This window comes from Amycolatopsis sp. La24, assembly GCF_029087445.1.
Classification (GTDB): domain Bacteria; phylum Actinomycetota; class Actinomycetes; order Mycobacteriales; family Pseudonocardiaceae; genus Amycolatopsis; species Amycolatopsis nivea.
Window position 1 is genome coordinate 1 of the sequence record NZ_JARACH010000028.1, and the last position, 57,537, is coordinate 57,537.

Below are 57,537 nucleotides of genomic sequence, written 5' to 3' on the forward strand. Positions count from 1 at the left end.
CTCCCGCGCCGGCTTCTCGTCACGCTTACGTGGACTCACAAGCTCCGATGTCATCACTCACAGTGCCCATCCCGCCGGACCTCAGCCCGGCGTGTCGGGCCGGAAACACCGATCTTGGAACAGTCCCCGGTTTCGCACGGTAGGCGTGTTCGAAGGTGAACACGACCTCGGCCGGCGCGCCAAGGAAGTGGCCCGTCGAGAACCTGGCGATGCGTATGTCGTCGCACTGGCTGAGCGGCTCGGCATCACGCGGGTGGCAACCCTCAATACGCGTCACTTTTCGGTCGCCAAGCCGAAGCATATTTCTGCGTTCGCTCCGCTGCCTTGACTGCCAATGCCGCGAACTTAAGCCGATTTCTCGCTATCCGACTGCGTCTTCAGGTCCGTGAGGGGACCCCTGAGGGAATCAGATTCCCTCAGGGGTCCCCTCACGGACCGCAAAACCCGGGTACCGGCCCCGGCAGTAGCCACTGCGGTCCCGCCAACCCCTTCGAACTGGGCGACGCGCTTCCGCCTTAAGTTCCCGGCATTGGTCTTGACTGTGGAACCTTCCAGCCTCGTGAAGAAAAGAAGAAACGGTCATCGCAGAGTGGATTCGACTCGTGGTTAGTGGCCGTGCATAAGCGGACAACGGACGGCGCTGGCTCAGACTGTCCATAGAAAAACCCCGGGCCCACAACATCTGGTGGGACCCGGGGCTTCTCTCTGAGAGCGGATGACGGGAATCGAACCCGCGTATTCAGCTTGGGAAGCTGATGTTCTACCATTGAACTACATCCGCAGTGCTCCGCCAGCATACACAACCACGGCACCCCCATGTCCAGCGGGGCTACGCCTTGACGCTCCCCCGCCAAAGTGACAACACTTGTTGTCGACCCACGGTGCGGAGGTGCGCGATGGACGACCCCGAGATGTCTCCTGAGATGTTCCGGCAAGGCGGGTTCCGGCTGGCCGCCCGGAGCCGGGGTGCCACCGCCGACGAAGCGCAGCTCAAGCGGCTCCGTACCTTCGCGCAGCAGGAAGACGCCCTGGCCGACGCCGTCGTCGAGTGGCTGCACCGGGAGCCCCACCAGCAAAGCCGCGTCGACCAGGCGTTGGCGGGGGAACAGGTTCACCCGGAGCTGAAAGACTTCATCGACGAGGTCGAGGCCACCCCGTACTGGGTCGACCAGCAAAGGCTCGTCCGCGGCGCGAAGGCGATCACCCGCGCTGGGCTGCTCGGGCTCTTCCCCCTTGGCGACATGTCGCTCATGGGCGGCTACCTGGCCTCACGCGCGACGAAATCCCTGGTCGGGACCGGGGAAATCGAGCATCGGGCACCGCGGCGGCTGGTGGAGACCGCGGCGTGGTGGATTGACGTCACCACGCCGGGCGCGCTCCAAAAGCACCGCACGGGGTATCAGGCCGCGCTCAGGATCCGGCTGGTGCACGCGCACGTCCGGCGTGCGATGAACAACCGGCCGGATTGGGATTACGACCGATGGGACCGGCCGGTCAATCAGGTCCAGACCGCGGGCACTCTCCTGCTCTTCTCGCTCGTCTACGTCTTCGGCACCCAGCTGCTCGGCCTCCGCTACACCGCCCGCGAGAAGGCCGACATCCTGCATCTTTGGCGCTACGTCGGCTGGCTGATGGGCGTCGCCGACGAGCTGCTGCCCGCCGATGAGGACGACGCCTGGCGGTTGCTCTGGATGCTCGCCGCCACCGAGTTCATCCCCGACGACGACTCCGTCCGGCTCGCCCGCGCCCTCGTCGACACGCACGCGGCGATCGGCGAGGGGCGCGGGGCGGCCGGGAAGGTGCTCGCGCAGGTAAACGTCGGTGTGCACTCCGCGATCAGCCGGCTCGTGCTCGGGCGGGACAACGCCGACTTTCTCGGGCTGCCGGACAACCCGGTCGCGCAGGCCGCGGTGCTCGCCGCCGCGGGGGTGAATTACGCGGCGGAGACCGTGCGGCAGCTGGTGCCCGGTGCGACTGCGCTGCAGGAAGCGCTCGGCGCGTTCGGGCGGCGGCGGTACCTCAAGCGGATGGACGCGGTGTTCGGACGGAGGGGCGCCCCGGCCGCGCCTGCCCGCCCGATAGGCTGCATCCGTGCTGCTCAGTGACCGTGACCTCCGCAAAGAGCTCGACGCCGACCGCCTCGGCATCGACCCCTTCGACCCTGCCATGGTCCAGCCGTCCAGCATCGACGTCCGGCTCGACCGCTACTTCCGGGTCTTCGACAACAGCAAGTACACCCACATCGACCCGCAGCTGCAGCAGGACGAGCTGACCTCGCTGGTCGAAAAAGAGGGCGACGAGCCGTTCGTGCTGCACCCCGGCGAGTTCGTGCTCGGGTCCACGTTCGAGCAGGTCCGGCTCGCCGACGACCTCGCCGGACGGCTCGAGGGCAAATCCTCCCTCGGCCGCCTCGGGCTGCTCACCCACTCCACCGCGGGCTTCATCGACCCCGGCTTCTCCGGGCACATCACGCTCGAGCTGTCGAACGTCGCGAACCTGCCGATCACGCTGTGGCCCGGGATGAAAATCGGCCAGCTGTGCATTTTCCGGCTGTCCAGCTCGGCGGAATTCCCGTACGGCTCCAGCGAGGCCGGCTCCCGCTACCAGGGGCAGCGCGGGCCGACGCCGAGCCGCGCGTACAAGAACTTCCACCGCGTCGACACCTGGCGCTAAGCCGCCTTCACCGGCGCCGCCCAGTCGATCCGGTGCTCCCACATGAACCGGTTCGGGTCGTCGGTGGCCGGTTTGCGCATCGCGCGCGTGATGAAGAAGTCCCGGAGCACCCGGCCGATCGGGCCGGGGGCTTTGGCGTCGCCGTTGCGTTTGCCTTGGGCCACAACGGCTTCCACCCGCTCGCGGCGCAGCGCCTCGAAGGTGGTCAACGCGGCCGCCGGGTCGGCGACGTCGCGCAGGCACATCGCGAGCGTCACCGCGTCCTCGATCGCCATCGCCGCACCCTGCCCGGCCGCCGGTGACGTCGCGTGCGCGGCGTCGCCGATGAGGCCGATCCGGCCGCGATGCCACACCGGGACCGTCGGGAAGTCGTACGTCGCCCACGGTTCGTAGATGTTTTCGCTCGCCTCGATGATCGCCGCGGCCGGAGTGCGGTCCGCGCGGACCAGGTCGAGCAGCCGCTTCCGCCAGCCGGGGCCGCGCATCCCGGCGAGGTCGGATTCGGTCGGTTCGCTGGCGTGCGGCACGTTCGCGAACCACCAGACCGCGCCGTCCGGGGCGAGTACGTGCGCGAAGAAGGCCTTGCGGCCGAACACCATGTGCATGATGCCGGGCTCGTCGTCGAGGTCGAGGCCGCGCGCGAAACCGCCGGTGTTGAGCAGCGGCACGTACCGCGGCGACGGGGCGGAAGGATCCAGGATCCGGCGGACTGTCGACCGCAGCCCGTCCGCGCCGATCAGCAGGTCGCCGTGGGTTTTCGTGCCGTCGGCGAAGACCGCGGTGACGCCGTCCGCCGACTGTTCGGCACCGGTCAGCCGCTTGCCGAACTCCGTGCGCACGCCGCGTCTGACCGCTTCGTCGCGCAGCGTCACGTAGAGATCGGAGCGCAGGACGGTCTGGCTCACCGTGCCGTCCGGCAGCGCGCCGCCGAGCGGGAACTCGCTGAGCCGGCGCCCGTTGCCGAGCCCGAGCGTCATCCGCGGCGTGTCGAAACCCAGGTCTTTGACCAGCGGTTTCAGCCCTAACGGCGTCAGCGCGTCGAGGCCGTTCACGGCGAGCGTCAGGAACGCGCCGACCCCTTCCGCGCTGCGGTCGTACGCCTCGTACAGGACCGGTTCGTGCCCCACCTCGTGCAGCGCGATCGCGGTGATCGCCCCCGCGATGCCCCCGCCGGCGATCAAGATCCGTGCCATGATTCGCCCCTTCGAATATCTTGGAAAGTAATTCGTTCTATCGAACTAAATAGTCCGCTAGACTCCGGGGCATGTCAAGCGAACGCGAGGATCTGGTCGCTGAGCTGCTGCTTCGTGCGCGGGTGCTGTCGACCGAGACGGTCATGTTCCACACCGCGCTCGCTGAGCAGAACGGTCTTTCGCCGGTCGAGAGCAAGGTCACCGACTACCTCGCCCGGCTCGGTCCGCTCACGCCGAAGGAGCTGGCCGAGTACGCCGGGCTCGCGCCCGCGTCGGTCACCGCGCTGGTCGACCGGCTCGAGCGCAAGGGCGTCGTCAACCGGATGCCGCATCCCGACGACCGGCGGAAGGTCCTCGTCCGGGTCGACCCGGCGAACGTCGAGCGCGTCGCGCCGCTGTGGGACTACATCGTCGCCGCGACGAAGTCGGTCGCGGCCGGCTACTCCGACGAGCAACTCCAAACGGTGATCGGTTTCCTCGATCAGGCGGCGGCGATCACCCACGAGTCAACCGTGCGTCTCACTCATCGCTCAGCGGAGTGAGGTAATCCCACTGCCGGGTAAGAAATCGCCGCGGCGTCACCGGATGGTGGAAAACTTGCCCGCATGGTTTCGGCCGGGAAACGTCTGCTCTTAGTCCTCGGCCTGGTGGCCACTCTGCTGACCCCCGCGGCGTATGCGGCACCCCGGCCGGCGCAGGAATTGCAGGTCACGGCGGTCGCCGAACCGCATCGGGTGCACGCGGGCGACCAGGTGACGTTCACGGTCAGCGTGACGAATCCGGCTTCCGTCCCGGTGTCCGATGTGGACGTCGTGGACGAGCGGAACCCGCAGTGCGGCAAGAAGATCGGCACCCTCGCTCCGGGGGCCAGTGCGCGTTATCAATGCACGTTCGCCGCGCCGGAGAAGGGGTTTGTCGCCACGGTCAAGGCGACTGGCGTGGGTTCCGGCGGGCAGCAGGTGTCGGCTTCGGCGGGCAGCAACGTCGATGTCCTCCGCCCGGCCCTGAAGTTGAGTCAACAGGTCGACAAACCGGCTTACCGTGCTGACGATCAGGCGACCTTCACGCTCAAGACCAGCAACACCGGCGACGTTCCGCTGCACGACGTGACCATCGCCGACCCAGCGGTCCCCTCGTGCGCACGCGCCATCGGAGCCCTTGCGCCGGGCCAATCGGTGGTGGGCACCTGCACGGCAACCGTGCCGCTGCCGAACGGAACTCGCGCGGCCGTGAAGGGCATCGACCCGCTCGGCAAAGTCGTCAGCTCGACCGCGGACGCGAAAGTCCCCCTCATCACGCCCGCGATCTCCGTTTCCAAGGAGGCTGTCCCGCCGGTGGTGCACGGCGGGGACCAGGTCGCCTGGAAGATCACCGTGCGCAACACCGGTGACAGCCCGCTCAACCCGGTCGACGTCACCGACGACCTGACTCCGGAGTGCTCGCGGTCCTTCGGCGTACTGACGCCGGGCACCCAGCAGACCTACTCCTGTACCGCGAAACCCGCGCTCACCACCACAAACAGCGTTACCGCCACGGGTACGGACGCCACCGGACGACCGGTCACGGCCAAGTCCTCGGCCACCGTCACGGTGATCCATCCGGCCCTCGCGGTCACCGCTGCCGCCTCCCCCGCGCAGGTGCGCGAGGGGGACCGTGTCACCTTCGCTGTCACCGTGCGCAACACCGGGGACGTGCCGCTCGACGACGTCGCGGTGGCCGACGACAGCGTGCCCGGTTGTGTCCGCAAATTCGGCACGTTGGCGCCCAACGCGGTCGAGACGTATAAGTGCGAACAGTTAGCTCCGGCGGACGACGTGACGAATACCGTTGTCGCGAATGGTAAAGATCAGCTCGGAACGACACAGCGCGCGACCGCGGAGGCGCGGATCGATGTGGTTCACCCGACGTTGGAAGCTTCCGTCGCCGCCGCGCCCGCGCAGGTGCGCGAGGGGGACCGTGTCACCTTTACTGTCACGGTAAGCAACGCTGGCGACGCCGAGTTCCACGACGTCACCGTGGCAGACGACCGGGTCGCCGAATGCGCGCGAACCCTCGGAACTGTTGCCGCACAAGGAAAGCAGACTTTCACCTGCACCACGGTCGCCGGAACGCAGGGCTTCACGAACGACCTGACCGTCACCGGCACCGATCCAACCGGCCGTCCGGTCACCGCAAAGGCGAGCGCGTCGTTCACCGTGCAGCATCCGGCAGTCACCTTGACCGCGACTGTCCAAGGTGGACCGTTCCGCGAAAACGACTCCATCGCAATTCATGTCGTCGTGGCGAACACCGGCGACGTGCCGCTCACCGGACTGGCCGTCACGACAATGGCCCGTGCCGATGGCTGCGCACAACAGCACGACACCCTCGCCCCCGGAGCTAACTGGGCGTTCGACTGCACCACTACCGCACCGGGTGCCGACGTGACAGAAGCACTGCAGGTCACCGCGAAACCGCCGGTCGGAACGCCGGTGACGGCGGCGACGGAGGCAGCAATCGACGTGATCCACCCGCTCGTCACGCTCGCGCAGAGCGTGACGCCGACCGTCGTGCGCCCGGGTGGGCCCGCGACGTTCACCCTGACCGTCACAAACGCCGGCGACACCGAACTCCGCGACACCCAGGTCGCTGACCCGAGTGTCCCGGAATGCGCGAAGCGGCTGGGAACCCTTGCCCCGCAGGCAAAGCAGACCTACACCTGCACCCGGCCCGCGACTGACGATCTCACCAGCGACGCGACGGTCACCGGCACCGACCCGTCCGGCCGCCCCGTCACCGCGAACGCGAGCGCACACGTCGACGTCATCCACCCCGCCGTCCAGTTCACCCAAACTGTCGCGCCGACGCAGGTGCGCGAGGGGGACGAAGTCACCTTCACCATCACCGTGCGCAACAGCGGAGACGTGCCACTGGCCAAGGTGTCCATTGTGGACGAAAAGACCCCCGGCTGCACCCGCGACTTCCCCACCCTGGCCGCTGGTGAAGAACAGCACTACACCTGCACCACGAAAGCCGGGCATGACGGTTACTCGAACACCGCGAAGGTGACCGCCGCAGACCCGATCGGCGGCACGGTAACCGCCACCGCTGACGCTGCGTTCACCGTCGTGCACCCGGGATTGTCGTTGACGAAGACCGTCCACGGCGGCCCCTTCCGCGCCGGTGACCCGGTCACCTTCACCATCACCGCGACCAACACCGGCGACGCCCCGCTGACCGCCGTCAAGGTCACCGACCAGGGCCCGTGCGCGAAAGCCCTCGACACCCTCGCCCCGAAAGCGAACAAAACCTACGACTGCACCATCCCCGCCCCCGCTGACGACGCGGTCAGCACCGCGCACATCACCGGCACCCCGCCGGTCGGCCCGCCGCTCACCGCGTCCGCCGACGCGCACATCGACGTGATCCATCCCGCGCTCACCGTGCTGACCTCGGCGAACCCGACCGTCGCGCGGGTCGGCGACACTCTCACCGTGACGGTCTCCGTCACCAACACCGGCGACGTCCCGCTCACCGCGGTGACCAGCACTGATCCCGCGTGCCCGAAGAAGTTCGACCGCCTCGAACCCGGTGCCGCACAGAGCTACCAGTGCACGGTGAACGCCAAACCGGACGACTTCGCCGTCCTCGCCACCCTCTCCGGAACCGACCCCACGAACCGCCCGGTCACCGCGTCCGGCTCGGCGAAGATCGACGTCATCCACCCGGAACTCGCGATCATGAAGGACGCCCAGCCGTACGAGGTGCGCCAGGGCGACAAGGTCACCTTCTCGCTGCTGGTCCGCAACGTCGGCGACGTCCCGCTGACCGCGGTGTCCGTTGTGGACGATCGCACCCCGGCCTGCGCGCACCAGATCCCGAGCCTGGCCCCGGACGCTCAAGTCGAGTACCAGTGCTCGATCACCGCGGGCGCGGCCGGGTTCACGAACACCGCGAAGGTGACCGGCACCGACCCGACGCAGCGAACGGTGAGCGCTTCCGCCCAGGCGTCGTTCAAGGTGAAGAAGCCTGCGCTGTCCGTCGCCAAATACGCCCCGGGCAGCGCGTATCGAGCCGACGACGCGGTGCCGTTCGAGGTCGTGGTGACCAACACCGGCGACCAGCCGCTGCACGACGTCCGGGTGGCCGGCGACCCTGCCTGTGCGCACGCCTTCGCCGAGCTGCCGGTCGGCGGAACCCAGCGCTACCAGTGCGTGGCACCGGCAAGCGCCGCCCCGCTCACCGCGACCGCGGCCGCCCCGTCGGGCCCGCCGGTGACCGCGACCGGGAAAGCCGACTTCGCGGTGCTTCACCCGGCGTTGGACCTGCGCCGCGATCACCTGGACCAACCGATCCGGCCGGGTGACCCGGTGACCTATGTGAGCACCCTCCGCAATACCGGCGACGCGCTCTTGCACGACGTGACCGTTCGCGCCGCGGACCCGGTCTGCTCGTTCACCGTCACCCAGCTGGCCCCTGGCGAACAGGTCACCCGCGCCTGCACGCTTTCGGCTCGCGCGGACGTCACCACGACGACCACCGCGACCGCGACGGATCAGACCGGACGCCCGGTGACCAAGGAAGCCACCACGACGACGAAGGTGAGCCCCTGAGGCGGGCAAAAGAAAAGGCAGCGAAGAACATCTCTCCCTGCCGTATTTAACTTATAACGCATCGGGGGGCTTGCCGCAAGACCCGGGTGGTACCGCAGAATCTCCAGCCGACCCGGCTTCCGCTCGGCAGGCGAGCGAAAGCCGGGAACGACCACAGACGGGGGAAACGAACGAATGGGCAGCTACGTGCTCGGTCTCGGGCAGATCGACCGGGAGCAGGTCGCGATCGTCGGGGGCAAGGGCGCGCATCTGGGCGAACTCGCGCGGATCGACGGGGTCCGCGTGCCGCCCGGTTTTTGCGTGACGACCGAAGCGTTCGAGCGGATCATCGAGAACGCGCCGGAACTGGCCGGGCCGCTGGACCGGTTGGCGAACCTGAACCCGGACGACCGGGACGCGATCAGCGAGGGCAGCGCGGAGGTCCGGCAAGCGCTGGAAGCGATCGCGATCCCGGACGATCTGGCGAAGGAGATCACCGACGCGCTGGTGGACGGACGCGCCTACGCGGTCCGGTCGAGCGCGACCGCGGAGGACCTTCCGGGCGCCTCCTTCGCCGGGCAGCAGGACACCTACCTCAATGTCCTTGGCGCGGACGCGGTCCTGCGGCACATCAGCCGGTGCTGGGCGTCGCTGTTCACCGAACGCGCGGTGACCTACCGGCTGCGCAACGGCTTTGACCACCGGAAAGTCCACATGGCCGTGGTCGTGCAGCAGATGGTGTTCCCGCAGGCGGCCGGGGTGCTCTTCACCGCCGACCCGGTGACGTCCAATCGGAAGACCGCCGTCGTGGAGGCCAGCTTCGGCCTCGGCGAGGCGCTGGTTTCCGGTCTGGTCAACGCCGACAACTACCAGGTCCGCGACGGCGTGATCGTCGACAAGGCGGTCTCCGCCAAGCAACGCGCCATCCTGGCCGTCGAGGGCGGCGGCACCGAAGAGCAGGTGATCGCCGCGGACCAGCAGGAACAGGCCGCGCTGACTGACGACCAGGTCCTGCGGCTCGTGGAACTCGGCCGCACGATCGAGGCGCATTTCGGCCGCCCGCAGGACATCGAATGGTGCCTGGCCGACGACGAGTTTCAGATCGTGCAGAGTCGCCCGATCACCACGCTGTTCCCGCTCCCGGCGGCCGCCGACGAGGGAAACCACGTCTACCTCTCCGTCGGCCACCAGCAGATGATGACCGACGCGATGAAGCCGCTGGGCCTGTCGGTCTGGCAGCTGACGACCCCGCGTCCGATGGCCGAGGCGGGCGGGCGGCTGTTCGCGGACGCCACCGCACTGCTGTCGGTGCCCAAGAGCCGCGCCAGTTTCCTCGCGGTGGTGGGGAAATCCGATCCGCTGATGGCGGACGCGCTGGAGACCGTCCTTTCCCGCGAGGGCTTCCTCCCGCTGTCCGACGACGACGGACCCGGCGAGCAGATCCCCGGCGCCGCACCGGCCACCATCGAAACCGATCCGGCCGTCGTCACCGAGTTGATCCAGCACAGCGAGGCCTCCATCGCCAAGCTGCAGCGAGAAATCGCCGCGAAGTCCGGCAGCGAACTGCTCGACTTCATTTTCGAGGACGTCGAGGAAATGCGCCGGATCCTCTTCGACCGGCGCAGCCACCAGGTGTTCACCGCGGCGATGCAAGCGACCTGGTGGCTGAATGACCACCTCCAAGAGTGGCTTGGCGAAAAGAATGTCGCCGACACGCTCACCCAATCCGTCCCGCACAACGTCACCGCGGAGATGGGGCTGGCGCTCCTTGACGTCGCCGACGTGCTCCGCGCCCATCCCGAGGTCGTCGCGTTCCTTCAGGACGTCGAGGACAACGGTTTCCTGGACGAACTCCCGAAGCTGGCCGGCGGGGAGGAATCGCGCGCCGCGATCCAGGGGTACCTCGACAAGTACGGGATGCGCTGCGTCGGCGAGATCGACATTACCCGGCCGCGGTGGAGCGAACAGCCGGTCGCGCTGGTGCCGATGTTGTTGTCCAACATCAAAAACTTCGAGCCGGGGGCCGGGCAGCGCCGCTTCGAACAGGGCCGTCAGGAAGCGCTGGACAAGGCACAAGAGGTCCTGGAACGGTTGCGCGCCTTGCCGGACGGCGCGGCGAAGGCCGAGGAAACCGAGCGGATGATCGAGCGCGTCCGCACGTTCACCGGGTACCGCGAGTATCCGAAGTACGGCATGATCAGCCGCTATTTCGTATACAAGGAAGCTCTGCTGGGCGAGGCCGAGCGGCTGGTGCGGGCTGGCGTGCTCGACGAGCCGGAGGACCTCTTTTTCTTGCGCCTGCAGGAATTCCAGGAGGTCGTGCGGACGAGCGAGGTCGACCGCGAGCTGATCCAGCAGCGCAAGGAAGCGTTCCGGTCCTACGAATCGATGACGCCGCCCCGCGTGCTCACCTCGGATGGCGAGGCCGTTTCCGGCAGCTACCGCCGCGACGACTTGCCCGAAGGCGCGTTGGGCGGGCTGCCGGTGTCCGCCGGGACGATCGAGGGCCGCGCCCGCGTCATCCTGGATCTCGGCGACGCCGATCTCGAACCGGGCGACATCCTCGTCACGGCGTACACGGATCCGAGCTGGTCACCGCTGTTCGTGGCGATCACCGGCCTGGTGACCGAGGTCGGCGGCCAGATGACGCACGGCGCGGTGATCGCGCGGGAGTACGGCCTGCCCGCGGTCGTCGGCGTGCAGAACGCCACGAAGCTGATCAAGGACGGACAGCGGATCCGCGTCAACGGGACGGACGGGTACGTCGAGGTCCTCGACGCTGGGTAGTGGGTCTCCGGCCGCTGCGCCATTTGGAGGTAACCATCGTAATCAGTTCGTGATAGTTTCCGCGGCTGTGTCCTCCATTAGTGTGCGCGTTCGGGTCGTAAGTGTGACTCTCAGTGTTCTCTTCGGGGGGCTCGGAGCAGCTGGCGGGACGTTCGCGCTGCGCTCCGGGCACCTCGGCACACTGAGCGTCGCTGTCCCGGAAACGCGCGACGGCGGGTTGTCCTCGGGCGCGCTGCGACCGTTCGCGGTGTCGCCGGCGTCTTCCACGTCGGCGACCCCGAGCAGCAGCGCGCCCGCGACTACGGCACCGCCGTCGACCTCGGCCACTCCCGCGCCGCCCCCGCCGCCGCCGTCGACTGAAGAGTCCAAAGAGGACACTCCGACGAGCAGCAGCGCGAAGCCGGCACCCAAGCCGCGCAGCGCGCCGACGCTGGCGGGCCAGGTCATCGCACTGGTCAACGACGAGCGGGACAAGGCGGGCTGCGCTCCGGTGGCCGAGGAACCCCATCTCGACCAGGCGGCGCAGGGACACAGCGACGACATGTCGCAGCGCGACTATTTCTCCCACGACACCCCGGAAGGCGAGAGCTTCGCCGACCGCATCACCGCCGCGGGATATCCCAAACCGGGCGCGGAGAACATCGCGAAGGGCGCGACCAGCGCGGACCAGGTGATGCGAATGTGGATGAACTCCAGCGGACACCGCAAGAACATCCTCAACTGCTCGCTGAAGAAGCTGGGCGTCGGCGTCACGACCGACGGCTGGTACTGGACCCAGGACTTCGGCTACTGATTCGGTCGCGGCGGCACGCCGTACCGGGCCAGCACCGTCGCGCGCAGCTTCGGATCCGTCCGCGGCACCGGTTCGATGAACACCTCCGCGACGTCCGGGAACCGCTCGCTCAATTCGTCGGCCATCCGCACGCACGCGCGTTCCAGATCGGCAGCGCCGAGAGCGTCGTCGAAGTCCACGCGGGCGCACACCAGGACGTGGTCGGTGCCCATCAGCATGGTCTGCAGATCCACCAGCGCGTCGATTTCCGGCGCAGCTCCGAGGTGATCCCGGATGCCGCGGACCAGGCGCGGATCCGCCTGCCTGCCCACCAGCAGACCGCGGTTCGTGCTGCCGAGCAGGTACGCGACGCACGCGAGCAGCACGCCGATGAGGATCGACGCGATGCCGTCCCACACGTCCGAGCCGGTCAGCTGGTGCAGCCCGATCCCGGCGAACGCGAGCAGCAGACCGACCAGCGCCGCCGAGTCCTCGAAGAGCACCGTCTTGGGCGCCGGGTCGTCGATCATCCGCAGGTAGGCGAAGAACGGCCGCTGCTCGGCTTTCGCGTCGCGTCGGACCTGGCGGACGGCCTGTGCCCACGACACCGATTCGAGCGCGAAAGCCAGCGCCAGCACGATGTAGCCGACGATCGGTTTCGTCTGCTCCGCGCCTTCTCCGAAAACGGTGGTGAATCCTTCGTACAGCGCGAAAACCGCACCGGAAGCGAAGATCGACACCGCGGCCAGCAGCGACCAGAAATACCGCTCCTTGCCGTACCCGAACGGATGGCGGCGATCAGCCGGTCGCTCGGACCGTTTCAACGCGGTGAGCAGCAGCACCTCGGTGATGGTGTCGGCGACCGAATGCGCGGCCTCGGACAGCATCGCGCCCGATCCGGTGATGATGCCCGCGACGAGCTTCAGCACCGCGATCGCCAGGTTCACCCCACCGGCCAGCACCACGGTGAGAGTGCTTTCGCCGCCGCCCTCCGATTCGTCGCTCACGCCGGAAAGACTAACGGCACCGCGGGGTACGCCGCCTGCTGCAAGCAGCCACGACGAGGGCGAGCGCGCCCACGACCAGTGCCGACTGTTCGACCGTCGCGGCGAAGCCGGCGTTGACGGCGGGCAGCAACCCGACCCAGCAGTACGTCCCGGCAACGAAACGGCCCCTGGCATCCGCGGATACCAGGGGCCGTTTGTCAGCGAGAACCTCAGTCGTCGCCCTCGGGCAACGGTGTTCCGGTCGGCTTCTCGTCGGTCGGGACGTCCGGCTTGGCGGACAGTTCCGCGTCCGATTCGTCCAGCGACGGCGCGCCCGAGGCGACCAGTGCCGGCTCCGGCTTGCGCTTCACCGCGGTGAGCAGCAGCTGCGCGACGTCCACGACCTCGACCTTTTCGCTCGCCATGCCGTCGCTCTGGCGCGAGGTGACGCCGTCGGTGAGCATCACGCGGCAGAACGGGCAGCCGGTGGCGATCTTCGACGGAGCGGTGCCGAGCGCCTCGTCCACGCGCTCGACGTTGATCCGCTTGCCGATCTTCTCTTCCATCCACATCCGCGCGCCGCCCGCGCCGCAGCACATCGAGCGGTCGCCGTGCCGCGGCATTTCGCGCAGCTGCGCACCGGACGCGCCGACGAGCTCGCGGGGAGCGTCGTAGACCTTGTTGTGCCGGCCCAGGTAGCAGGGGTCGTGGTAGGTGACGTCCTCGGCGACCGGCGCGACCGGCGTCAGGTGCTTCTCCCGCACCAGGCGGTTCAGCAACTGCGTGTGGTGCACGACGTCGAACTGGCCGCCCAGCTCCGGGTACTCGTTGGCGAGGGTGTTGAAGCAGTGCGCACAGGTGACGACCACCTTGCGCGCCTTGCGTTCCCGGCCCTCGAACACCGAGTTCAGCACCTCGACGTTCTGCTGCGCCAGCATCTGGAACAGGAACTCGTTGCCCGCGCGGCGAGCCGGGTCACCGGTGCAGGACTCCTCCGAGCCGAGCACGGTGTACTTGACGCCCGCGATGTGCAGCAGTTCCGCGACGGCCCGCGTGGTCTTCTTCGCACGGTCCTCGAACGCACCGGCGCAGCCGACCCAGAACAGGTACTCCGCGTCGCCGAGGTCGCCGTCGAAGACCGGGACCTCGAAGTCGAGGTCTTCGGTCCACTGCAGCCGGTCCTTGGCGTTCTGGCCCCACGGGTTGCCCTTGTTCTCCAGGTTCTTGAACATGCCGTTCAGCTCCGTGGGGAACGACGACTCGATCATCACCTGGTAGCGGCGCATGTCCACGATGTGGTCGACGTGCTCGATGTCGACCGGGCACTGCTCGACGCAAGCACCGCAGGAGGTGCAGGACCACAGGACGTCCGGGTCGATGACGCCGCCGTCGTCGCCGACGAGCGCCTTCTGCGACTCAGCGATCGCGAGGACATCGATGCCCGCGTACATGTTGTCGCCGGACAGGCCGACCTCGTCGCCGGCCATGTCGCGCTTGCCGCCCGCGAGCAGGTACGGCGCCTTCGCGTAGGCGTGGTCGCGAAGCTGCGTGATGAGCAGCTTCGGCGACAGCGGCTTGCCGGTGTTCCACGCCGGGCACTGCGACTGGCAACGGCCGCATTCGGTGCAGGTGGAGAAGTCCAGCCAGCCCTTCCAGCTGAAGTCCTCGATCGCGCCGACGCCGAAGGTGTCCTCGTCCGGGTCCGCCTCTTCGAGGTCGAGCACCTTGCCCTTGCTCATCATCGGCTTGACCTTGCCGAGCGCGACGCCGCCGTCCGCCTCGCGCTTGAAGTAGATGTTGAAGAACGCGCTGAACCGGTGCCAGGCGATGCCCATGGTCATCGTGCGGGCCACGACGATCAGCCAGACCGTGGCGCTCATCAGCTTGATGAAGGCGAACACCGACACCAGCGCCGCGCTCGAGGGCAGCAGCTCGCTGAGCGGGTTCGAGACGAAAGCGGCCCAGGTCGGCGTCTCGTGGACGTGCATCGCGGCCTTGCCCGCGCGCACGCCGATGATGCCGATGCCCTCGACGATCACCACGGCCTCGACGAAGTAGGCCCACTTGAAGTTCGAGCCGGCGAAGCGCGACAGCCGGTCGGCCCGGCGCGGGTGGTTCAGCTGCCGGATGATCGCGAGCGCGACGCCGCCGACGACCGTGCCGACGCCGAGCAGCTCCATCAGGAGGCTCCACAGCGACCAGTCCTCGAGGATCGGCCAGCCCCAGGTCGGGACGAACACCTCGCCGTAGGCCTCGAAGAGCGCGAGCGACCCGATCAGGAAGCCCCACATGACCAGCCAGTGCCACGGGGCGACCTGGCGGAACTTCGCCATGCGGGTGTGCGCCGCGAACTCCTTGATGAGGGTCATCAAGCGCGCCATGAACGGGCCGTTGCGGGTGGCGTCCGGCTGGCCGAGCTTGATCACCCGCACGAAGCGGGCAATGGTCGCTATGAACATTCCCCAGGCGACGATGCCCAGGAGGACGGAAATCCCCCCGAGCGTCAGCTGTACAGCGCCCATCGTCGGGTGCCTTTCGTCCGGTGTGGTGGTGCCGCCGCGCGAGCGCGCCGGTGCCGAGCAGGGTAACGCTTCTTACTGATGGGTAACCGGTCCGACGGTCCCAAGTCCCACCGATGTGGTGCACGCCTCGCTAGCAAGTGGGACGATCGTTCAGGTACTTTATTGAGCTATGGGTGCTTACTTGTACCTCGCTTTGGCCATCGCCGCAGAAGTGACCGCCACGATTTCGCTCAAACTCTCCGAGGGCTTTTCCAAGCTGACGCCGTCGATCCTGGTGGTCGTCGGGTACGGGCTGGCGTTCTTCGCGCTGTCGCGGGTGCTGAAGCTCGGGCTGCCGATCGGGGTGGCCTACGCGATCTGGGCCGCGGCGGGCGTGGCGCTGGTCGCGCTGGTCGGCGTGCTGTTCTTGAAGGAGCCGATCAACCTCGCGGTGATCTCCGGGCTGGTGCTCGTGGTCGGCGGGGTGGTGCTCATCGAGGTCGGGAGCCAGTCGTGAAAATCCAGACCGACGGCCGCAAGGCGCGCGGCGAGAAGCGCCGGACGGAGATCATCGAGGCGACCCTGCGAGTGATCGAACGCGACGGCGTCGCCGGGGTCACGCACCGCACGGTCGCCGCTGAAGCGGGCGTGCCGACGACGTCCACGACCTATCACTTCTCCTCGCTGGACGACCTGCTCGTAGCGACGCTCATCTCGTGCGCGCGAGACATGGCGACCGAGGTGTACTGGATGATCGACCGCGCCCGGTCGCGCGGCAGCCGCGGTGCCGAAGAGGTGGCTGGCCTGCTCGCGGAGGCGCTGGGGCCGCGGCGTGGGCGCACGATGGCGGAGTACGAGCTGTACCTGCTGGCCGCGCGCAAACCCGAGCTGCGCCCGGCGGCGCGGCGGTGGCTGGATGTGTTGACGTCGATGGTCCGGCATGACGACGAGGTCGCGTTCCGGGTGTTTCTCGCGGGTATCGACGGGCTGCTGATCCAGGGGCTGATCGACGACGAGCCGCCGTCCGCGGAGGAGCTGCGTCCGGTGGTGGACTACCTGCTCAAACCCGCTTGAATTCGGTGGAGTTTCCCGGAGCCGGTCGGCTAGCTTGCCGGGCATGAGGGTCGTGGGTGAATACGAGGTCGACGACCGGCGGGAGCGGCTCGACCTCGACGTGCTGTGGGAATTCCTTTCCACCGAGGCCTATTGGGGCCGGTGGCGGACGCGAGAACAGGTGGAAGCGGCGATCGCCGGATCGTGGCGGGTCGTCGGGGCCTACTCGCGCGCGGACGGACGGCAGGTCGGCTTCGCCCGAGCCTTCTCCGACGGAGTGACCTCGGCGTATCTCGGCGACGTGTTCGTGGTCGAGTCCGCGCGCGGAAGCGGATTGGGCAAGGAACTCGTGCGCGAGATGATCGACCACGGGCCGGGAGCAGGCTTCCGCTGGATGCTGCACACCGCGGACGCGCACGGGTTGTACCGGCAGTTCGGGTTCGAGGAGCACACGAAGGGCCGGTTCCTCGAACGCGCGGGGGTCAACCGGGAGTCTCTCCGGTAGATCCATTGTGGACGAAGAGGGCGGCGGCCACGACGTCCCGGATCAACGTGTCGCCGGGTGCGCAGTTCTTGACCTTCCCGCCGACGACGTCCCACGTGTTCGGGTAGAGCTCGCGGTCCGCGCTGCGGAGCTGGACGAACGCGCGTCCCTTGGCGTTCAGGACGACTGCGCCAACCACGTCGGGTCGCGGTTGCTCAGCCGCAACCGCGACCCCGGACACCTCAGCCCTTGTTCTCGTAAACCGGCACCAACGTGGCCCGCCCGAGCGTGTGCCCGAACATGTTGAACCCCAGGAACGCGGGCGTAGCGTCCTCCGGCACCTCCAACGTCTCCACGTCCAGCGCGTGCACCACGAAGAAGTACCGGTGCGGCCCGTGTCCGGGAGGCGGCGCGGCGCCCAGGTACTGCCGAACCCCGCCGTCACCCTTAAGCGTGACCGCCGAATCGGGCAGCCCCGACCCAGCGGAGTCGCCCGCGCCAGCCTCCAGCGAAGTCACCGAAGCCGGGATGTTGAACACCGCCCAGTGCCAGAACCCGCTGGCAGTGGGGGCGTCCGGGTCGTACACCGTCACCGCGAAGCTGCGGGTGCCTTCCGGGAAGCCTTCCCACGCCAGCTGCGGCGAGCGGTCCTCGCCGCCGGCGCCGAAGATGCCCGAGAGGTGCGGCTGGGCCAGGGTCTCGCCGTCGGCGATGTCCGTGCTGCGCAGCGTGAACGAGGGAACCGACGGCAGGTAGTCGTACGGATTGGGCGGCTGGGGCATGGGTTCCTCCTGATCAACGGGGCTCTCCGGCCGCCAGGTTAGGACCCTGGCCCTCCGGTCGCCGCCTCAGGGATGTTTCGGGGGGTTTACCGGATGTCCCCGGGGGCCCGCACCTTCTAACGTCTCTCCAGACAGCCGAGAGTGGTACTGAGGGGAACTGACATGGCACGCCCGCTTCTGGCAGTGGCCGGCATCGCGGTGATCGGCGTTGGGGTGGCGATCGGATTCGGCGGGTGGGGGTTCGGTTCCACGGTTTCGCGGGACGCGACGCTGACGCAGGAGATCCGCGGGGTGAAGCTGGAGAACGGCTCCGGCGACGTGCGCATCCGCACGGCTCCCGGCGCGGCTCGCGTGCACCAGACCCTCCGCTACCACTTCAGCGGCGCGCCCGGCGACGCCTACCGCGTCGAGGGAGACCAGCTCGTCATCGTCGACTGCGGCCGCAACTGCACCGCCGACATGGAGCTGATCGTCCCGCCCGGAATTCCGGTCACGGGCAACTCCGATTCCGGCACGCTGGACTTCGCGGGCGTCGGCAGCGTCGACGTCACCGCCGATTCCGGGCAGGCGCGGATGCAGGACGTTCCGGGGCTGGTCAAGCTCCAGCTGGACAGCGGTTCGACGGAACTGCACAACGTCGGCGAGGTGCGGGTGCACAGCCAGTCCGGCCGGATCGAGGGCGACGGCCTGCGCGGGCCGGTCGACGTCTCCGCGGGCAGCGGGCGGATCGAGCTCACGCTGACCCAGCCCAACAACGTCAAGGCGCAGGCCGACTCCGGCCGCGTCGAGGTGTCCGTGCCGCGCTCCGGGTCCTACCAGGTCACCGGCAACAGCGAGAGCGGCCACCGCAGCATCGACATTCCGCAGAACTCAGGTCCGGACGCGAAGACGCTCGAGCTGAACACGGACAGCGGCAGCGTCACCGTCAAGGCCGTCTGAAGGGGAGAACAGACACATCATGCGCAAACTCGAAACGCGGCTGCTCGCCGCGGTGCTGGCGGGCGCGGTGGGGGCGTTCGCGATCACCGCGGCGGTCGGCCACTCGCCTGAACCGCAGGCCACGACGCCGGTCGCGGTGGTGGAAATCCCGGTGCAGCAAGGGGTCGTCCGGAACGCGGAGGCAGTCGTGCTCCGTACCGCGGCCGACGACGGGACGGCGCGGGTGCGCCGGGCATGAACCTGGCCGCCGCCGTGCTGACCCTGCTTCCGCTGGTCAGCGCACCGACCCCGGCGTTGACCTGGACGCCGTGCGGGACCGAGCAGGAGCCGACCGCGCAATGCAGCCAGGTCGAAGTGCCCATCGACCGCGCCCATCCGGAAACCGGCACGGCGCACCTCCCGCTCACCCGACTGCCCGCGGCGGACCAGCAGCACCGGATCGGATCGCTGCTGGTCAATCCGGGCGGGCCGGGCGGATCCGGGGTCGGCTTCGTGCGCTTCGGCGGACTCGACCCCAAGGTCATCGGCTCGGCGCGGAAACCGTTGCGGGACCGCTTCGACATCATCGGCTTCGACCCGCGCGGCGTGTGGTTCAGCGATCCGAAGATCAGCTGTGACCCGGCGAAGCTGCACGACCCGGAGATCGGTCTCTTCCCGGCCACCAGACAGCAGTACGACGCCTTCGTCGCGCACAACCGCGCGGCCGGCGAGGACTGTCTCGCCAAGACCGGCCCGATGCTCGGGCACGTCGACACCCAAAGCGCCGCCGAGGACATCGACGCGATCCGCGGCGCGCTCGGCGAGCAGAAGATCTCCTGGCTCGGCGTCTCGTACGGCACCGAACTGGGCGCGGTCTACGCGTCGAAGCATCCGGACCGGGTGCGCACGATGGTGCTCGACGGCGCGATCGACCATGCCCGGCCGATGCGGCAGGCGATGGTCGAGGAGGCCGCTGCCACCGAGGACGCCTTGCGGCGGTTCGCCGGGTGGTGCGACCGTTCGACGGGCTGCGCGCTGCACGGAAAGAACGCGCTCGCCCGCTACGACGACCTCGTTGCCCACGGCGCGTACGCGAAAGCGTTGGGCCGCAAGGCAACCGGCGAGGAACTGGCCTCCGGCGCGTACGGCTACCTCTATCTCCCCGCCGAGTGGCCCGAGCTGAGCCGCGCCCTGGCGGACCCGGACGCGAGCACGCTCGCCCAGCACGCGTCGTTCGCGAGCGAGACCTACGGCGCGTACCGCTCGATCGGCTGCCAGGACTTCCCGTCGCCGTTCACCGGATGGGCGGACCTGCGCGCGACAGCCGGGGTGATCCGCGCGGTCGCCCCGCACAGCTGGCGCTACAGCGAGTACTGGGACCTCTCCGCGGGCTGCACCGGCTGGCCGCTTCCCGCGCTGAACCCGCCGCAGCCGCATCCGGTGCGCGGAGCCCCGCCGATCCTCGTCGTGGGCGGTGCGCACGACCCGGCGACGCCGTTGCCGTGGGCCCGCGGGCTCGCCGCGAGCATCGACGGATCGGCGCTGCTCACGTACCTCGGCGACGGCCACACCGGGCTGCTCAACTCCGAATGCGTGCGGCGGGCCGAAGCCAGGTACCTGGTGAGTGGCGTCACACCGCCGCGGGGCGAATTCTGCGGGTGAACCCGGGAACAAGACCGGGGGGTCCGCCGTTATCCTGATAGCAAGGTTGAGCGCGGTCGGCTCAAGTCTGGAAAACCGGGCCGTGCGCGAGACCTCGAGAACCTGCTAAGAAGGTACTCAAGAGTGCCTCGAAACCGCAGGTCACGAACATAGCAGCAACCCAGTCCAGAACACGAGAGGAAGCACCATGGCGCGAGCGGTCGGCATCGACCTCGGCACGACCAACTCGGTCGTCGCCGTCCTTGAGGGCGGCGAGCCGACGGTCATCGCCAACTCGGAAGGCTCCCGTACCACCCCGTCCATCGTCGCCTTCGCCAAGAACGGCGAAGTGCTCACCGGCCAGCCGGCGAAGAACCAGGCCGTCACGAACGTCGACCGCACGATCCGGTCCGTGAAGCGGCACATCGGCACCGACTGGAAGACCGAGATCGACGGCAAGGCCTACACGCCGCAGGAGATCAGCGCGCGCGTGCTGATGAAGCTCAAGCGCGACGCGGAGGCGTACCTGGGCGAGGAGATCACCGACGCGGTGATCACCGTCCCGGCGTACTTCGAGGACGCGCAGCGGCAGGCCACCAAGGAGGCCGGCCAGATCGCGGGCCTGAACGTGCTCCGGATCGTGAACGAGCCGACCGCGGCCGCGCTGGCCTACGGCCTGGACAAGGGCGAGAAGGAACAGACCATCCTGGTCTTCGACCTCGGCGGCGGCACGTTCGACGTGTCCCTGCTGGAGATCGGCGAGGGCGTCGTCGAGGTCCGCGCGACCTCCGGTGACAACCACCTCGGCGGCGACGACTGGGACGAGCGCATCGTCACCTGGCTGGTCGACAAGTTCAAGGCCACCAACGGCATTGACCTGACCAAGGACAAGATGGCGCTGCAGCGCATCCGCGAGGCGGCCGAGAAGGCGAAGATCGAGCTGTCCAGCTCCAACTCCGCCAGCATCAACCTGCCCTACATCACGGTGGACGCGGACAAGAACCCGCTGTTCCTCGACGAGACGCTGTCGCGCGCCGAGTTCCAGAAGATCACCTCGGACCTGCTGGAGCGCACCCGTCAGCCGTTCAACAACGTCATCCGGGACGCGGGCATCGCGGTCGGCGACATCGACCACGTGGTCCTCGTCGGCGGTTCCACCCGCATGCCGGCGGTGTCCGAGCTGGTCAAGGAGCTGACCGGCGGCCGCGAGCCGAACAAGGGCGTGAACCCGGACGAGGTCGTCGCCGTGGGTGCCGCGCTGCAGGCGGGCGTGCTCAAGGGCGAGGTCAAGGACGTCCTGCTGCTCGACGTGACCCCGCTGTCGCTGGGCATCGAGACCAAGGGCGGCGTCTTCACCAAGCTGATCGAGCGCAACACCACGATCCCGACCAAGCGGTCCGAGATCTTCTCGACGGCGGACGACAACCAGCCGTCGGTGCAGATCCAGGTGTTCCAGGGCGAGCGCGAAATCGCCGCGGCGAACAAGAAGCTCGGCATGTTCGAGCTGACCGGTCTCCCGCCGGCCCCGCGCGGCGTGCCGCAGATCGAGGTCACCTTCGACATCGACGCCAACGGCATCGTGCACGTGACCGCGAAGGACCTCGGCACGAACAAGGAGCAGTCGATGACGATCACCGGCGGCTCCGCGCTGCCGAAGGACGACATCGAGCGCATGGTCAAGGACGCCGAGGCGCACGCCGAGGAAGACAAGAAGCGCCGCGAGGAAGCGGAGACCCGCAACCAGGCGGAGACGCTCGTCTACCAGACCGAGAAGTTCGTCAAGGACAACGACGACAAGCTGCCCGAGGACCTCAAGGGCAAGGTCAAGACCGCGATCGACGAGGCGAACGAGGCGCTCAAGGGCACCGACTCGGCCAAGATCCGCGAGTCCATCGAGAAGCTGAACACCGCTTCGCAGGAGATGGGCAGCGCGCTGTACGCGAACGCGGGCGCGGCCGGCGCCGAGGGCGCTCCGGGTGCCGAGGGCGCGGCCGGTGCCGCGGGCGACGCTCCGAAGTCGAAGGCGGACGACGTGGTCGACGCCGAGATCGTGGAAGAGGACGAGAAGAAGTGACCCCCCGCCACTCCGAGACCGAGGGCACTGGCCCCGAGGAACCGGTAGTCGTGCGGGATCGGCGACGGGTGGACCCGCAGACCGGCGAGGTCCGCCCGCCCGCCGTGGAGGAGACTCCGGCCGGTGAGGAGCCCGCGCAGCACGCGGGCCCCTCGCTGGGCGATTCCGTGGACGAAGCGGTTTCGGCCACCTCGGATGTCGAAAAGCAACTGTCCGAGCGCACTGCCGACCTGCAGCGTTTGCAGGCGGAGTACGCGAACTACCGCAAGCGGGTCGACCGCGACCGCGAGGCCGTGGTGCAGAGCGCGAAGGCGTCCGTGGTCGGCGATCTGCTGCCGCTGCTGGACGACCTCCAGCGTGCGGAGCAGCACGGCGACCTCACCGGCGCGTTCAAGGCGGTGGCCGACAAGCTGGTCTCCAGCCTGGAGCGGTCCGGCCTGGAAGCGTTCGGGGCCGAGGGCGAAGAGTTCGACCCGAGCATCCACGAGGCCGTGCAGCACACGACGTCCCCGGACGTGAAGGGCCCGACGGTCACCCTGGTGATGCGTCGCGGCTACCGCTTCGGCGAGCGGGTGCTGCGCGCGGCTCTGGTCGGCGTGACCGACCACGAGCCCGGCGAAGCCCCGGCGGGGCAGCCGGTCGATCCGCCGGTCGGCGGCGAACTGCCGCTCGACGGTTCGGTCGATGAGTCCGGCCAGCAGTAACAATCGGTTTGCAGCGAAAGGAGGAGACACCCGATGAGTGCTCGGGAGTGGATCGGCAAGGACTTCTACAAAGAGCTGGGTGTCTCCTCCGACGCGACCGCGGACGAGATCAAGAAGGCCTACCGCAAGCTGGCCAAGGAAAACCACCCGGACGCCAACGCGGGCAACACCGCGGCCGAGAACAAGTTCAAGGCCGTGTCCGAGGCGTACGGCGTGCTGTCCGACCCGGCCAAGCGCAAGGAGTATGACGAGGCGCGCACGCTCTTCGGCTCCGGCGGCGCGGGCGGATTCGGCGGCTTCCCCGGTGGCGGCGGCGCCGGCGGGTTCGACATGAGCGACCTGTTCAACCAGGCGGGCGCGCAGGGTCAGCAGGGCGGTTTCGGCGGGCTCGGCGACATCCTCGGCGGCATTTTCGGCCGCGGCCGGGGCGGGGCCGCCGGTGCCACGGCGAACCGGCCGCAGCGCGGCGCGGACGTCGAGACCGACGTGCGGATCGATTTCCTCGAGTCGGTCAAGGGCGCGACGCTGCCGTTGCGGCTGTCGAGCCCGGCCACCTGTTCCACTTGCGGCGGCAACGGCGCGAAGCCGGGCACTTCGCCGCGGGTCTGCCCGACCTGCAGCGGGTCCGGGCTGGTCAGCCGGAGCCAGGGCGCGTTCGCGTTCTCCGAGCCGTGCCAGGACTGCCGCGGCCGGGGCAAGATCATCGACGACCCGTGCCCGGAGTGCGGCGGCGAGGGCGTCAGCACCCGCACCCGCACGCTCACCGTGCGCATCCCGCCGGGCGTGAAGGACGACCAGCGGATCCGGCTGGCAGGCCAGGGCGAACCCGGCCGGGGCGGCGCGCAGGCGGGCGACCTGTACGTGCGCGTGCACGTGGCCCCGCACAAGCTGTTCGGGCGCAAGGACCTCAACCTCACGCTCACCGTGCCGGTGGACTTCACCGAACTCGCGCTGGGCACCACGGTCACGGTGCCGACGCTCGAAGGCAAGGTGTCGCTCAAGGTGCCCGCGGGTACCGCGAGCGGACGAGTGTTGCGAGTGCGCGGAAAGGGCATTCAGAAGCGGGACGGTGCGCAAGGCGACCTGCTGGTCACCCTGGAGGCGGCGGTCCCGGCGAAGCTCGACGACGCGGCGCGGTCGGCACTCGAGGCCTACGCCGAGGCGATGAAGGGCCACGACCCGCGGCCTGAGATCACCGAGTTGCTCGAAGGCAGGTGAGGGTGATGTTCGGCGGTAATCCGGGACTCCCGCACGGCGCGGACGAGGACACCCCGGTGTTCGTGATTTCGGTGGCGGCCCAGCTTTCCGGGCTGCACGCGCAGACGCTGCGCTCCTACGACCGGCACGGCCTGGTCTCGCCGGGCCGCACCGCCGGCGGCGGGCGGCGCTACTCGCTGCGCGACATCGCCCTGCTGCGCGAGGTCCAGCGCCTTTCGCAGGAGGACGGGGTCAACCTGTCCGGGATCAAGCGCATCATCGAACTGGAGAACCAGGTCGACGCGCTGCAGTCCCGGGTGCACGAGCTGACTGAAGAACTCGCCGCCGCGTACGCGGCCGCCGAACAAGCCGCCGCCGCGGTGCACGCGTCCTATCGCAAGGATTTGGTGCCGCTGCGGCAAACTACCTCGCTGGTGGTCTGGAAACCCAAGCGCCGCTGAGCATTTCTTCACGGCCCTCCCGCCTGGTGCGGGAGGGCCGTTTTACTGTCCTGAGTGGACTTCCGCGAGCGTGTGCAGGTCAGCGAACGCCTCCGCCAGATAGTCGTCGAGACTCCTTGAGGGATCGCTGATCCACGCCTGCGTGGCGTGATGGAACGTCGCCCATCCGGCATGTGCCGCCAGCCGCGCCAGCCGGTCCTCGACTCCGTGCTGCCGCAACGCCTCCGCGAGGGCTTCGGCGATGGTCGCCGCCTTGGCCAGATTGCGTTCGCGCAGCGTCGGCGTCGCGGCGATCAAATCGCGGCGCGGTTCGGCGAACGGCAGGTTGCGCTCCATGATCCGCCCGGCCTTCGTGAAGGCGCGCAGCAGGATTTCCAGCGGAGCAAGGCCTTCTGGGGCATCGGCGACCGACTGGGTGAGGTCCTCGCGCAGGTCGGCTTCGCCGTCGAAGAGCACCTCGCGTTTGTCCGGGAAGTGCCGGAAGAACGTGCGCTCGGTGACGCCTGCCCGCGCGGCGATCTCCGCGGTGGTCGTCTTGTCGAACCCGTTTTCCCGGTACAGCTCCAGCGCCGCCTGTTTGAGGCGGCTGCGCGCTTCTGCTCCGCTCCGTGGCACGTCCCGAGCCTACCCGGCTTTTGCGGCAGTGACTGACGCCACATTGCGTCAGTCACTGTCGCTACGCGTAGAGTCAGTGACTGACACTAAGGAGCCTTTCATGCATGTCTTCGTCACGGGCGGCTCGGGCCAGACCGGTCCCGCCGTCGTCGCCGAGCTGGTCCGGGCCGGACACTCGGTCACCGGGCTGGCTCGTTCGGACGCCTCCGCCGCGCGGCTGGAATCGCTCGGCGCGACGCCGCACCGGGGGTCGCTCGACGACCTCGACAGCCTGCGCCGCGGTGCCGAAGCCGCCGACGGCGTGCTGCACATGGCCCAGGGCGGCAGCTACGCCGATCCCGACGACCTCATCCGCCGCGACTGCGAGGCGATCGATGCGCTGGGCCAGGCCCTGGTCGGCACCGGAAAACCGTTCGTCAGCACGTCGGGCACCCTGGTGCTGAAGGCCGACCAGGTCAGCACCGAACTCGACCCGGCCGATCCGAACTCGGTCGCCTACTTCCGCATCCCCGGCGAGCAAACGTGTCTCGGATTCGCCGACCGTGGCGTCCGGGCCAGCGTGGTGCGGCTCGCGCCGACCGTGCACGGACCGCGCGACCACGGCTTCATCCCGGCGCTCATCGCGGGTGCGCGTCGAGCAGGCGTTTCGGCGTACATCGGCGATGGCACGAACCGCTGGCCCGCCGTCCATCGCGAGGACGCGGCGGTGCTTTTCCGGCTGGCGCTGGAGAAAGCGCCTGCCGGGAGCATGTTGCACGGGGTCGGGGAAACCGTCGAGATCAAGAGCGTCGCGGAGAAGATCGCGCAGTTGCTGGATATCCCCACGGCATCCTTGACTCTCGAAGAAGCCGCCGAACACCTCGGCAACCCGTTCCTGGCAAGGTTCTTCTCGCTCGACGTGCCCGCCTCCAGCGCGCACACCCAGGAGCTGCTGGGCTGGACGCCGAACCACGCGACGTTGCTGGAAGACCTGGAGGCCGGCGACTACTTCACCCCCGAGGCCAGCGACCGCGCCGAGGCGGTGTGGCGCTAGTTCCGGGCGCGCACCAAACCGGATTCGTACGCCACGATCACCAGCTGCGCGCGATCCCGGGCGTCGAGTTTCGCCAGCAGCCGTCCGATGTAGGTCTTCACCGTCGCCATCGACAGCTGCATCCGCTCGGTAATCTCCACATTGGACAGTCCGCTCGCCACCAGCGTAAGCACCTCGCGTTCCCGCGGGGCCAAGGCAGCGACGTCCGCGCGCGGCGGAGCGTCCGGGATCCGCGCGAACTGCGCGACCAGCCGCCGGGTGATGGACGGGCCGAGCAACGCGTCCCCGGCGGCCACCACGCGCACCGCCGTGCACAAGTCGGCCGGCCGGGTGTCCTTGAGCAGGAAGCCGGTCGCTCCGGCGCGGAGTGCGGCGAAGACGTGCTCGTCCAGGTCGAACATGGTCAACACCAGCACCCGCACGTCCGGCGCGCGCTCGCCGATCAGCCGGGTCGCTTCGATGCCGTCCATCACCGGCATCCGCACGTCCATCAGCACCACGTCGGGTTCTTCCGTCACCGCCAGCTCGACGGCCTCGGCCCCGGTCGCGGCTTCGCCGATTACGGTGAAGTCCGGTTCGCTGTCGAGCAGCAGCCGGAAACTTCCGCGCAGCAAGGCTTGGTCGTCCGCGACGACGACCCGGATTTGGTCATTCATCGGCGCACCGCAGCGTGGCGGCGACGCGGAACCCGCCGTCCTGGCCAGGTCCGGCGACCAGTTCGCCGCCGTAGAGGGCGACGCGTTCGCGCATGCCGGTCAGTCCGTGCCCGAGCCGCAGTTCGCCGATCGGGGCCGTGCTGTCGTCGGTGACCTGGATCCGGATCTCCTCCGCAGCGACCGCCACGACCACCCGGCACCGGGCCGGCGCGGCATGCTTCACGACGTTCGTCACCGCTTCCTGCACGATCCGGTACGCGGCCAGCGCGACCGGTTCCGGCACCTCCGCGGTACCGAGCACGGACAACTCGACGTCGACCCCGGCTTGCCGCGCGCGTTCGGCGAGCTGCGGCAACGCGGCGAGCGGATCGGCCGGGGTTTCGTCGGTCTCGTCGCGCAGCACCTGCAGCAACCGTCGCATCTCGCCGAGCGCCGCGCGGCTGGTCTGCTCGATCACCCGCAACGCGTCGCGCGCTTCTTCCGGGCGGCTGTCCGCGACGTGGTTGGCGACCCCCGCCTTCACCGCGATCAAGCCCATCCCGTGGGTGACGACGTCGTGCAGTTCGCGTGCGATCCGGACGCGTTCGTCGACCAGGATCCGGTGTTCGCGTTGCCGTTCCTGCCGCGCCGTTTGCGCGCGCCGGGACCGCACCGCTTCGGCGAGCCCCCAGGTGAGCAACGCCAGCGGGACCCCGAACGCGTACCACCACTGCCCCACGACCGCGGTAGCCGCCGACATCGCCGCAACCCCGGCCGCGGCTGGCAAGGCCCGCGGCGGACGCACGAGGTACAGCACGGCGGCCGCGCCGACGAACGGATCCCACAGCAGCCCGAAAGCCCCGGCAGCCGCGGAAACGACCACGGTGCCGATCAACAGCGGAACCGGTGCCCGCCGCCGCAGGAGGACCGCGGCGGCGATGAGCGTCGCGATCACCGCGGACACGGGCAGCCGCCAGGGCTCCTCGCCGATCAGCAGGTTTCCGGCAAGCCCCACATCCACGACGAGCAGGCCGGCCGCCAGCGCGACGTCGCTCACTCGCAGAGGGGACATAGTGTGCCGATCGTTGCTGATCCGGCCGCCGCCACGGCCGAATGACTTGGCTGCGAAGGTTACGTGCCGCTTCAGAGTCGGCCTGCTTTCGGTCGGATGGGCAACCCCACGTTAGCCAGTGCGGCGGGTGCGCACATCGTGCTGTGGTGGGTCATCCTCTGGGCTGGTTCCGCGGCGGGGAACTGTCCGCCCCGGACCGATGTGCGCGGGGCGCCCGGCCGGGCACGGTGAGCGGCATGTCGACCTTTCCCGGCCCTCGCCTCGGCGGAGCAGCGCTCGTCCTCGGCCCGGTGCTCGTGCTCGCCGGCGTGCTGCTGCGCCTGCCGTATCCGTTCTTCTTCCCGCACCAGCTAGCCGCTTCGGTGCAGCATCCAGCCCAGATGACCGCGGCTGCGACCTGTTTCGTGGCCGGTCAGGTGGTTCTGCTCTTCGCAGTGTCCACAGTGGTCCGGCAGATCGCGATGCAGAAGCCGCGCTGGGCGGCGTGGTCCGGCGCTCTGGTGCTGATCGGTCTGGCGGAGCGGGTCTTCCACACCGGATTCGACCAGGCCGCAACAGATCTCGCGCGGCATCGCGGAGCGGACTACGCGACCGCGTTCGTCGCGGACGCCTACGGCGACCTGCACCTGTTCAGCTTCTTGTCGTTCACGATCATGTTCGGCTGGCCGCTGCTGGCTTTCGCCGCCTATCGCGCCGGAGCGCTCGGACGGGTGCGCGCAGCAGCACTCGCCGCGGCGATGCTCATGCCGCTCGGTGTCCTCAAAGGAACGACGCCGTGGTCGATCGTCGCCGCGGCCGGGCTGTGCGTGGCGCTGGTGCCTTCCGGCGTCCAGCTGCTGAAACAAGCCGAGCGCCCGGACCGACGCACGTTCGGCCTCGCGTGCCTCGGTGCGGTCGCGGTCGGCGCGTTCGGCTACGTGAGCACGCTGGGCTGACTACTTCAGGTGCTCGCCGAAGAACGCCATCACGCGTCGCCAGGCGTCGGAATCCGAGGGCTCGTGGTAGCCCATTCCGGCGATCCGGGCGACCGCGGCCAGCGGCGCGGGCCGGTAGTGGTTCGCGAAACCGTGCCCGGCGTCCGGGTATTCCTTGACGTCGTGCGGGATTCCGCGTTCGGTGAGCGCGGCGTCGAGCTTGGCCGCGGCACCGCGCAGTGAGAGGTCCTTGCCGCCGAAGCTGCCGACGATCGGACAGGCGCCGTCCAAAATGGACAGATCCTTCGGCAGCGCCCCGTAGTACGGAGCGGAAGCGTCGAACTCCCGCGAGGCAGCCACCAACGCGAATCCGCCGCCCATGCAGAACCCGACGACGCCGACCTTGCCGGTCGCGTCGTCCCGTCCGGCGACGAGCACCCGCGCCGCCTCGATGTCCGCGAACGCCCGGCCCTCGCGGGCAAGCATCTCCTGGAAAGTCCGCTTGACGCACCGGATCATGCCGCCGCGCGAGTACAGATCGGGGCTCAGCGCGAGATATCCCGCGGCGGCGTACCGGTCGGTGATCTCGCGCGCGTCCTGGTTGAGCCCGAACACGTCGTGGATCAGCACGACCGCCGGGAACGGGCCGTCGCCGGACGGCACCGCCAGATAGCCGTCGATTTCCCCGTCGGCCACCGGAATCCGGATGTCCATCGCCTCAGTCCGCCGTGAACGGGTCGTACTGGATCTGGTCCAGCGCGCTGCCCGCGACCAGCATCCGCGACACCGTCGCGCGGATCATCGCCGGCGAACCGGACACCAGGATGTCGTGGTCCGGCCACGCGCCGTACCGCGTGACCGCCTCGGCGAGCGTGCCGTGTTCGCACCCGGGCAGATGGTCGCCGCGTTCGACGACCGGGGTGATGGTGAGCCACGGGTTGGTCGCGGCGAGCGCACGCAGTTCTTCCAGGTCGTAGAGGTCTTCGCGGGTCGGGCCGCCGTAGAACAGCCGGGTCTTCGGGTTCTCGCCCCACAGCGCGAGGTGGTCGAGGATCGCGCGCAGCGGCGCGACCCCGGTGCCGCCCGCGACCATCAGCACCCCGCGCGACTGTTCGCGGTTGACGGTCATCCGGCCCAGCGGCGGACCGAGCCGCCAGACGTCGCCCGCCTGCGTGTGGCTCACGATCGCCCGCGACACCCAGCCGCCGTCGACCGCGCGCACGTGGAATTCGATGCCGCCGTCCTCGCGCGGCGCGTTCGCCGGCGACAGATACCGCCACAACCGCGGCCGCTGCGGCACCTCGACGCTCATGTACTGGCCCGGCGAATACGGCACCGGCTGGTCCGGGATCACCCGCACCAGCGCGAGATCCCAGGTGAGCCGCCGGTGCTCGACCACGGTCGCCGACCACGAAGCCGGGTTCTCGTCCGCCGCCGCGGCCTCCTGCATCGCGCGCGCGACGATGGTGAACGCCTCCGCCCACGCGCGCTCGACCTCCGGCGTCCAGTCCGGGCCGAGGTGGTTTTTCAACGCGGCCAGCAGCGCGGTCCCGACGGCCTCGTAATGCTTGGGGGCGACACCGAACTTGCGGTGGTCGCGGCCGAGCTGGCGCAGGAACGGCAGCAGGTCGTCCGGCCGGTCCACCATCTGCACGACGCGGGCCAGCGCCCGGATGATGCGCCCGCCCTGCACTTCCATGTTGATCGGGAAGAAATCGCGCGTGGCGGGCGCGAGGGTGAACAGCATCCCGTAGAAGAACTGCGAGATCTCCGGCGCGTACGGCTCCGATTTGGCCCAGGTGTCGCGGATGAGCTGCACCATCGCGACGACGGCGGCGGGCGCCTGCCGGGGCGCGGCTGAGGTCCGCGGGAGCGGGCTGATCGAATCGGCTGTCATCGGGCTGTCGTCGTTCATGGGTCGGGACCGGAGGCCGGGGGGTTGGGAGGGAAGGGTCACGAGAGCAGGGGGGCCGAGGTTGTCGGATTCGGCTCGCGCCGCCGCGCGGGGGAATTCGCCACTCCTGCTCCTCGTTGTCCACGACGTGCTCGCCGCGTCGGCATCGCGGGGCGTCTGGTCCGCAGAGTAGCCGCACTGAGGCGGAAAGCCCGCATCGTTGCTCCGGTCGGGTTACCGGCCAGTCAGGACGTGGGGCAGCTCACCGATTAGATAGTTGTCCTACGCAACCTTCGGCAGCTAAACTTGTAGAATACAAGCAAGTGGGCACAGGCCCGGGAGGAACGATGAGCCCAGCTGACGACGTGCGGCTCGAACTGCTGCGGGAACTGAAGGCGTCCGCCCAGCTCCAGCACCTGTGGATCATGCAGGCGTGGCAGAACGAGCCAGGGCTGCACCCGGCCTCGGCGATGCTGCTGTCCGACCTCGCCAAGCACGGCGAGGCCCGTCCGTCCGAGGTCGCGAAGCGCAGGCTCGTCGACCTGTCGGTGATCAGCAGGCAGATCGCCCAGTTGCAGGCCGCCGGGCTGATCGAGCGCCGCCCCGCCCCCGAGGACGGGCGCGCGTCGCTGATCAGCGTGTCCGAGGCCGGTCTCGCCCGGCTCGAACTCTGGCGCAAGCAGTACCTCGAGTTCTTCGAGACGGCACTGGGCGGCTGGGACGAGGACCGGATCTCCGGCCTCACGTCGCAGCTCGCCGAATTGAACGAAGGTCTGCGCGCGACGCTCGGCCCGTCCGGGTACTGCGCCGGCGCGCCGCAGTCGGGAAAGTGAAGTAGCGAAAAGTGGAAACCACCGCATCCGGGCAGCCGATGACGCACCGGGAAATCCTCAAGGCCTTCACCGGCCTTTTGCTGGCCCTGCTCGTGGCGTTGCTGTCGTCGACCATCGTGTCCAACGCGCTGCCGACGATCCTCGCCGACCTGCACGGTTCGCAGAGCGAGTACACCTGGGTCGTCACCGCGACGCTGTTGACGTCGACCGCGACCACCCCGATCTGGGGCAAACTCTCCGACCTGTTCAGCAAGAAACTGCTGTACCAAATCGCGATCGTCGTTTTCACCGTCGGATCGGCACTGGGCGGCATCGCGCAGTCGATGCCCGAACTCATCACCTACCGCGCGCTGCAGGGCATCGGGCTCGGCGGGCTGCAGGCGCTGATCCAGGTCGTCATCGCGGCGATGATCGCGCCGCGCGACCGCGGCCGCTACACCGGTTACACCGGCGCGGTGTTCGCCGTTGCGACCGTGTCCGGCCCGTTGATCGGCGGGCTGATCGTGGACTCGCCGCTCGGCTGGCGCTGGTGCTTCTGGGTGTGCGTGCCGCTGGCCGTCGTCGCGTTCATCGTGCTCGGCCGGACGCTGAAGCTGCCGGTGCTCAAGCGCAAGGTGCGGATCGACTGGCTGGGCGCGACCCTGCTGGTCGGCGGCGTCGCGCTGCTGCTGATCTGGGTTTCGCTGGCGGGCGGCAGCTTCGGCTGGGTTTCGTGGTCGAGCGCCGCGTACGTCGGCGGTGCGATCGTCGCGCTGGCGCTGGCAGTTCTCGTCGAATCCCGGGTCGCGGAGCCGGTGGTTCCGCTGCGGCTCTTCCGCAACCGCACCTTCACGCTGTCCGTGCTCGCCTCGCTGGCGGTCGGCACCGCGATGTTCGGCGGTTCGGTGTTCCTCGGCCAGTACTACCAAATCGCGCGCGGTTTCTCGCCGACGCACGCCGGCCTGATGACGCTGCCGATGGTGCTGGGGCTTGCCGTCGCCTCCACCGGTGCGGGGCAGGTCATTTCCCGCACCGGGCGCACCAAGCCGTTCATGGTCGCGGGCGGGGTTTCGCTGCTGGCCGGGCTGTTCCTGCTCTCGACGGTGGACCACGCGACGAACCTGACGCTGATGGGCGTTTACCTCGCGCTGGTCGGCCTCGGACTGGGCTTCCTGATGCAGAACCTGGTTTTGGTAGTCCAAAACACGGTCGCGATGAAGGACATCGGTTCGTCGTCCTCGGTCGTCACGTTCTTCCGGTCGCTCGGCGGCGCGGCGGGCGTGTCCGCGCTCGGTGCGGTGCTCGCCGCCCGAGTGGCCACGAACATCGCGAACTCCCTGTCGCAGATGGGTATTCACTCGGGCGGCGCAGTGTCCGGCGGTGGCGGCACGTTCGCCATCTCGTCGCTCCCGCCGGCGCTGCAGCCGGTGGTGCGCGGGGCCTTCGGCGACGCGACCGGCACGGTGTTCTTCGTCGCGGGCTGCATCGCCGTGGTCACCTTCCTCGCGGTGCTGTTCATCAAGGAGGTGCCGCTGCGCCGGACGCTCGACGCGGACGCGCCGGCACCGGCTCCGGCGGCGGTTTCGGTCGAGGCCGTCTCGGTGGTCGAAGCTCCGGTCGAGATGACCTCCGTGCTGCGCGGCCGGGTTCTCGACGCGGGCGGTCGTCCGGTATCGGGTGTCGTGCTCACGCTCACCGACATGACCGGGCGTCAGGTCGACGTCGGCCGTACGGGACGTACGGGCGCGTACGAGTTGTCGGCGGACACTGTGGGCGAGCACGTCCTTCTCGCGACAGCTGGTTCGACGCGGCCCGCGGTGTCGACCGTGCGGCTTAACGGCAACGCGCGTTGGCACGACTTGCTGTTGGACAGCCAGGGCGCCATCTCAGGTCGCGTACGCGCAGCCGGTCGCCACGCCGCGGTCGCAGGCGCGGTGCTGACTCTTACGGACCGCCTGGGCATTGTCACCGCAACGCACATCGCGGGCGGCGATGGCGCGTACCGCTTCACGGGAATCGAACCGGGCGCCTACACGCTCACTGTGTCCGCACACGGATACACGCCGCATGCCGAGACGATGACGGTCGGCGACGGTGCGGCGGCACAGCACGATGTCGAACTGAGCGAGGCTGTTGAACGAGAGTTCGTTAGGCACCAAGGAACACTCAGCGTCGACTAAAGGGGCTCGTGAGTGTTTGTCGCGGTTCTCGCCGCGGTAGACACTCACGAGCTTTCTACTGGGAGTGGCATTTGCCGCCAAGCGATGCGCCCTCCCGGCCCTGCCTCGTCCCCCTCTCCCGGAGGTAGCGTCGAATATGTGACGCGAAGCAGGGTCGCGATGTTGCTGGCAATGGGGATCGACAACTTCGGTTCCGGACTTTTCCTTCCGCTCGCACTGCTTTACGTGACGCGGGTGATCGGAATCCCGCTCGTCGAAGCGGGCGCCGCGGTCACTTTGGGCACCACGGCGGGGCTTCTCATGCCGCCGCTGGCCGGGCGGCTGGTGGATCGCGCTGGGCCGAGAGCCGGAGTTCTTGCCTCGCAACTGTTGCAGGCCGCCGGAATCAGTGCGTATTTGTTCGCGCACGACATCGGCGGAGTTGTGGTCGCCGCCATCCTTCTTGGTGCCGGGCAACAATTGTTCTTCAGCTGCTTGTTCGCGCTCGTCGCCGCCGTCGCCGGGGACGTGCCGAAGGACCGGCCGTTCGCCGAGGTCGGAATGGTGCGCGCGGGCGGGTTCGGGCTCGGCGGGCTGACGTCGTCGGCGCTGCTCACCTGGTTCGGCGACAGCGGTTACCCCATCGCGCTCTTCGTGGACGTGCTGACTTTCCTCGCGGCGGCGGGCCTCGTCGCGGTGTTCATCCCGCCCGGCCGCCGGTTCGCGCCCGCAGTGCGCGTGCGCAGCGGGGTGTGGCGCAACCGCCCGTACCTGACTCTGATCCTGCTGAGCGGGCTGTTCGGGCTGTCGCTCGACTTCTTCCTCATCGGCACCCCGGTGTTCGTGCTCGACCGATTGCACGCGCCCACCTGGCTGCCCGGCGCGATCCTGTTCCTGCTGACCGTGCTGACCAGCGCCGGCGGCACGGTCGCGCTGCGGCTCACCCGGGGCCTCAGCCGGATCAGCGCGATGCGCGCCGGGTCAGCGCTGTTCGCCGCGTGGTGCCTGACGAGCGTCGGCGTGCTGCTGGTTCCGCGAAGCTGGCAGGTGCCGTACCTGCTGGCCGCCACGCTCGTGTTCGCCGCCGGCGACCTGGTGTTCGGCCCGCGCTCCGGCGCGCTCGCCGAGGCCGCCGCACCACCCGAAGCGAAGGGCCGTTACCTCGCCGCGTTCCAATACGCGTTCACTGTGGCTCAGGTGCTCGCTCCAGCGATCGTGTCGTTGTTTTCCGTGGCGGCTTGGTTACCCTGGGTGCTGGTCGGGGGTTGCGCTTGCCTTGCCGCGCTCGGGCTCGGCAGGCTGGGACCGAGGCTGCCCGCGGCCGCGGTGGCACCAATTCAGAGTTGAGCGGAACAGACTCAACTTTGCTGACGTTATACCTCTCGACGGGCCTTGGTCGGGCCTGTCACCAGGTATTTCCACAAACGCATGAGGTGAGGGATGGACGCTTTCAACCCGACCACGAAGACCCAGCAGGCGATCTCGTCCGCGGCGCAGGCGGCCACCGTGGCCGGCAACCCGCACGTGTCGGCCGCCCATTTGCTGGGCGCCCTGCTGGCGCAGGGTGACGGGACCACCGCACCGCTGCTGACCGCGGTCGGGGCGGACCCGGAGACGGTGCACAAGGAGCTCGAGCCGATCATCAACGGACTGCCGTCGGCGACCGGCGCGACCGTGTCGACGCCGCAGTTCGACGCGCCCGCGGTCAAGTCGCTCTCGCAGGCGCAGAAGCTCGCCACCGAACTCGGTGACGAGTACGTGTCGACCGAGCACCTGCTCGTCGGCCTCGCCACCGAAGGAGCCCAGGTCGCGGATCTGCTCAAGCGGCACGGCGCCACGCCGGACGCGCTGCGCGAGGCGTTCGCGAAGGTGCGCGGGTCGGCCCGGATCACCAGCGCGGATCCCGAAAGCACGTTCAAGGCGCTCGAGAAGTACGGCGTCGACCTGACCGAGCGGGCCCGTTCCGGTGAACTCGACCCGGTCATCGGCCGCGACACCGAGATCCGCCGCGTCGTGCAGGTGCTTTCCCGGCGCACCAAGAACAACCCGGTGCTGATCGGCGAACCGGGCGTCGGCAAGACGGCGATCGTCGAGGGCCTCGCCCAGCGGATCGTCGCGGGCGACGTGCCGGAATCGTTGCGCGGCAAGCGAGTCGTCGCACTCGACCTCGGGTCGATGGTGGCCGGAGCCAAGTTCCGCGGCGAGTTCGAGGAGCGGTTGAAGGCTGTCCTCAAGGAGATCACCGACTCCGCGGGCGAGGTCATCACGTTCATCGACGAGCTGCACACCATCGTCGGCGCGGGCGCGACCGGCGAGGGCGCGATGGACGCGGGCAACATGATCAAGCCGATGCTCGCCCGCGGCGAGCTGCGGATGGTCGGCGCGACCACGCTCGACGAGTACCGCCAGCACATCGAGAAGGACCCGGCGCTGGAGCGCCGTTTCCAGCAGGTGCTGGTCGGCGAGCCGTCGCCGGAGGACACCATCGCGATCCTGCGCGGGTTGAAGGAGCGCTACGAGGTGCACCACGGGGTCCGGATCACGGACGCCGCGCTGGTCGCCGCCGCGACGCTGTCGGACCGCTACATCACCGCGCGGTTCCTGCCGGACAAGGCGATCGACCTGGTCGACGAGGCCGCGTCGAAGATCCGGATGGAGATCGACTCGCGTCCGGTGGAGATCGACGAGGTCGAACGGGCCGTGCGGCGCATGGAGATCGAGGAGATGGCGCTGTCCAAAGAGGACGACGCTGCCTCTCTCGAACGGCTCACCGCGCTGCGTGCCGAGCTGGCCGAGAAGCGCGAGGAACTCACCGCGCTGACCGCCCGTTGGCAGAACGAGAAGGGCTCGATCGAGACCGTCCGTGAGCTGAAGGAGCAACTGGAGCAACTGCGCGGCGAATCGGAACGCGCCGAACGCGACGGCGACCTCGGCAAGGCCGCCGAGCTGCGGTACGGCCGGATTCCGGTGCTGGAGAAGGAGTTCGAGGCCGCGATGGCCGCGAACGAGGCCAGCAAGCAGAACGTCATGCTGAAGGAAGAGGTGGGCGCGGACGACGTCGCGGACGTGGTCAGCGCGTGGACCGGCATTCCCGCCGGACGGCTGCTGGAAGGCGAGACGGGCAAGCTGCTCCGGATGGAGGAGGAGCTGAACCGCCGCGTCATCGGCCAGGACCAGGCGGTCCAGGTCGTCGCGGACGCCGTGCGGCGCGCACGGGCCGGCGTTGCCGACCCGGACCGGCCGACCGGCTCGTTCCTGTTCCTCGGCCCGACCGGCGTCGGCAAGACCGAACTGGCGAAGGCGCTGGCGGAGTTCCTGTTCGACGACGAGCGCGCGATGCAGCGCATCGACATGAGCGAGTACTCCGAGAAGCACTCGGTGGCCCGCCTGGTCGGTGCTCCCCCGGGTTACGTCGGCTACGACCAGGGCGGCCAGCTGACCGAAGCCGTCCGGCGCCGCCCGTACACGGTTGTGCTGCTGGACGAGGTCGAAAAGGCGCACCCGGACGTGTTCGACGTGCTCCTGCAGGTCCTCGACGACGGCAGGCTCACCGACGGCCAAGGCCGGACGGTGGACTTCCGGAACACCATCCTGATCCTGACGTCGAACCTCGGCTCGCAAGCGATCGCGGACCCGGCGCTCGACGAACGCCAGCGCCGCGACGCGGTGATGGAGGTCGTGCAACGTCAGTTCAAGCCGGAGTTCCTGAACCGGCTGGACGACATCGTGGTGTTCCACGCGCTCGGCACCGAGCAACTGACGTCCATTGTGGACATACAGGTCGCCCGGCTCGCCAAGCGGCTCGCCCAGCGCCGTTTGCACCTCGAGGTCACCGACGGTGCCCGGGAATGGCTGGCGTTGAACGGCTTCGACCCGATCTACGGCGCCCGCCCGCTGCGCCGCCTGGTGCAGTCGGCGATCGGAGACCAGCTGGCCAAGCAGCTGCTCGCCGGCGAAGTCCGGGACGGGGACACCGTGCGGGTGGACCTGCCGGAACTGGAAACCGGTGACACGCTGACGGTGTCGCGGGTCTGAGTGTGGTTGGTGAGGGCCTCCTCGCGGAGTTATCGCGGGGAGGCCCTCACTGCGTCTTGCCAAGGTCGGCGGTCCAGACCCGGACTGCGAGCGTTTCCGCGGCGTGGTCGTCCGGTCCCGGACGAAGGCAGTTCCACGGCACCAGGCCTGGAGATTCATCGTTCAGGAACTCTTCGGCGATGGCGGCCAGCGGGACGTCTAGTTCGACCCGCGCCCCGAAGGGCAATTCATCGCTCGGCCGCGAGGTGGTCGAGCACCTCAACTGCCCGGCCTGCCGGTCGTGCCAGACATAGAACGTCACGGGCCCGTCGTAGCCCAGCGAAAGGACCCGCTCGCGCAGGATCGAGGCGCACTCCTCGAACGCGGCCGCGATCTCGTGAGCCGACAACGAGCCGCGTTCCTCGTCCGACGTCGAGAGCGACCAGGTGTTCTCCCGGTCCTCGAGGTTTCTCGCGGCCGGGTCGATGAGCAACGGCTCGTCCGCAACCTCGCGGATCCATCTCAGCAGCACCGCGTCACCCTGGCAGGACCCCTGCCGAACAAAAAACCGCCCGGCCGCTGAAGCGCGACCGGGCGGTTCCCGTGTCTCAGGAGGTGGCGTCTTCGCCGCGCTCCGATTCCACCGGCCGAGGCGGCGGAACTTCGCCCCTGCCCGGCGGAGTGCGCGGCGCGGGCGGAGACGGCTGCCGCTCCGTAGCCCGCGTATCCGCCGGCGACGGCGCCGACGTCTCCACTGCGCGAGTATCGACCGGCCGCGTCGCCTGCGTGTCCGCCGGAGAAGGAGCGCTCGTCGGAGGCCCGGCCGGAGTCCCCGCAGACGGCGTCCACGTGCGGTTCGAGTCGTAGTCCTCGTCGAACGGGTCCACGATGTCCGCGATCTCGCCCAGATCCCGCAGCAGCCGCTCAAGCCGCGACGGCCCAGCCCCGGGCACGACGCTCGCCAGCACCCACTCGTTCTCCAGCCACGCCACGCCGACGTCGCCGCCCAGCTGGTCGGCCGCGTCCACCAGGTCCTGGGTGATGACCTGGCGCGCCCCCTCGGAGTCGTCCGCGAAGGCGTAGCGCTGGCCGATCGGGCCGAGCATCTCCGGCATGTTCTCGCGCTGGAACGGCACGCTCGACAGCCACATCTCGACCGGCACCCGGTGCGTCTTGTTGCAGCGCACGGCCACGACCACCGCGGGCACCTGGCCTTGGGACTCGATGTCGAAGATGAACACCGGACGGCGGCCGTCGGAGGTGAAGGTGGAGCCCGCGACGACGTTCACCGCCGCGTCGGCTCCGAAGTAGCCGATCGCGCCTCCCGACCACTGCCGGGGCAGCCGTTCGTCCTCTTCCACGAACTGCCAGCCGCGCAACTGGGCCCAGCGCTGCCGCTCACGGTTGCGCGAGCCCTCCCTGGCCCGGTCCGCGAAGAGCAGGCCAAGCCCCGCCACCAGCGCGACGGCGGCGATGACGAACCAGATCCACGCCGAGATACCCACGCCGGTCAGGGTATCGCTGCCGAGCCCTCCTACCGGGACGGCCGCACCGTGTCGGCGCGCCCCGTTTGGCCGGAACCCGCCAGGTCGCGTCGACAAATCGGCTAATCGCCCGGCTCGGGTGTCCATTGCGGACGGGTTCCCGCTGACCGGACGCCCCGCTGCGCCTATCCAGCGATCGCGCCGGACATCCAGGACAGGAACCTTGCCGGACCGCTCCCGCGCCGGGTAGAGGTCGTTCGACAGCCTTTCCCGCCGCCGCCGACAGCAGGAAGGACACCCGCATGTCCCTCTCGAGAAGATCGGTACTGACCGGGACCGCGGCGGCGCTCGGCTCGCTCGCGCTGCCCGGGGTCGCGGCGGCCGCGGGCGCGCGCGACTGGTCCCGCGCCGTCATCGACTCCACCATGAAGCGCTACACCCCGGCGTCCATCGGCGGCTGGAGCTATCCGCTCGGCCTCTACTTCTACGGCCAGTACCTCTTCTACCGGCGAACCAAGGAACGCAAATACCTCGACTACCTCGTCGCCTGGTACGACCGGTTCATCACCGACGACGGCATCTCCAACAGCTTCAGCAGCCTCGACTCGATGCGCGCCTGCCAGATGCTTCCGTTGCTGTACAACGAAACCGGCAACGCCAAGTACCGCAAGGCCGCCGATCAGCTGCGCAAACGCTTCGAGACCTATCCGCGCACGAGCGACGGCGGGATGTGGCACGCGGTCAGCCGTCAGCACCAGCTGTGGGGCGACGGCGTGTACATGGCGCAGCCGTTCCTCGCCTTGTACGGCAAGGTTTTCCACGACCCGACGTACTGCTATGAGGAGTCCGCCAAGAACCTGTCCGTCTACTTCGGACACCTCAAGGAACCCGCGAAGGGCCTGATCTACCACGCCTACGACGAAAGCGGCACCCAGCCGTGGGCGACCGGGCCCGGCAAGCACTCCAGCTTCCACTGGGCCCGCGCGATCGGCTGGTTCGGGATGGCCGCGATCGACATCCTCGAGGTGCTGCCCGCCGACCATCCCCGCAGGCCGGAGCTGGTCGGGATCGTCCAGTTCCTCGCCGAGGGATACCGCCGGTTCCAGGATCCGCGGACCGGCCGGTGGTACCAGGTCGTCGACCACGGCGGGGACGACGGGAACTGGCTGGAGACGTCTGCGTCCTCGATGTACGCGTTCACCGTCTCCCGGGGCATCGAGCGCGGATATCTGCCCGCTTCTTACGCCTCGGTCGCCCAGCGCGGCTATGCGGGAGTGCTGCAGAAGGTGTCGATCGGGTCGGACGGGCTGACGAATATCACCGACATCTGCGAGGGGACGAACGTCGGGGACCTGAAGTTCTACTTCGCGCGGAAGCGGCTGACGAACGACTTCCACGGGCTCGGCGCGTTTCTGATCATGAACGAGCAGTTCACCCGATACCGCTGCTGAAAAGCGCGAAGGGCCCCTTGAGCAGCTCAAGGGGCCCTTCGCGACACAGCTGGTTTACGTCTCGCCGGTCGGGTTGGCGGGTTTGGCCAGCGGCCCAGGCGACCACAACCCGGAGTGCGTCACCGACTGCTGATGCAGCGCCGCCGAAGCCGGGAGCGCGTTCGCGACGTCGGGCGTCACCTCGTACAACGTCCCCCAGTCGCGGTCGACGTCGCCTTCGAGGTACGTCGGCAAGGCCTCCATCTGGACGCTCGCGTTCATCCACACGAACGGTCCGCCGCCCGCGGGCGAAGACCAGTAACGGCCGACCGTGCGCAGGTCGTCGCCCGCGCTGATCCGGTACTTCGGCATCTCGGCGATCCCGTTGTGGATCGAGGACGGGCGCAGGCACGGGTGCTGCGCGGCGGCGGCCCACTCCAGGAACACCGGGTCCTTCCCGACCACGTCGGTCATCTTCGCGATCTTCGGCGCCCGCGGCGCGCTGAACGCGACCCAGCCCTCGCTGCCGAGTCCGCGGCCCTTCGCCACGATCCGTACCTGGTCAGCACCGTCGGGCACGCTGACCCGCGCGTCCCGCCAGTCGGTGTCCTTCTTCTTCGCGTCGAGCTTCTCGCGGCTGAGCACCTCGAACCCGGCGGGGGTGTTCTTGCCGAATTCGGCGGTCAGCCCGTTCGGGTCCTCGGTCTTGCCGGCGAGCGCGACCACGATCGGCACCGAGCCGTCGCGCGCGCGTTCCGGGATCGAGTACCACTGGGTGCGCAGGTCGCCCGCGCCGTCGCCGGACTCGTGGTAGCTGCCCCAGATCGGCGCGGCGTCCTTGCCGAAGCCGTGCGGCGGCTTCCACTTGTCGTCCGTGGGCAGCCCGCCGTTGGTGACGAAGCCCTTCTGGGTGCTGGTCAGCCATTCCTGCGGTGTGGTCCCGCGGTCGGCGCCTGCGGGCACCTGCCAGCCGGGCGCGGCGTTCTGCGGCTGCTGCGGCGCGGCTTCGAGAATGCCGGCCTTCGGATCGCGCTCGACCTTGATGTAGTCGGACAGCCCGCAGCTCTTCCCGGCGAGCTGGCGGATGTTGTCGGCACCCATGTTGTAGGTGTCCCAGCGCTTCTGGATGCCCTTGGCGATGCTGCCGATCTCGAACAGCACGAGAATCGCGCACACCGTCGACAGCGGCGCGAGCCCGAGCCGCAGCGCCCGGCCGCGGTTTTCCAGGTCGGACCGCGGCACCGGCGCGGGCGGCACGAACGGTTCGTGCTCGTTGTGCTTCATGTGCTCGATCGCCGCGATCGCCAGCGCGACCGCGGCCGCCACGAGCGCCATCGTGCTCAGCTTGATGCCGAACACCTGCGGCGGGAGGTCGAACCACGGCACGCCCCACGCCGAGACGTACCACCAGGCGTTCGGCCCGGTCGAAGCCAGCGCGACGATCACCATCAGCCCGGCGAAGAACGCCGCGCGGTTGCGGCGCGACAGCAGCACGGTCGTGCTCGTCGACAACGCGGTGAGCGCGGCGAGCGGACCGCCGACCGCGACCAGCATGCCGAAGTGGTGCGAATGCTTGGTCGGGGCGAGCGCGAGGACCACAAAGGACAGTGCGCTGATGCCGAGCAGCCTGCGGCTCGGGCCGAGCGCGGCGCCGCGGATGTTGCCGCGCCGCAGCAGCACGACCGCGCAGGTCGCCAGGCAGAGGAAGATCAACAGCACCGGGAACCGGCGCGTCATCGAACCGTCCGGGCCGTTGCTGAACAGCATTGTGTAGCGGTCCAGCTCGTTGTACCAGGCCCCGGTCGGCCCGAGCGACGAGCGCAGCCGCACCGATTCGAGCGCGCCGCTCAGCGTCTGGTCGCAGAAAATGAGCGCGAGGATCACCAGTCCGGCGGCGGCGACCGGCGCGAGCACCGGCACCCAGCCGAACTGGCGGGCGTGCCGGAGCACGATCTTCGCCAGCGGTTTCAGCCCGACCACGAACGGCAGCACGGCCATCAGCCCGTGCGGGTTGACCGAAACGCACAGCGCCGCGACGGTCAGCCCGACCGCCGCCGGGCCGAGCCGCCGGGTCGCCACCGCGCGTTCGACCGCGCAGATGGTGATCAGCGACAGCAGCGCGACCAGGTTTTCCGGGCGCAGGCCGTTGTCGTAGGGCAGCCAGAACGCGAGGAAGACCGCGCCCGCCGCCCAGCCGGCCGCGCTGCTGATCCGCACCTGCCTGCCGAGCCGGGGCAGCACGCCCCGGCTGATCAGCATCCAGCAGGCGACGCCCATCAACAGCGACGGCAGCCGCATCCACGGCGTCAGCGAACTGACCTTGGTCATGGCCGCGTAGATGTCGACGAACCACGCCATCGGCGCGTCCGGCGCGGCGAACCACCGGTAGTACTCGCCGATGTACCCGGCGTCGCCGCGGACGCGCGCCATGGTCGTGAAGTAGCCGTCGTCGGCGGTCATCGCGCCGATCAGCCACCAGACGCCGAGCGTGCCGAGGACGGCTATGTCGAGGAATTTCAGCTTCCACCAGCCGCGCTTGGCCAGCCGGGGCGCGCGCCGGCCGGAGAGCCGGTCGAGGCGGTACAGCGCGAGCACCGCGCCGATGAAGCAGAGCACCGACAGCACGATGGCGGCCAGTTTGATGCCGGTCGCGGTGCTGGCCCAGCGGTTGTCGACCTGCGCGGAGACCGAGAGGCCGTGCGTGTCGTCCTGGTTGTTGAGGTCGGAGAAGAAGCCGGTGAGCTGCGGCCGGTGGTCGTCGCTGACGTCCGCCAGGTGGGTGCCGCCGACGGACGCGGTCGTGTGCTTCGGGTCGGAATGCACCGTGATCGTGCAGTCGCCCTCGCCGATCGGGGCCGCGCCGAGCTGCTGGCCCTGTGAGGAAAGCGTGAGCTGACCGTCGCCGACCTGCAGGGCCATCCCGGTGACGGTGCCGATGCTGGAGTTCGGCGGGTTGGTGCTGAACAGCACGGCGTTGCCGTCGGTGCGCGCGTCGAGCGCCCGCGCGGTCGTGCACGAGACCTTCGCGTCGAGCGAGATCGGCGCCTGCGCGGTCAGCGGGGCGGACACCGCCCTGGTGCCGCCCTGTGCGGTCGGCCAGTCGAGGGTGGTTTGCTCGAGCGTGACGGGCAGGAACGGGATCGCGATCGCGAGAATCGCGCCGGCGATTCCGAAAACCGCAGCGAGCAGCCGCGCCCGACGCCCGGCTTTGCTCTTGCCGGCAGCTGTCGGAGACGCCGATTCGGCGGCAGCGGATTCGAGGTCGACCACGCCCAGCAGGCTATCCAAGCGGATGCGGGCCTCCCGCTGGGGACTCTCCCGGTGGCGGCGCCACCTGGTCGAGCCCGGATTCGCCCGCCGAACCGCCACGGTGGGTAAAGGAAACGCGGCCTTCGTTACGGCGAACGGGTGACGCCCCGCAGCTCACGACGGCTTCGGCCGAGGGCCGTTTCACGATCCGGAAACGGTCCGGACTCGGTTGCCGAAAGCGGACCCGGCCCGGCGGTGAACTCAGCCGGGCGAGAAAGTGAACGGCGGCCCGGAAACTGTCCATCCGTTGTCGATGACCGGATTTCCGAGCACCTCGGCGCCCACGTGCTGGCTCCGGGTAACCGGGACACCCACGGTAGAAGCGGTGCTCGCCCGCGCCGCCGCGATGTCCGCGGCCGACAGTTCGCCGTGGAACCGCTCGGTGCGCTCGGCGGTCGACTGGCTCGTCGCGGCCAGCGTGTGCACCGGGCCGAGGTCGCCGGACACGCTGTGCCGCTCGGCGGACTCCAGCCGCGCGACGTCGAGCTTGCCGGTGAACTGGCCGAGCACGCTTTCGTCGGAGTTCGCGACCACCGAGCCCGCCGGGCCGAGGTCGACGGCGTCCGCGGAGGTGCGTTCGACGCGGCTGCCGCTCATCAGGTCGCCGGAGAATCGGCCGGCCAGGCCCGACTCGGCGCCGGTCTTGCTGCTGGAGAGCGCTTCGACGCCCTGCGGCAGCCGGACGCCGTGCCGCATGGACTGGTCCAGACCGGCTACGTGTGCACCGTCGAACGGCTGCGTGTGGTGCGCGCCGAGGTCGTTGCCGGTGAACGCGCGGCCTGCCTCGCCGAGACGCAGGTCGTGCGTCTGGGACTGGCCGGCGGCGTCCGGAGCGAGCGCCTGGTGCAGGTTCGACGCGGCGGACGCGGGCAGATCGCGCGTCGTGAGCGCCTCGTCGCGGGTGAACTGGAGGTCGGAGGAGGAACCGTGCTGGTGCTCCTCCAGCGGCAGTCCCCCGCGCGGGGTGTCCGCCAGCGCCGCAGCCGGGCCGGCGAGCAACAGAGCGAGGGGCGCCGCACCGGCGGCCATCCGGGGCAGATATCCGGGCGTCCGCTTGGTGTGCTTGCCCATGCGCCGGACCATACTGCGCCACCAGCGCAAACGCAGCTGAAAAACGGGTAGCTTCACCCACATGACCACCAGTTCTGTGATCACGGGAGCCACCGCGGGCATCGGCGCGGAATTCGCGCGCCGGCTCGCCGCCGAGAAGCACGACCTCGTCCTCGTCGCCAGGGACGAGGAGCGGCTGACCGCGCTGGCCGAGAAGCTGCGCGCGGAGCACGGCGTCGACGTGACCGTGCTGTCCGCCGATCTGTCCGAAGTGGACGGTCGCGGCCGGGTCGCTGAGCTGCTCGAAACCCGGCCGGTCGACCTGCTGGTCAACAACGCGGGGTTCGGGCTGAGCGGCGAGTTCTGGGAGATCCCGGCCGAGGACCTGCAGCGTCAGCTCGACGTCAACGTGACCGCCGTACTGCAGCTGACCCGGGCGGCGCTGCCGGGCATGGTCGAGCGCGGCCGCGGCGACATCATCAACGTCAGCAGCGTCGCGGGCTTCTTTTCCGGCCGCGGCTCGACGTATACCGCCAGCAAGAACTGGGTCACGTCGTTCACCGAGGGCATCGCGATGTCGCTGCCGAAGGGCGTGCGGATGATGGCGCTGTGCCCCGGTTTCACCCACACCGAGTTCCACGAGCGCGCCGGGCTGCGGCGGGAGGGGCCGAAGGCGTTCTGGCTCGACGTGGCCCAGGTCGTCGACGAAGCCCTCGCTGACCTGCGCCGCGGCAAGGTGATCTCGGTGCCGAGCCTGCAGTACAAGGCCCTGGTCGGGATCGGCGGACTGCTGCCGCGTCCGGTGCTGCGCAAGCTCGCCGGCGGGTTCGGCAACCGCCGCCGCACCTAGCGGTAGGGACAGCCCTACCCCGTCCCGGCGTGTGCGCCCCAGGGTGTTTTCCTCCGGCAGGCCATAGCGTTTTCCCCATGGCGACTGGGGAAGCGGTGCGGCTCGAATCCGTCCGCAAGGAATACGGCCGGGTCACGGCACTGGACGGGGTGAGCCTGTCCTTCCCGCGCGGCGGGTTCACCGCGGTGATGGGCCCGTCGGGCTCGGGCAAGAGCACGTTCCTGCACTGCGCGGCCGGACTCGACCGGCCGACGAGCGGTTCGGTCCTGCTCGACGACCAGGAACTGGGCAAGCTCTCCGAAACGCGGCTCACGAAGCTGCGCCGGGACAAGGTCGGGTTCGTCTTCCAGGCGTTCAACCTGCTGCCCGCGCTGACCGTCGAGCAGAACGTCGTGCTGCCGCTGCGGCTGGCCGGTCGTCGTCCGGACCGCCGCCGCGTCGCCGAGATGCTCGGGCACGTCGGGCTGGGCGACCGGCGCAAGCACCTGCCGGGTCAGTTGTCCGGTGGTCAACAGCAGCGGGTGGCGATCGCCCGCGCGCTGGTCAGCCGCCCGGCCGTGCTGTTCGCCGACGAGCCGACCGGCGCGCTGGACACCCGTACCGCGAGTGAAATCCTCGGCCTGCTCTCGGAATCGGTGCGCGGCGGGCTGACCGTCGTGATGGTGACGCACGACCCGGTCGCCGCCTCCTACGCGGATCGCGTCGTCTTCCTCGCGGACGGCCGCGTCGCCGGCGAGCTTCACCGGCCGACCGCGACGGCGGTCGCCGAACGCATGACGCACCTCGGCGCCTGGGCCGACCGGACGCCGGTGGGCGGCTTCTGATGTTCAGTCTTGCCTTGCGCACCTTGCGTTTCCGCACCGGCGGGTTCATCGCCGCGTTCGTGGCCGCGTTCCTCGGCGCGGTGATCGTGTCCGCCTGCGCCGGTCTGATGGAGACCGGGATCCGGTCCGCCACGCCGCCGAACCGGCTGGCTTGGGCGACGGCAGTTGTTGCCGGACAACAGGATTTCGAGCTGCAGAAGCATCCCGACAAGCCCAAGACGCAGTCGGTCGCGCTCTCCGAGCGGGTCCGGCTGGACCGGTCGCTGGCGGAGACGATCCGCGCGACGCCCGGTGTGTCCACTGTGGTCGGTGAGGTGAATTTCCCGGTATCGCTGGGCAAACAGCCTCTCGTCGCGCACGGTTGGGAGTCCGCTCGGCTGCCCGGACCCGCGCCGCGAGACGGCGAAGTGGTGCTGCCCGCCGCCAGCGGTGCGTCGGCTGGCGCGACGGTCGACCTTGCGGTGCAAGGGACGATCAATCACTACCGCGTCGCTCGGACGGTTGATGGTTCCGACGTGTTCTTCGCCGACGACGTGGCCGATCAGCTCTCCGGCCACCCCGGCAAAGTCGACTACTTCGGCGTCGTCACTGACAATCCGGCCGCGTTGCACCTCGGGCCTGGGGTGTCTGTGCTGACTGGGGATGAGCGCGGACTCGCTGAATTCCCGGAGGCGCAAACGAGCGGCGGGCGGCTGATCCCGTTGGCCGGTGTCGCGGGCGGACTGTCGATTTCGGTCGCGGTGTTCGTCATCGCCAGCACGTTGATGCTGTCGGTGCGCCAGCGGCAGCGGGAATTGGCTCTGCTGCGCGCGATCGGCACGACACCGCGGCAGTTGCGGCGCATGGTTCTCGGCGAAGCGCTGGTCATCGGCGTGCTCGCGACCGGAGTCGCGGCCGCGCTGGGTCCGGTATTCGGCCGATGGCTGTTCGAACAGTTCACCTCGGGCGGGTTCATCTCGCCCGAGGTGCAGTTCCACCAGGGCTGGATCCCGATGATCATCGCGGCGGGCGCGACGCTGCTCGCGGTCGGGATTTCCGCGCTGGTCGCCGGATTCCGGGTCGGTCGCATCCGGCCGACCGAGGCGCTCGCCGAGGCCTCCGTGCCGCGGAGCTGGCTGACTCCAGTGCGGCTGATCGTCGCGCTGCTGTGCTTCGGCGGCGGGACCGCGCTGGGCATCGTCACGCTCGCGGTGATGACGGGACCCATCGCGGCGAGCACGGCGGGTCCGGCAGTGATGCTGTGGGCGATCGGCGTCGCGATGATCAGCCCGGGCGTCACGAAGCTGACCGCGATCCTGTTGCAGGGCCCGATGCGGCTGATCAGCGGCGTCACCGGCTGGCTGGCGATCACCAACACGCGCAACGCGGCCACCCGGGTGGCCGGCGCGGTCACGCCGATCATGCTCGCCGTCGGCATCGCGACCGCCAACATCTATCTGCAGACCATGACCACCGCCGCTTCCGCGCAAGCCTTCGCCGAAGACCTCCGCGCCGACGCGGTCGTCGCGGGCCCCACTGGAATTACTCCGGAGGCCCTCGACCGTGTCCGGCACGCGGACGGCGTCGCGGCGGTCTCGTCGTACGTCAGCAGTCGCGCGTTCATCACCGCGCCGTTCGACGAGAACCAGACCAAGAAGGGTTACCCGACGCTCGGCCTCACCGACGCGACGATCAACGCGGCCACGGTCGTGCAAGGCAATCTCGCCGACCTCAAAGGCGACACGATCGCGTTGCCCGACGCCGCCGAAGTCTCCCGGTCCGTCGGCGATTCCGTCACGCTCCGTCTAGGCGACGGGAGCGACCGGACCCTTCGCATCGTCGCGATCGTGCATCAGCGAGACGGTGCCGAACAGCTTCTCCTGCCCGCCGACCTGCTCGCCGCGCACACTGCCGCGGGTCTCCCCCGGCAGGTGCTCGTCCGCGCCGAACCCGGCGTCGACCAGGCCCGGCTGACGCGCAGCCTGACCGCCGCGACCGCCGGTCTCCCGGTGTCCGTCGGTGACCGGAGCACGCTGGCCGCCGCGAACGCCAAGAACGACGAGACCGGCGCGTGGGTGAACTACCTGCTGGTCGGCATGATCGTCGGCTACACGGTGATCTCCGTGGTGAACACCCTGGTCATGGCGACTTCACGACGGCGGCGGGAGTTCGGGCTGCAGCGCCTCGGCGGTTTCACCCGCGGCCAGGTGCTGCGGATGGCCGCGAGCGAGGGCGGTCTGATCGCCGCGATCGGCATCCTGCTGGGCACTGTGGTGTCCGCGGGCGCGATCGTGCCGTTCTGCCTCGTGGCTACCGGACGGGTGCTGCCGGACGGGCCGATCTCCATCTACCTGGTGATCATCGCGACTGCGATCGTGCTCGCCTTGGTCGCCGCGGTCCTGCCCGCTTGGGTGGCGACGCGGACGCGTCCGGTGACGGCCGTCGCGACCGGGGAGTGACGCGCGGAAGTTGTCGGTGCCGTGTGTAAGACTCTCGGCCGTGGCGTACCCCGGGTTGGATCAAACTGCGAAGCTCGAACTGGCCAGGCTGGTCAGCGAACTGGCCGTCGTGCACGGCAAGGTCACCTTGGCCTCGGGCAAGGAAGCCGATTACTACGTCGACCTCCGGCGGGCGACGCTGCAGCACGCGGCCGCCCCGCTCATCGGCAAGCTGCTGCGGCAGCTCACCGCTGACTGGGACTACGTCGCGACCGGCGGGCTCACCCTCGGCGCGGACCCGGTGGCGCTGGCGATGCTGCACTCCGCCGCCGCCGAGGGCGTGGTGCTCGACGCGTTCGTCGTCCGCAAGGCGGTCAAGGAACACGGGATGCAGCGCCGGATCGAGGGCGTGGAGGTGCGCGGGCAGCGGGTGCTGGCCGTCGAGGACACCTCCACCACCGGCGGCAGCGTGCTCACCGCGGTCGAGGCGCTGCGCGAAGGCGGGGCCACCGTGGTCGGCGTCGCGACGGTCGTCGACCGCGACACCGGCGCGCGGGAAGCCATCGAGAAGGCCGGGCTCGAGTACCGGTACCTGCTGAGCAAGGACGACCTCGGGCTCAGCTGAGGAGTCAACCGAGCGGAAGTGAGCACAGTCACCCACAATGCGTGCGTGACGAATGCCCGCCACGCGGTGTCCCCCTGACGGAAGGGGGTGCCGTGACCACGACCAGTGTCCCGCTCGACGACGCCACCCTCGTCGGCCGTGCGCGAGACGGCGACGTGCGCGCGTACGAACAGCTCGTGCAGCGTTATCAGGGCCCGATGTTCCGGCTCGCCCTGAAAATGCTGCATCACCGCGGCGACGCCGAGGACGTAGTGCAGGAAGCGTTCCTCGGCGCGTGGCGGAAGCTGGCGCAGCTGAACGACGACAACGCGTTCGTCGGCTGGCTGTACCGCGGAACGACCAACCGCTGTCTCAACGTGATCCGGGCGCGCCGCCCGCAGGCCGACGTCGATCTCGACCTGGCCGAATCGCCGCGCCGCGACACGCAGCCGGAGCACGCGGTGCAGGTCAGCGGTCAGCTCGCGGCGCTCGACGAGGCGCTTCAGACGCTCACCCCGCAGCAACGGGCGTGCTGGCTGTTGCGTGAAGTGCACGGCCGGTCGTACGACGAGATCAGCGAGATCGTCGGCGCGAACCCCACCGCGGTCCGGGGGCGCATCGCCCGGGCCCGTGCGCAGCTGGCGGAGGTGATGAAGCCGTGGAGGTGAACCAGGACTACGAACTGCCGTGCGGCCGGGAACTGGAAACGCTCTGGGAGAACCTGGACGAGTCCGACGACCACCAGGCGGAGTGCGTCCACTGCCGCACCGCGCGGGAAAGCCTGCTGGCCCTGCGCTCGGCGACGCAGGAACTGATCGACGAGCCCGACCCGACCCCGCCGGACCTGTTCGGCCGGATCATGTCGGCCGTCCGTGCTGAGGTGCGCCGCGGTCAGATGCTGGATCTCGCCGCCGCCGAACCGGGTTCGGTCGAAGTGAGCGAACAAGCCGTCGCGGTCGTGCTCCGCTATGCGGCCGATTCTGCCGGCGACGTCCGCGCCCGCCGGGTGCGAGTGCGAAAGGTCGGCGTCGATTCGTCGGGCGCGGCCCAGGTCGAGGTCGAACTCACCCTCGCGGCGCGACTGGGGAACACCAGCGGCGCTGACACGTTGGCCCGCGTACGAGAACTGGTGTCCGCTGCCGCGACCTCGCGGGTGGGTATTTCGTTGGTCAGCCTGGATCTGCTGGTGGAAGACGTGTACGAGGACGGGGAATGACCGCCGAATACGTGATCGCCGCCCCGGTGATCGCGAGCGTTGCCGCCCGCGCGGCCGCCGAAACCGCCGGAGTCGTGCGCCTGGAACCCGGCCTGCGCGGGTTGGCGACCGCGTGGGCCCGCGAAGCCAGGCAACGCTGGAAGGGCCTGGAACCGGCTCCCGCGGACGGCGTCCGGGTCCGTGCCCACGAGGACAGCCTGACGGTCGAGGTCGACGTGGTCATCTCGGGTGCGGACCAGGCCGCCGCCGTGGGCCGCGCGGTGCAGCGCGCGGTGTTCCGGGAAGTCCTCGCGCAGACCGGCCGCTCCGTGGACGCCGTCCGAGTGTCCATTTTGGACATCGAAGTGGGGCGGAAGTGACCGATCCGCGTTCGCTGACCGGAAGACTCGCCGACGCCCTGTCGGCCGTCGACGGCCTCCGCCCCGCGACGAGCGTGGCCGCGGAAATCAGCTGGCTGCCGACCGATCCCGCTGGCGGGTCAGTGGATCTGACCGCGGAATCGGTGGAGATCCGGGTGGTCGCGCTGCGGTTGCCGCTGCCGCCCCTGCTGTCGGCCGCCGAAGCCCAGGTGCGCAAGGTACTCGACGGGACCGAGTGGGCGGACGCAACCATCCGCCTCGTCGTGACGGACATCGACGGAGCAGCGTTCACTGGCTGAACGCCCTTTTCCGCGTATCGTCGGCTTCGAGCCACGGGAGGGCGCGGATGATCCGGATCCAGGTGACCAACAACGACGACAAGCCCCGGACCTGGAACGTCGAACCCTATGGCGACGAAGTCGTGCTCAGCGTCGACGACGTGCTCTCGATCGAGTACGCGCACCCCGCTGACGTGGGCTTCGTGGTGACTCTCTACCCCGACTCCGAGGTCGTCTGGACGACGGCGGACGGGGGCCGCGACGGCCAACTGCCCAACGACCTCAAGCTCAATGGGGTCACCCTATGGCCGGGTTTCGGCGGCACCGGCTCGCCGGCCTGAGGTCCTTCTTCCGCGTTCGTCAACCCGCTTTTCCCCCGTTTTCTCCGGCGATTCGCGTGCACGGAACGAAGTCATTTACGGCGCGTCGGGTCCCTTCGTGCGGGGTGTTCCGCCCCGTCTCCTACCCGGAGTGATCCCTCCGTTACCTGCCGGGTGAACTCGTTGCTCCGGTGGGTCGAACATCACATCAGGTCCCCCTATTTCCCGCTCCCTGGACGGGTAATCGGAGTAACGTCGCTGGTAGGTGCACTGGGAAGGGGGCGAAGGTGGACACGACGGTCGCGCATGTTCTGGCCGATGTCACCGTGGCGGTGCACATCCTCGCCCTGCTCTTCATCGGCTTCGGCGGCTTCCTCGCGTGGCGGTGGCCGAAGGTCGTTTTCGTGCACATTTTCTTCGCGGTGTGGGGCGTGCTGGTCAATGTCACGCCGATTCCGTGCCCGCTCACCGCGCTGGAGGATTTCTTCCGGCATCAGCAGGGTCTCGGCGACCTGCCGGGCGGGTTCAACGCGTATTACCTCTACGGCACGGTGATCCCGCGCTCGCTGCTGCCAGTGGTGGTCGTGGTGGCCCTGGCGGTGCTGGTGATCTCGTACCTGGGTGCTTACCTGAGGTGGCGCCACCGCCACGACGACAGTCCGGCGCACGGCGTCAGCCTCGGCTGAGCGAGAATCGTCCTTCGTGACGACGGAACAACCCGAAGCAGGCCCCACCGAGTGGGTGAACCGCGAGGAGGTAGGCGTAGGCCCCTGGCCAGGCACCTGGCCGGACGACCCGCGCTACGACCCCGAACTCCTGGCCAACGGCGACCGCCGCAACGTGGTCGACGCCTACCGCTACTGGCGCCGCGAAGCAATCGTGTCCGATGTGGACACCCGACGGCACCCGTTCCACGTCGCGATCGAGAACTTCCAGCACGACCACAACATCGGTACGGTCGTCCGCACTGCGAACGCCTTCGCCGCCGCGGAAGTGCACATAGTGGGCCGCCGCCGCTGGAACCGCCGAGGCGCGATGGTGACGGACCGCTACCAGCACCTCCGCCACCACGAGAACGTCGCGACGCTGCTGGAATTCGCCACCGCGGAGGGTTTGACGGTGGTAGCGGTGGACAACACGCCCGGCGCCGAGCCGGTGGAAACCGCCGAACTGCCCCGGAAGTGCCTGCTGCTGTTCGGTCAGGAAGGCCCTGGTCTGTCCGAAGCCGCACAGACGGACTCGGCGAAAGTGGTCTCCATCGCCCAGTTCGGCACCACAAGGTCGATCAACGCGGGAGTTGCGGCCGGAATCGTGATGCACGCGTGGATCCGACAGCATGCGGACCTCTCCAAGGCTTGGTGACTCCCGGCGGGTTGCCACCGATGGGGTGCTTCGTGAGTGGCTGCGCCGGTTAGAACCGGCATAGCCGCTCACGAGAACCCAGGCCTAGCGCCGATCGCGCGGCTCAGACGGGAGTGTGCGTAGAGAGGCAAGTTCTCCGCAGCGCAGGCAGAATCAGGTCATGACCGCCGATCCAGCCGAGCCCGCCGATTCTGCTGCGCGTGGCGATGCGCCCGGCCCTGCCGCATCGCCCTCGGACGACTCTGCCGGTCGCACGCCGAATGCGGCTGCGGGCGCGGCGAATCCCGCTGAGCGTGCGGCACCGGCCGAGCGCACAGTCGACCAAGCCAATGACGCAATCGACCCGGCCGAGCGCACCGCGGCGGCGGTGGCTGAGGGTGCACCGGCCGAGCGTGCCGCAGCGAGCGAGCAACCCGCGGCAGCCGAGAGCCACGCCTCAGCCGAGCGTGCCGCAGCACTCGAACGCGCCGCCTCAGCCGAACAGGCGGTCTGCGCCCGACACCTCCGCCGCCTATGGGCTCTCCCGGGCACCGTCCTAGGTCGGAGTGGGTGGCCGCCCACCATTAGTCAGCGGTTGCACTGGCACTGGAACTACTGGTGGCAGGCCCATCTCCTCGACAGTCTCGTCGACGCGCAGCTCCGTCAGCCCACCGACGAACGCGCGCGGCTGATCGACCGCTTCATCGCGACGGTGCACCGGCGCAATTTCGGTTCCTGGGTAAACGACTACTACGACGACATAGCCTGGCTAGGGCTCGCGCTGCAGCGAGTGCGTCAACTCCAACTATCCACAGTGGACGAACCGATCGAGGCGATCAGCAAACGGCTGCACGAAGGCTGGACAGAAGACCTTGGCGGGGGAATTTGGTGGCGGCGCGGCGACTCCTTCAAGAATACCCCCGCGAACGGGCCTGCCGCTATCTTTCACGCTCGGACGGGTGATCAAGAACGCGCCGGTGCCATGACGCAATGGCTCACCGACACCCTCGTAGACCCGGAGACCGGCTTGGTCTGGGACGGGATCCGGGCGGACACCGGCGAAGTGGTCAAGCATATTTTCTCGTACTGCCAAGGGGTTTACCTCGGCGCATGCCTGGAGCAGTCCCGCTGGGAAGACGCGGCACGCACGATCCGTGCGGTGGAGAAACACCTGGCACCACAAGGGATTCTCCCGGGATCAGACGGAGGCGACGGCGGGCTCTTCTCGGCGATCGCCGCCCGTTACCTCGCGCTCGCGGCCAACAAGGCCAACAAACTGCCCAGGCCGGAAGCCGAAGCAGCGAAAAGGCTGGTCCAAAAATCAGCGGAAGCATGCTGGAACGGTGCGGCACAAGAGAAAACCGGACCGTTGTTCAGCGCGTACTGGGACAAGCCAGCCCCGAACCCGCCGGGCAAGGCGGAGCGGGATCTGTCTGTCCAAATTGGAGGGTGGATGCTGCTGGAGGCCGCGGCAACCCTGTGAAACTCAGCAGCCGCACGAAGCGCGGTGCAGGAACCGTGGCGCGAGGCGGACGGACTCCGGTCGGCGCTCCGGCTCGCGGCAGCGCGCCAGCAGCAACTGCACTGCCCGGCGGCCGATTTCCGAGATGGGTTGTGCCATCGTCGTCACGCCAGGGGAAACCGTGCGTGCCCAGTCCATGTCGCCGTATCCGACGACCGCCAGTTCCGATCCGATCCGGATGCCGCGGCGGTGTGCCTCCCATTGCACGCCGATCAGCATCGCCTCGCCAGCGACCACCAAGGCAGTCGGCGAGGGCCAGCCGTCCAGGAGTTTCGCGGCAGCTCGGGCCGCGCCGCCTGCGGTGGATTGGCCGGACGCCACCAGCTCCGGGTTGTAGCGCAGCCCGGCGCGGCCTAGGCCGAGGCGGTAACCGAGGGCGCGTTCTTCGCTGACGGTGGTGCCTTCGGTGCCGGTGATCAACGCGATCCGCCGGTGCCGTCGCGCGGCCAGGTGTTCGACCAGTGCGGACATGGCCTGGAAGTTCTCCGAACCGACCTGGTCGACGTCGTTGCGGCCGGCGATCCGGTCGACCAGGACCGTCGGCACACCAGTCCGCACGAGACCGTTCACGACCGCCTCGTCACCGGGCGCGGGCACCAGAAGGACGCCATCGATCCGGTCCGCCTGCAGCGCGCGCAGCACTTCGGCTTCCGCGCGCGGACAGTCGCTGGTGTCGGCCAGCAGCAGGTCGCAACCCGCCCGCGCGGCAGCGCCGCGGATGGCACGCAGCAGCTGGTCGTGGTACGGGCTGGCGTGCCTCCCCAATGCCACCCCGAACCGATGGGTGACCGGCAGGTCCCAGTGGGGGACCTCCGGCGCCAGAACGGTCATTTTTCATGGCCCTCGTCGTCGATACCTACCCAACAGTAGCCACTGTCGGGCCGCACCAGAGAGGGTCCGAGACGATCGGGTCCCGAGAATCACTGAGGTGAGTGAACGGCCGCGAGCCTGGTTACGCGGGGCAGTCACGACGCGCACCCGCACGAAGCTCGGTGCCGCAAGGTCGGCGGCAACCGCACAGTCTCGGCCGGTCGGCCGGGATCCGCCAGTCGAGCGAGCAGCAATTGCACCGCCCGGCGGCCGATTTCGTCGATCGGCTGGGCCATCGTCGTCAGCGGCGGGTCGACGAGGTCGGCCCATTCGACGTCGTCGTACACCACCACCGGCAGGTCCTGGCCGATCCGCAAACCCCGTCGCCGCGCCTCGTGCAGGACGCCGACCATCATGCTGTCGTTGGCCACCACCAGCGCGGTCGGCGGATCCGGCAGCGCCAGCAGCGTGCTCAACGCCAAGCCGCCGCCGTCGCGGGAGGACTGTCCGCACGCCACCAGGTCAGGCGACCAGCTCAATCCTGACCGGCCGAGGCCGAGCCGGTAGCCCAGCACGCGTTCGTCGCTCGTCGTCAGCCCGGGCGCGCCGGAGATCATCCCGATCCGGCGGTGGCCCAGCGACGCCAGATGCGCGGTCAGCGCCGACGTCGCCTGGATGTTCTCCGCGCCGACCTGGTCGATGTCGGTCCGGGTGGTGAGCCGGTCCATCAGCACGGTCGGCACGTCAAGCGACACCAGCTCGCCCAGCACCGACCCGTCGCCGGGTGCGGGCGTGATCAGCAGCCCGTCGACCCGGCGCGACCGCAGCGCGCGCACCACGTCCCGTTCGGTCCCCGCGGTGTCGTGCGTGTCCGCCAGCAGCACGGTGTATCCGTTTGCCGACGCCTCCCGCTCGATCGCGTGCATCAGCGCCGCGAAGTACGGGTTCGCGACCAGCGAGATCGCCATCCCGATCGACCGCGTACCCCCGGTGACCAGCGAGCGCGCGATCGCGTCGCCGGTGTACCCGGTGGTCTCGATCGCGCGCAGCACCGCGGCTTTCGTCTCCTCGGCCACCGCCCGCGTGCCGTTGACGACGTGCGAGACCGTCGTGATCGACACGCCCGCCATTTCGGCGATGTCGCGCTGGGTCGGGCGGGCGGAGCGGGGTCGCGGCATGTCTGTCCTTTATCGAGAGAGCGAAACCAGGAGCGTTGGCAAGCGTTTGCGCAAACGCTTGCGTCATGGCATGAGTCTGTCTACCTTCCCGTCCATCGGCAAGCTCGCACCTCGATTCGGAGGGCATCTCCATGAGACACCGGAGTCTCACCGCACTCGCCTTGGCGGCCGCTGTCGCGGTCTCCACCGCCGGGTGCACCGTCGAACGCCACTGGGGCGGCAGCTCCAAAACCGGCGGCAGCGGCAAGGCCAAGGTCGGCCTCGTCACGAAGACCGACACCAACCCGTACTTCGTCGAACTGCGCAGCGCCGCGGCCGCCGCGGCCAAGGCCAACGGCGCTGACTTCAGCGCGCTCGCCGGGCAGTTCGACGGCGACAACGACGGTCAGGTGCGCGCCATCGAGAACCTGATGCAGCAGGGCGTGAACACCATCCTGATCACGCCGAGCTCGTCCACCGGCGTGCTCAAGGCCATCAAGGACGCCCGCGACGCCGGCATCCTGGTGATCGCCCTCGACACCGCCACCGAACCGCCGGACGCGGTCGACGCCACCTTCGCCACCGACAACTTCGCGGCGGGCGAGCAGCAGGGCGCGTACG

The 57,537-nt window shown here is 69.2% G+C and carries 51 protein-coding genes, 1 tRNA gene and 2 pseudogenes (1 of these 54 only partly in view); 37 read left to right on the top strand and 17 right to left on the bottom strand.

All coding sequences use genetic code 11. The annotated features are described in order from the left end of the window. A pseudogene (locus PUT80_RS24885) lies at window positions 1-328 on the top strand (hypothetical protein); the annotation flags it as partial. Window positions 329-710: 382 nt separating this feature from the next. On the opposite strand, the gene PUT80_RS24890 reads toward PUT80_RS24885, so the two are convergent. Beyond that, window positions 711-781: transfer RNA gene (locus PUT80_RS24890), tRNA-Gly, on the bottom strand. Window positions 782-896: 115 nt separating this feature from the next. Here PUT80_RS24890 and PUT80_RS24895 point away from each other — a divergent pair. Both PUT80_RS24895 and dcd read left to right on the top strand, forming a co-directional pair. Next, a complete protein-coding gene (locus PUT80_RS24895) occupies window positions 897-2,105 on the top strand; it encodes an oxygenase MpaB family protein (protein ID WP_275293670.1) in 1,209 nt (402 codons plus the stop codon). After that, complete coding sequence (gene dcd, locus PUT80_RS24900) at window positions 2,092-2,673, top strand: dCTP deaminase (RefSeq protein WP_037354328.1); 582 nt, start codon at window positions 2,092-2,094, stop codon at window positions 2,671-2,673. The genes PUT80_RS24895 and dcd overlap by 14 nt, the downstream gene beginning before the upstream one ends. Here the strand turns inward: dcd and PUT80_RS24905 are convergent. Beyond that, entirely contained in the window at window positions 2,670-3,866 is a 1,197-nt protein-coding gene (locus tag PUT80_RS24905) for an FAD-dependent monooxygenase (RefSeq protein WP_275293671.1), read from the bottom strand. The genes dcd and PUT80_RS24905 overlap by 4 nt on opposite strands. 71 nt (window positions 3,867-3,937) lie before the next feature. On the opposite strand from PUT80_RS24905, the gene PUT80_RS24910 reads away from it, so the two are divergent. From PUT80_RS24910 to PUT80_RS24925, 4 genes are all read left to right on the top strand, one after another. Beyond that, window positions 3,938-4,408, top strand: coding sequence for a MarR family transcriptional regulator (locus PUT80_RS24910; RefSeq protein ID WP_043831607.1), 471 nt, complete (start codon window positions 3,938-3,940; stop codon window positions 4,406-4,408). 63 nt (window positions 4,409-4,471) lie between these two features. Beyond that, window positions 4,472-8,458, top strand: coding sequence for a hypothetical protein (locus PUT80_RS24915; RefSeq protein ID WP_275293672.1), 3,987 nt, complete (start codon window positions 4,472-4,474; stop codon window positions 8,456-8,458). Window positions 8,459-8,632: 174 nt separating this feature from the next. Beyond that, window positions 8,633-11,224 (top strand): rifamycin-inactivating phosphotransferase, encoded by a 2,592-nt coding sequence (rph, locus tag PUT80_RS24920; protein ID WP_275293673.1) that lies wholly within the window; start codon window positions 8,633-8,635, stop codon window positions 11,222-11,224. Window positions 11,225-11,327: 103 nt separating this feature from the next. Further along, window positions 11,328-12,017, top strand: coding sequence for a CAP domain-containing protein (locus tag PUT80_RS24925; protein WP_275293674.1), 690 nt, complete (start codon window positions 11,328-11,330; stop codon window positions 12,015-12,017). On the opposite strand, the gene PUT80_RS24930 is transcribed toward PUT80_RS24925, so the two are convergent. Both PUT80_RS24930 and PUT80_RS24935 read right to left on the bottom strand, forming a co-directional pair. Continuing rightward, window positions 12,011-13,003: a cation diffusion facilitator family transporter gene (locus PUT80_RS24930; RefSeq protein WP_134727704.1), complete on the bottom strand. Its 993-nt coding sequence runs from the start codon at window positions 13,001-13,003 to the stop codon at window positions 12,011-12,013. The two genes, PUT80_RS24925 and PUT80_RS24930, sit on opposite strands and share 7 nt — an antisense overlap. A 209-nt stretch (window positions 13,004-13,212) precedes the next feature. Continuing rightward, window positions 13,213-15,504, bottom strand: coding sequence for a (Fe-S)-binding protein (locus PUT80_RS24935; protein WP_037808921.1), 2,292 nt, complete (start codon window positions 15,502-15,504; stop codon window positions 13,213-13,215). 169 nt (window positions 15,505-15,673) lie between these two features. Between PUT80_RS24935 and PUT80_RS24940 the strand changes: the two genes are divergently transcribed. The 3 genes from PUT80_RS24940 to PUT80_RS24950 are packed head-to-tail and all read left to right on the top strand — an operon-like array spanning window position 15,674 to window position 17,041. After that, window positions 15,674-16,000, top strand: a complete 327-nt coding sequence (locus tag PUT80_RS24940) for an SMR family transporter (protein ID WP_043831594.1) — start codon at window positions 15,674-15,676, stop codon at window positions 15,998-16,000. Continuing rightward, on the top strand, window positions 15,997-16,557 hold the full coding sequence (locus tag PUT80_RS24945) for a TetR family transcriptional regulator (RefSeq protein ID WP_009085017.1): 561 nt from the start codon (window positions 15,997-15,999) through the stop codon (window positions 16,555-16,557). The genes PUT80_RS24940 and PUT80_RS24945 overlap by 4 nt, the downstream gene beginning before the upstream one ends. Window positions 16,558-16,600: 43 nt before the next feature. Further along, window positions 16,601-17,041: a GNAT family N-acetyltransferase gene (locus tag PUT80_RS24950; RefSeq protein ID WP_037808918.1), complete on the top strand. Its 441-nt coding sequence runs from the start codon at window positions 16,601-16,603 to the stop codon at window positions 17,039-17,041. Here PUT80_RS24950 and PUT80_RS24955 read toward each other — a convergent pair. Next, window positions 17,019-17,219, bottom strand: coding sequence for a hypothetical protein (locus PUT80_RS24955; protein ID WP_275293675.1), 201 nt, complete (start codon window positions 17,217-17,219; stop codon window positions 17,019-17,021). The genes PUT80_RS24950 and PUT80_RS24955 overlap by 23 nt on opposite strands. Window positions 17,220-17,262: 43 nt before the next feature. Further along, window positions 17,263-17,802, bottom strand: coding sequence for a YbhB/YbcL family Raf kinase inhibitor-like protein (locus PUT80_RS24960; protein ID WP_134727701.1), 540 nt, complete (start codon window positions 17,800-17,802; stop codon window positions 17,263-17,265). Window positions 17,803-17,964: 162 nt separating this feature from the next. On the opposite strand from PUT80_RS24960, the gene PUT80_RS24965 reads away from it, so the two are divergent. The 7 genes from PUT80_RS24965 to PUT80_RS24995 all read left to right on the top strand — a co-directional run bounded on the left by PUT80_RS24965 (window position 17,965) and on the right by PUT80_RS24995 (window position 24,797). Then, window positions 17,965-18,741, top strand: coding sequence for a DUF4097 family beta strand repeat-containing protein (locus tag PUT80_RS24965; protein ID WP_037808915.1), 777 nt, complete (start codon window positions 17,965-17,967; stop codon window positions 18,739-18,741). A 19-nt stretch (window positions 18,742-18,760) separates the two neighbouring features. Then, window positions 18,761-18,979, top strand: a complete 219-nt coding sequence (locus PUT80_RS24970) for a hypothetical protein (protein ID WP_275293676.1) — start codon at window positions 18,761-18,763, stop codon at window positions 18,977-18,979. Further along, window positions 18,976-20,382 carry an alpha/beta hydrolase gene (locus PUT80_RS24975; RefSeq protein ID WP_275293677.1) on the top strand — a complete coding sequence of 469 codons (1,407 nt, stop codon included), beginning with the start codon at window positions 18,976-18,978 and terminating at the stop codon, window positions 20,380-20,382. The genes PUT80_RS24970 and PUT80_RS24975 overlap by 4 nt, the downstream gene beginning before the upstream one ends. 187 nt (window positions 20,383-20,569) lie before the next feature. Then, entirely contained in the window at window positions 20,570-22,435 is a 1,866-nt protein-coding gene (gene dnaK, locus PUT80_RS24980; protein ID WP_043831585.1) for a molecular chaperone DnaK, read from the top strand. Beyond that, on the top strand, window positions 22,432-23,139 hold the full coding sequence (grpE, locus tag PUT80_RS24985) for a nucleotide exchange factor GrpE (RefSeq protein WP_275293678.1): 708 nt from the start codon (window positions 22,432-22,434) through the stop codon (window positions 23,137-23,139). The genes dnaK and grpE overlap by 4 nt, the downstream gene beginning before the upstream one ends. 33 nt (window positions 23,140-23,172) lie before the next feature. Beyond that, window positions 23,173-24,357, top strand: a complete 1,185-nt coding sequence (dnaJ, locus tag PUT80_RS24990; protein ID WP_037808903.1) for a molecular chaperone DnaJ — start codon at window positions 23,173-23,175, stop codon at window positions 24,355-24,357. Window positions 24,358-24,362: 5 nt separating this feature from the next. Continuing rightward, entirely contained in the window at window positions 24,363-24,797 is a 435-nt protein-coding gene (locus PUT80_RS24995; RefSeq protein ID WP_037808901.1) for a helix-turn-helix transcriptional regulator, read from the top strand. 42 nt (window positions 24,798-24,839) lie between these two features. Here the strand turns inward: PUT80_RS24995 and PUT80_RS25000 are convergent, their stop codons facing one another. Further along, window positions 24,840-25,412, bottom strand: a complete 573-nt coding sequence (locus PUT80_RS25000; protein ID WP_275293679.1) for a TetR family transcriptional regulator — start codon at window positions 25,410-25,412, stop codon at window positions 24,840-24,842. A 100-nt stretch (window positions 25,413-25,512) separates the two neighbouring features. Here PUT80_RS25000 and PUT80_RS25005 point away from each other — a divergent pair, with 100 nt between their 5' ends. After that, complete coding sequence (locus PUT80_RS25005) at window positions 25,513-26,445, top strand: SDR family oxidoreductase (RefSeq protein ID WP_238603785.1); 933 nt, start codon at window positions 25,513-25,515, stop codon at window positions 26,443-26,445. Here PUT80_RS25005 and PUT80_RS25010 read toward each other — a convergent pair. Both PUT80_RS25010 and PUT80_RS25015 read right to left on the bottom strand, forming a co-directional pair. Further along, entirely contained in the window at window positions 26,442-27,101 is a 660-nt protein-coding gene (locus PUT80_RS25010) for a response regulator transcription factor (RefSeq protein ID WP_238603786.1), read from the bottom strand. The genes PUT80_RS25005 and PUT80_RS25010 overlap by 4 nt on opposite strands. After that, complete coding sequence (locus PUT80_RS25015; RefSeq protein WP_275293680.1) at window positions 27,094-28,137, bottom strand: sensor histidine kinase; 1,044 nt, start codon at window positions 28,135-28,137, stop codon at window positions 27,094-27,096. Before PUT80_RS25015 ends, PUT80_RS25010 begins: the two co-directional genes overlap by 8 nt. A 251-nt stretch (window positions 28,138-28,388) precedes the next feature. Between PUT80_RS25015 and PUT80_RS25020 the strand changes: the two genes are divergently transcribed. Further along, window positions 28,389-29,087: a hypothetical protein gene (locus PUT80_RS25020; protein ID WP_275293681.1), complete on the top strand. Its 699-nt coding sequence runs from the start codon at window positions 28,389-28,391 to the stop codon at window positions 29,085-29,087. Here PUT80_RS25020 and PUT80_RS25025 read toward each other — a convergent pair whose 3' ends face one another. Together PUT80_RS25025 and PUT80_RS25030 are read right to left on the bottom strand one after the other, a co-directional pair. After that, entirely contained in the window at window positions 29,088-29,780 is a 693-nt protein-coding gene (locus PUT80_RS25025; protein ID WP_275293682.1) for a dienelactone hydrolase family protein, read from the bottom strand. Between the two features lie 4 nt (window positions 29,781-29,784). Next, the gene (locus PUT80_RS25030; RefSeq protein ID WP_199817392.1) at window positions 29,785-30,963 is read right to left on the bottom strand and encodes a globin domain-containing protein; all 1,179 of its coding nucleotides are present in this window, start codon (window positions 30,961-30,963) and stop codon (window positions 29,785-29,787) included. Between the two features lie 344 nt (window positions 30,964-31,307). Between PUT80_RS25030 and PUT80_RS25035 the strand changes: the two genes are divergently transcribed. From PUT80_RS25035 to clpB, 4 genes are all read left to right on the top strand, one after another. After that, on the top strand, window positions 31,308-31,793 hold the full coding sequence (locus PUT80_RS25035; protein ID WP_037808892.1) for a MarR family winged helix-turn-helix transcriptional regulator: 486 nt from the start codon (window positions 31,308-31,310) through the stop codon (window positions 31,791-31,793). Window positions 31,794-31,831: 38 nt separating this feature from the next. Then, entirely contained in the window at window positions 31,832-33,952 is a 2,121-nt protein-coding gene (locus PUT80_RS25040; RefSeq protein ID WP_275293723.1) for an MFS transporter, read from the top strand. Window positions 33,953-34,090: 138 nt separating this feature from the next. Beyond that, complete coding sequence (locus tag PUT80_RS25045; protein WP_275293683.1) at window positions 34,091-35,278, top strand: MFS transporter; 1,188 nt, start codon at window positions 34,091-34,093, stop codon at window positions 35,276-35,278. A 93-nt stretch (window positions 35,279-35,371) separates the two neighbouring features. After that, window positions 35,372-37,966, top strand: a complete 2,595-nt coding sequence (gene clpB, locus PUT80_RS25050; protein WP_037808889.1) for an ATP-dependent chaperone ClpB — start codon at window positions 35,372-35,374, stop codon at window positions 37,964-37,966. Window positions 37,967-38,012: 46 nt separating this feature from the next. Here clpB and PUT80_RS25055 read toward each other — a convergent pair whose 3' ends face one another. Continuing rightward, a complete protein-coding gene (locus PUT80_RS25055; protein ID WP_275293684.1) occupies window positions 38,013-38,477 on the bottom strand; it encodes a hypothetical protein in 465 nt (154 codons plus the stop codon). A gap of 76 nt (window positions 38,478-38,553) precedes the next feature. Continuing rightward, window positions 38,554-39,450, bottom strand: coding sequence for a hypothetical protein (locus PUT80_RS25060; RefSeq protein WP_275293685.1), 897 nt, complete (start codon window positions 39,448-39,450; stop codon window positions 38,554-38,556). A gap of 281 nt (window positions 39,451-39,731) precedes the next feature. Between PUT80_RS25060 and PUT80_RS25065 the strand changes: the two genes are divergently transcribed. Beyond that, a complete protein-coding gene (locus PUT80_RS25065) occupies window positions 39,732-40,880 on the top strand; it encodes a glycoside hydrolase family 88 protein (RefSeq protein WP_275293686.1) in 1,149 nt (382 codons plus the stop codon). 54 nt (window positions 40,881-40,934) lie between these two features. Here the strand turns inward: PUT80_RS25065 and PUT80_RS25070 are convergent, their stop codons facing one another. Further along, window positions 40,935-44,129, bottom strand: coding sequence for an arabinosyltransferase domain-containing protein (locus PUT80_RS25070; protein WP_275293687.1), 3,195 nt, complete (start codon window positions 44,127-44,129; stop codon window positions 40,935-40,937). Between the two features lie 240 nt (window positions 44,130-44,369). Then, the gene (locus PUT80_RS25075; RefSeq protein ID WP_275293688.1) at window positions 44,370-45,239 is read right to left on the bottom strand and encodes a hypothetical protein; all 870 of its coding nucleotides are present in this window, start codon (window positions 45,237-45,239) and stop codon (window positions 44,370-44,372) included. A 61-nt stretch (window positions 45,240-45,300) separates the two neighbouring features. On the opposite strand from PUT80_RS25075, the gene PUT80_RS25080 reads away from it, so the two are divergent. The 12 genes and pseudogenes from PUT80_RS25080 to PUT80_RS25135 all read left to right on the top strand — a co-directional run. Beyond that, window positions 45,301-46,068 (top strand): SDR family oxidoreductase, encoded by a 768-nt coding sequence (locus tag PUT80_RS25080; protein ID WP_275293689.1) that lies wholly within the window; start codon window positions 45,301-45,303, stop codon window positions 46,066-46,068. 77 nt (window positions 46,069-46,145) lie between these two features. Next, the gene (locus PUT80_RS25085; protein WP_238603795.1) at window positions 46,146-46,892 is read left to right on the top strand and encodes an ABC transporter ATP-binding protein; all 747 of its coding nucleotides are present in this window, start codon (window positions 46,146-46,148) and stop codon (window positions 46,890-46,892) included. Between the two features lie 14 nt (window positions 46,893-46,906). Continuing rightward, on the top strand, window positions 46,907-49,330 hold the full coding sequence (locus tag PUT80_RS25090) for an ABC transporter permease (protein WP_343076902.1): 2,424 nt from the start codon (window positions 46,907-46,909) through the stop codon (window positions 49,328-49,330). A 40-nt stretch (window positions 49,331-49,370) separates the two neighbouring features. Beyond that, window positions 49,371-49,934: an orotate phosphoribosyltransferase gene (pyrE, locus tag PUT80_RS25095; protein ID WP_275293691.1), complete on the top strand. Its 564-nt coding sequence runs from the start codon at window positions 49,371-49,373 to the stop codon at window positions 49,932-49,934. Between the two features lie 92 nt (window positions 49,935-50,026). Beyond that, on the top strand, window positions 50,027-50,581 hold the full coding sequence (locus PUT80_RS25100; RefSeq protein WP_037808869.1) for a sigma-70 family RNA polymerase sigma factor: 555 nt from the start codon (window positions 50,027-50,029) through the stop codon (window positions 50,579-50,581). Continuing rightward, entirely contained in the window at window positions 50,572-51,129 is a 558-nt protein-coding gene (locus PUT80_RS25105) for a hypothetical protein (protein WP_043831552.1), read from the top strand. The genes PUT80_RS25100 and PUT80_RS25105 overlap by 10 nt, the downstream gene beginning before the upstream one ends. Further along, a complete protein-coding gene (locus PUT80_RS25110; RefSeq protein WP_037808867.1) occupies window positions 51,126-51,488 on the top strand; it encodes an Asp23/Gls24 family envelope stress response protein in 363 nt (120 codons plus the stop codon). The genes PUT80_RS25105 and PUT80_RS25110 overlap by 4 nt, the downstream gene beginning before the upstream one ends. Then, window positions 51,485-51,787 carry a hypothetical protein gene (locus tag PUT80_RS25115; RefSeq protein WP_051728641.1) on the top strand — a complete coding sequence of 101 codons (303 nt, stop codon included), beginning with the start codon at window positions 51,485-51,487 and terminating at the stop codon, window positions 51,785-51,787. Before PUT80_RS25110 ends, PUT80_RS25115 begins: the two co-directional genes overlap by 4 nt. A gap of 47 nt (window positions 51,788-51,834) precedes the next feature. After that, a complete protein-coding gene (locus PUT80_RS25120) occupies window positions 51,835-52,107 on the top strand; it encodes a hypothetical protein (RefSeq protein ID WP_238603798.1) in 273 nt (90 codons plus the stop codon). A 266-nt stretch (window positions 52,108-52,373) separates the two neighbouring features. Further along, window positions 52,374-52,772: a DUF2784 domain-containing protein gene (locus PUT80_RS25125; RefSeq protein ID WP_037808862.1), complete on the top strand. Its 399-nt coding sequence runs from the start codon at window positions 52,374-52,376 to the stop codon at window positions 52,770-52,772. Between the two features lie 16 nt (window positions 52,773-52,788). After that, window positions 52,789-53,448, top strand: coding sequence for an RNA methyltransferase (locus PUT80_RS25130; RefSeq protein ID WP_037808860.1), 660 nt, complete (start codon window positions 52,789-52,791; stop codon window positions 53,446-53,448). 460 nt (window positions 53,449-53,908) lie between these two features. Further along, a pseudogene (locus PUT80_RS25135) lies at window positions 53,909-54,910 on the top strand (glycoside hydrolase family 76 protein); the annotation flags it as partial. A 3-nt stretch (window positions 54,911-54,913) separates the two neighbouring features. Here the strand turns inward: PUT80_RS25135 and PUT80_RS25140 are convergent. Beyond that, a complete protein-coding gene (locus PUT80_RS25140; RefSeq protein WP_037808857.1) occupies window positions 54,914-55,780 on the bottom strand; it encodes a substrate-binding domain-containing protein in 867 nt (288 codons plus the stop codon). A 134-nt stretch (window positions 55,781-55,914) separates the two neighbouring features. Continuing rightward, window positions 55,915-56,937: a LacI family DNA-binding transcriptional regulator gene (locus PUT80_RS25145; protein WP_037808855.1), complete on the bottom strand. Its 1,023-nt coding sequence runs from the start codon at window positions 56,935-56,937 to the stop codon at window positions 55,915-55,917. A 131-nt stretch (window positions 56,938-57,068) separates the two neighbouring features. Here PUT80_RS25145 and PUT80_RS25150 point away from each other — a divergent pair, with 131 nt between their 5' ends. Then, window positions 57,069-57,537 carry the 5' portion of a substrate-binding domain-containing protein gene (locus PUT80_RS25150; RefSeq protein WP_037808854.1) on the top strand. 551 nt of this gene lie beyond the right edge of the window, so only the first 469 of its 1,020 coding nucleotides appear in the window; its start codon is at window positions 57,069-57,071; its stop codon lies beyond the right edge, outside the window.

Excerpts from the sequence above, each read along its gene's own strand:
- dnaK (WP_043831585.1), top strand. The coding sequence starts at position 20,570 with ATGGCGCGAGCGGTCGGCATCGACCTCGGCACGACCAACTCGGTCGTC.
- PUT80_RS25040 (WP_275293723.1), top strand. The coding sequence starts at position 31,832 with ATGACGCACCGGGAAATCCTCAAGGCCTTCACCGGCCTTTTGCTGGCC.
- PUT80_RS25085 (WP_238603795.1), top strand. The coding sequence starts at position 46,146 with ATGGCGACTGGGGAAGCGGTGCGGCTCGAATCCGTCCGCAAGGAATAC.
- clpB (WP_037808889.1), top strand. The coding sequence starts at position 35,372 with ATGGACGCTTTCAACCCGACCACGAAGACCCAGCAGGCGATCTCGTCC.
- PUT80_RS24905 (WP_275293671.1), bottom strand. The coding sequence starts at position 3,866 with ATGGCACGGATCTTGATCGCCGGCGGGGGCATCGCGGGGGCGATCACC.
- PUT80_RS25025 (WP_275293682.1), bottom strand. The coding sequence starts at position 29,780 with ATGGACATCCGGATTCCGGTGGCCGACGGGGAAATCGACGGCTATCTG.
- PUT80_RS24950 (WP_037808918.1), top strand. The coding sequence starts at position 16,601 with ATGAGGGTCGTGGGTGAATACGAGGTCGACGACCGGCGGGAGCGGCTC.
- PUT80_RS24970 (WP_275293676.1), top strand. The coding sequence starts at position 18,761 with ATGCGCAAACTCGAAACGCGGCTGCTCGCCGCGGTGCTGGCGGGCGCG.
- PUT80_RS25010 (WP_238603786.1), bottom strand. The coding sequence starts at position 27,101 with ATGAATGACCAAATCCGGGTCGTCGTCGCGGACGACCAAGCCTTGCTG.
- PUT80_RS25145 (WP_037808855.1), bottom strand. The coding sequence starts at position 56,937 with ATGCCGCGACCCCGCTCCGCCCGCCCGACCCAGCGCGACATCGCCGAA.
- PUT80_RS25030 (WP_199817392.1), bottom strand. The coding sequence starts at position 30,963 with ATGACAGCCGATTCGATCAGCCCGCTCCCGCGGACCTCAGCCGCGCCC.
- PUT80_RS25020 (WP_275293681.1), top strand. The coding sequence starts at position 28,389 with ATGTCGACCTTTCCCGGCCCTCGCCTCGGCGGAGCAGCGCTCGTCCTC.
- PUT80_RS25065 (WP_275293686.1), top strand. The coding sequence starts at position 39,732 with ATGTCCCTCTCGAGAAGATCGGTACTGACCGGGACCGCGGCGGCGCTC.
- PUT80_RS24995 (WP_037808901.1), top strand. The coding sequence starts at position 24,363 with ATGTTCGGCGGTAATCCGGGACTCCCGCACGGCGCGGACGAGGACACC.
- rph (WP_275293673.1), top strand. The coding sequence starts at position 8,633 with ATGGGCAGCTACGTGCTCGGTCTCGGGCAGATCGACCGGGAGCAGGTC.
- PUT80_RS25035 (WP_037808892.1), top strand. The coding sequence starts at position 31,308 with ATGAGCCCAGCTGACGACGTGCGGCTCGAACTGCTGCGGGAACTGAAG.
- PUT80_RS25080 (WP_275293689.1), top strand. The coding sequence starts at position 45,301 with ATGACCACCAGTTCTGTGATCACGGGAGCCACCGCGGGCATCGGCGCG.
- PUT80_RS24940 (WP_043831594.1), top strand. The coding sequence starts at position 15,674 with ATGGGTGCTTACTTGTACCTCGCTTTGGCCATCGCCGCAGAAGTGACC.
- PUT80_RS24965 (WP_037808915.1), top strand. The coding sequence starts at position 17,965 with ATGGCACGCCCGCTTCTGGCAGTGGCCGGCATCGCGGTGATCGGCGTT.
- PUT80_RS25140 (WP_037808857.1), bottom strand. The coding sequence starts at position 55,780 with ATGACCGTTCTGGCGCCGGAGGTCCCCCACTGGGACCTGCCGGTCACC.
- PUT80_RS25005 (WP_238603785.1), top strand. The coding sequence starts at position 25,513 with ATGCATGTCTTCGTCACGGGCGGCTCGGGCCAGACCGGTCCCGCCGTC.
- PUT80_RS24975 (WP_275293677.1), top strand. The coding sequence starts at position 18,976 with ATGAACCTGGCCGCCGCCGTGCTGACCCTGCTTCCGCTGGTCAGCGCA.
- PUT80_RS24910 (WP_043831607.1), top strand. The coding sequence starts at position 3,938 with ATGTCAAGCGAACGCGAGGATCTGGTCGCTGAGCTGCTGCTTCGTGCG.
- PUT80_RS25120 (WP_238603798.1), top strand. The coding sequence starts at position 51,835 with ATGATCCGGATCCAGGTGACCAACAACGACGACAAGCCCCGGACCTGG.
- PUT80_RS24960 (WP_134727701.1), bottom strand. The coding sequence starts at position 17,802 with ATGCCCCAGCCGCCCAATCCGTACGACTACCTGCCGTCGGTTCCCTCG.
- dnaJ (WP_037808903.1), top strand. The coding sequence starts at position 23,173 with ATGAGTGCTCGGGAGTGGATCGGCAAGGACTTCTACAAAGAGCTGGGT.
- PUT80_RS24915 (WP_275293672.1), top strand. The coding sequence starts at position 4,472 with ATGGTTTCGGCCGGGAAACGTCTGCTCTTAGTCCTCGGCCTGGTGGCC.
- PUT80_RS24935 (WP_037808921.1), bottom strand. The coding sequence starts at position 15,504 with ATGGGCGCTGTACAGCTGACGCTCGGGGGGATTTCCGTCCTCCTGGGC.
- PUT80_RS25075 (WP_275293688.1), bottom strand. The coding sequence starts at position 45,239 with ATGGGCAAGCACACCAAGCGGACGCCCGGATATCTGCCCCGGATGGCC.
- PUT80_RS25110 (WP_037808867.1), top strand. The coding sequence starts at position 51,126 with ATGACCGCCGAATACGTGATCGCCGCCCCGGTGATCGCGAGCGTTGCC.
- PUT80_RS24895 (WP_275293670.1), top strand. The coding sequence starts at position 897 with ATGGACGACCCCGAGATGTCTCCTGAGATGTTCCGGCAAGGCGGGTTC.